This is a genomic window from Mojavia sp. (assembly GCF_059505145.1).
Window position 1 is genome coordinate 289,137 of sequence record NZ_JCACKA010000115.1, and the last position, 57,395, is coordinate 346,531.

General features: G+C 41.7%; 58 protein-coding genes (2 of these 58 cut by a window edge). 16 read left to right on the forward strand and 42 right to left on the reverse strand.

The features are described from left to right. On the reverse strand, positions 1-1,202 hold the 5' portion of the coding sequence (locus AC5JL8_RS31890) for a malectin domain-containing carbohydrate-binding protein (RefSeq protein WP_495883678.1). 1,189 nt of this gene lie to the left of the window's left edge; 1,202 of the gene's 2,391 nt are visible here — the first part of the coding sequence; its start codon is at positions 1,200-1,202; the stop codon falls past the left edge of the window. Positions 1,203-1,413: 211 nt separating this feature from the next. Here AC5JL8_RS31890 and AC5JL8_RS31895 point away from each other — a divergent pair, with 211 nt between their 5' ends. After that, on the forward strand, positions 1,414-1,605 hold the full coding sequence (locus AC5JL8_RS31895) for a hypothetical protein (RefSeq protein WP_495883679.1): 192 nt from the start codon (positions 1,414-1,416) through the stop codon (positions 1,603-1,605). Between the two features lie 1,154 nt (positions 1,606-2,759). Here the strand turns inward: AC5JL8_RS31895 and AC5JL8_RS31900 are convergent. The 20 genes from AC5JL8_RS31900 to AC5JL8_RS31995 all read right to left on the reverse strand — a co-directional run bounded on the left by AC5JL8_RS31900 (position 2,760) and on the right by AC5JL8_RS31995 (position 18,225). Continuing rightward, the gene (locus tag AC5JL8_RS31900; protein WP_495883680.1) at positions 2,760-3,506 is read right to left on the reverse strand and encodes a sterol desaturase family protein; all 747 of its coding nucleotides are present in this window, start codon (positions 3,504-3,506) and stop codon (positions 2,760-2,762) included. An 11-nt stretch (positions 3,507-3,517) separates the two neighbouring features. Next, entirely contained in the window at positions 3,518-4,561 is a 1,044-nt protein-coding gene (locus tag AC5JL8_RS31905; protein ID WP_495883681.1) for an aromatic ring-hydroxylating dioxygenase subunit alpha, read from the reverse strand. Positions 4,562-4,618: 57 nt separating this feature from the next. Next, entirely contained in the window at positions 4,619-5,461 is an 843-nt protein-coding gene (locus AC5JL8_RS31910; protein WP_495883682.1) for a hypothetical protein, read from the reverse strand. 54 nt (positions 5,462-5,515) lie between these two features. After that, the gene (locus AC5JL8_RS31915; protein WP_495883683.1) at positions 5,516-6,259 is read right to left on the reverse strand and encodes a ParB N-terminal domain-containing protein; all 744 of its coding nucleotides are present in this window, start codon (positions 6,257-6,259) and stop codon (positions 5,516-5,518) included. A 3-nt stretch (positions 6,260-6,262) separates the two neighbouring features. Further along, a complete protein-coding gene (locus tag AC5JL8_RS31920) occupies positions 6,263-6,817 on the reverse strand; it encodes a GIY-YIG nuclease family protein (RefSeq protein ID WP_495883684.1) in 555 nt (184 codons plus the stop codon). Between the two features lie 310 nt (positions 6,818-7,127). Beyond that, positions 7,128-7,418, reverse strand: a complete 291-nt coding sequence (locus tag AC5JL8_RS31925) for a 2Fe-2S iron-sulfur cluster-binding protein (protein ID WP_495883685.1) — start codon at positions 7,416-7,418, stop codon at positions 7,128-7,130. A 104-nt stretch (positions 7,419-7,522) separates the two neighbouring features. Then, complete coding sequence (locus AC5JL8_RS31930) at positions 7,523-7,714, reverse strand: hypothetical protein (RefSeq protein WP_495883686.1); 192 nt, start codon at positions 7,712-7,714, stop codon at positions 7,523-7,525. Between the two features lie 287 nt (positions 7,715-8,001). Then, on the reverse strand, positions 8,002-8,208 hold the full coding sequence (locus AC5JL8_RS31935) for a hypothetical protein (RefSeq protein ID WP_495883751.1): 207 nt from the start codon (positions 8,206-8,208) through the stop codon (positions 8,002-8,004). Between the two features lie 124 nt (positions 8,209-8,332). Further along, entirely contained in the window at positions 8,333-8,617 is a 285-nt protein-coding gene (locus AC5JL8_RS31940) for a 2Fe-2S iron-sulfur cluster binding domain-containing protein (protein WP_495883687.1), read from the reverse strand. Positions 8,618-8,730: 113 nt separating this feature from the next. Next, entirely contained in the window at positions 8,731-9,915 is a 1,185-nt protein-coding gene (locus AC5JL8_RS31945) for a P-aminobenzoate N-oxygenase AurF (protein ID WP_495883688.1), read from the reverse strand. 88 nt (positions 9,916-10,003) lie between these two features. Further along, positions 10,004-10,912, reverse strand: coding sequence for a ferritin-like domain-containing protein (locus AC5JL8_RS31950; RefSeq protein WP_495883689.1), 909 nt, complete (start codon positions 10,910-10,912; stop codon positions 10,004-10,006). A gap of 1 nt (position 10,913) precedes the next feature. Then, a complete protein-coding gene (locus AC5JL8_RS31955; protein ID WP_495883690.1) occupies positions 10,914-11,969 on the reverse strand; it encodes an aromatic ring-hydroxylating dioxygenase subunit alpha in 1,056 nt (351 codons plus the stop codon). A gap of 5 nt (positions 11,970-11,974) precedes the next feature. Further along, positions 11,975-12,715, reverse strand: coding sequence for a hypothetical protein (locus AC5JL8_RS31960; RefSeq protein WP_495883691.1), 741 nt, complete (start codon positions 12,713-12,715; stop codon positions 11,975-11,977). A 225-nt stretch (positions 12,716-12,940) separates the two neighbouring features. Then, positions 12,941-13,963, reverse strand: coding sequence for a Rieske 2Fe-2S domain-containing protein (locus tag AC5JL8_RS31965; RefSeq protein ID WP_495883692.1), 1,023 nt, complete (start codon positions 13,961-13,963; stop codon positions 12,941-12,943). Next, positions 13,950-14,336 (reverse strand): Mpo1-like protein, encoded by a 387-nt coding sequence (locus AC5JL8_RS31970; RefSeq protein WP_495883693.1) that lies wholly within the window; start codon positions 14,334-14,336, stop codon positions 13,950-13,952. The genes AC5JL8_RS31965 and AC5JL8_RS31970 overlap by 14 nt, the downstream gene beginning before the upstream one ends. After that, entirely contained in the window at positions 14,326-15,180 is an 855-nt protein-coding gene (locus AC5JL8_RS31975; protein WP_495883694.1) for an HNH endonuclease, read from the reverse strand. The genes AC5JL8_RS31970 and AC5JL8_RS31975 overlap by 11 nt, the downstream gene beginning before the upstream one ends. 342 nt (positions 15,181-15,522) lie before the next feature. Further along, positions 15,523-15,651 (reverse strand): hypothetical protein, encoded by a 129-nt coding sequence (locus tag AC5JL8_RS31980; protein WP_495883695.1) that lies wholly within the window; start codon positions 15,649-15,651, stop codon positions 15,523-15,525. Positions 15,652-15,858: 207 nt separating this feature from the next. Next, positions 15,859-16,122 carry a type II toxin-antitoxin system RelE family toxin gene (locus AC5JL8_RS31985; RefSeq protein WP_495883696.1) on the reverse strand — a complete coding sequence of 88 codons (264 nt, stop codon included), beginning with the start codon at positions 16,120-16,122 and terminating at the stop codon, positions 15,859-15,861. Then, complete coding sequence (locus tag AC5JL8_RS31990; protein WP_495883697.1) at positions 16,115-16,390, reverse strand: hypothetical protein; 276 nt, start codon at positions 16,388-16,390, stop codon at positions 16,115-16,117. The genes AC5JL8_RS31985 and AC5JL8_RS31990 overlap by 8 nt, the downstream gene beginning before the upstream one ends. A gap of 128 nt (positions 16,391-16,518) precedes the next feature. Then, on the reverse strand, positions 16,519-18,225 hold the full coding sequence (locus tag AC5JL8_RS31995; RefSeq protein ID WP_495883698.1) for an N-acyl-D-amino-acid deacylase family protein: 1,707 nt from the start codon (positions 18,223-18,225) through the stop codon (positions 16,519-16,521). A 367-nt stretch (positions 18,226-18,592) separates the two neighbouring features. Here AC5JL8_RS31995 and thrC point away from each other — a divergent pair, with 367 nt between their 5' ends. Continuing rightward, positions 18,593-19,897: a threonine synthase gene (gene thrC / locus AC5JL8_RS32000; protein WP_495883699.1), complete on the forward strand. Its 1,305-nt coding sequence runs from the start codon at positions 18,593-18,595 to the stop codon at positions 19,895-19,897. Positions 19,898-20,016: 119 nt separating this feature from the next. After that, positions 20,017-20,292, forward strand: a complete 276-nt coding sequence (locus AC5JL8_RS32005; RefSeq protein WP_495883700.1) for a MoaD/ThiS family protein — start codon at positions 20,017-20,019, stop codon at positions 20,290-20,292. A gap of 261 nt (positions 20,293-20,553) precedes the next feature. On the opposite strand, the gene AC5JL8_RS32010 is transcribed toward AC5JL8_RS32005, so the two are convergent. Genes AC5JL8_RS32010 through AC5JL8_RS32020 form a run of 3 tightly spaced genes read right to left on the reverse strand, consistent with a single transcriptional unit; the run spans position 20,554 to position 21,580 of the window. Beyond that, entirely contained in the window at positions 20,554-20,844 is a 291-nt protein-coding gene (locus tag AC5JL8_RS32010) for an adenylyl-sulfate kinase (RefSeq protein WP_495883701.1), read from the reverse strand. 53 nt (positions 20,845-20,897) lie between these two features. Next, positions 20,898-21,344 carry a type II toxin-antitoxin system VapC family toxin gene (locus AC5JL8_RS32015; RefSeq protein WP_495883702.1) on the reverse strand — a complete coding sequence of 149 codons (447 nt, stop codon included), beginning with the start codon at positions 21,342-21,344 and terminating at the stop codon, positions 20,898-20,900. Then, the gene (locus AC5JL8_RS32020) at positions 21,341-21,580 is read right to left on the reverse strand and encodes a hypothetical protein (protein WP_495883703.1); all 240 of its coding nucleotides are present in this window, start codon (positions 21,578-21,580) and stop codon (positions 21,341-21,343) included. The genes AC5JL8_RS32015 and AC5JL8_RS32020 overlap by 4 nt, the downstream gene beginning before the upstream one ends. Before the next feature lie 745 nt (positions 21,581-22,325). Here AC5JL8_RS32020 and AC5JL8_RS32025 point away from each other — a divergent pair. Then, on the forward strand, positions 22,326-24,629 hold the full coding sequence (locus AC5JL8_RS32025) for a monovalent cation:proton antiporter family protein (RefSeq protein ID WP_495883704.1): 2,304 nt from the start codon (positions 22,326-22,328) through the stop codon (positions 24,627-24,629). Positions 24,630-24,688: 59 nt separating this feature from the next. Here AC5JL8_RS32025 and AC5JL8_RS32030 read toward each other — a convergent pair whose 3' ends face one another. Beyond that, entirely contained in the window at positions 24,689-24,913 is a 225-nt protein-coding gene (locus tag AC5JL8_RS32030; protein WP_495883705.1) for an Hfq-related RNA-binding protein, read from the reverse strand. A gap of 174 nt (positions 24,914-25,087) precedes the next feature. On the opposite strand from AC5JL8_RS32030, the gene dapF reads away from it, so the two are divergent. Further along, positions 25,088-25,927: a diaminopimelate epimerase gene (dapF, locus tag AC5JL8_RS32035; RefSeq protein WP_495883706.1), complete on the forward strand. Its 840-nt coding sequence runs from the start codon at positions 25,088-25,090 to the stop codon at positions 25,925-25,927. A gap of 301 nt (positions 25,928-26,228) precedes the next feature. Next, positions 26,229-27,014 (forward strand): DUF4058 family protein, encoded by a 786-nt coding sequence (locus AC5JL8_RS32040; RefSeq protein ID WP_495883707.1) that lies wholly within the window; start codon positions 26,229-26,231, stop codon positions 27,012-27,014. Between the two features lie 71 nt (positions 27,015-27,085). Here AC5JL8_RS32040 and AC5JL8_RS32045 read toward each other — a convergent pair whose 3' ends face one another. Continuing rightward, positions 27,086-27,739, reverse strand: coding sequence for a DNA-3-methyladenine glycosylase family protein (locus AC5JL8_RS32045; protein ID WP_495883708.1), 654 nt, complete (start codon positions 27,737-27,739; stop codon positions 27,086-27,088). Between the two features lie 184 nt (positions 27,740-27,923). Between AC5JL8_RS32045 and AC5JL8_RS32050 the strand changes: the two genes are divergently transcribed. From AC5JL8_RS32050 to AC5JL8_RS32060, 3 genes are all read left to right on the forward strand, one after another. Beyond that, positions 27,924-28,094 carry a hypothetical protein gene (locus AC5JL8_RS32050; RefSeq protein ID WP_495883709.1) on the forward strand — a complete coding sequence of 57 codons (171 nt, stop codon included), beginning with the start codon at positions 27,924-27,926 and terminating at the stop codon, positions 28,092-28,094. Between the two features lie 54 nt (positions 28,095-28,148). Further along, a complete protein-coding gene (locus AC5JL8_RS32055; protein ID WP_495883710.1) occupies positions 28,149-30,587 on the forward strand; it encodes a sensor histidine kinase in 2,439 nt (812 codons plus the stop codon). A gap of 80 nt (positions 30,588-30,667) precedes the next feature. After that, positions 30,668-32,437, forward strand: coding sequence for a PAS domain-containing sensor histidine kinase (locus tag AC5JL8_RS32060; RefSeq protein ID WP_495883711.1), 1,770 nt, complete (start codon positions 30,668-30,670; stop codon positions 32,435-32,437). Between the two features lie 555 nt (positions 32,438-32,992). Here AC5JL8_RS32060 and AC5JL8_RS32065 read toward each other — a convergent pair. Both AC5JL8_RS32065 and mnmG read right to left on the reverse strand, forming a co-directional pair. Beyond that, positions 32,993-34,285 (reverse strand): hypothetical protein, encoded by a 1,293-nt coding sequence (locus tag AC5JL8_RS32065; RefSeq protein WP_495883712.1) that lies wholly within the window; start codon positions 34,283-34,285, stop codon positions 32,993-32,995. Between the two features lie 210 nt (positions 34,286-34,495). Next, positions 34,496-36,439: a tRNA uridine-5-carboxymethylaminomethyl(34) synthesis enzyme MnmG gene (gene mnmG / locus AC5JL8_RS32070; RefSeq protein WP_495883713.1), complete on the reverse strand. Its 1,944-nt coding sequence runs from the start codon at positions 36,437-36,439 to the stop codon at positions 34,496-34,498. Positions 36,440-36,761: 322 nt separating this feature from the next. On the opposite strand from mnmG, the gene AC5JL8_RS32075 reads away from it, so the two are divergent. Continuing rightward, entirely contained in the window at positions 36,762-37,607 is an 846-nt protein-coding gene (locus AC5JL8_RS32075) for a D-alanyl-D-alanine carboxypeptidase family protein (RefSeq protein ID WP_495883714.1), read from the forward strand. A gap of 96 nt (positions 37,608-37,703) precedes the next feature. Here AC5JL8_RS32075 and AC5JL8_RS32080 read toward each other — a convergent pair whose 3' ends face one another. Continuing rightward, positions 37,704-37,898 carry a type II toxin-antitoxin system HicB family antitoxin gene (locus tag AC5JL8_RS32080; protein WP_495883715.1) on the reverse strand — a complete coding sequence of 65 codons (195 nt, stop codon included), beginning with the start codon at positions 37,896-37,898 and terminating at the stop codon, positions 37,704-37,706. A gap of 695 nt (positions 37,899-38,593) precedes the next feature. On the opposite strand from AC5JL8_RS32080, the gene AC5JL8_RS32085 reads away from it, so the two are divergent. Together AC5JL8_RS32085 and AC5JL8_RS32090 are read left to right on the forward strand one after the other, a co-directional pair. Beyond that, positions 38,594-39,169 (forward strand): TIGR04376 family protein, encoded by a 576-nt coding sequence (locus AC5JL8_RS32085; protein ID WP_495883716.1) that lies wholly within the window; start codon positions 38,594-38,596, stop codon positions 39,167-39,169. A gap of 296 nt (positions 39,170-39,465) precedes the next feature. Further along, a complete protein-coding gene (locus tag AC5JL8_RS32090) occupies positions 39,466-40,038 on the forward strand; it encodes an ABC transporter permease (RefSeq protein ID WP_495883717.1) in 573 nt (190 codons plus the stop codon). Between the two features lie 68 nt (positions 40,039-40,106). Here the strand turns inward: AC5JL8_RS32090 and AC5JL8_RS32095 are convergent, their stop codons facing one another. Beyond that, the gene (locus tag AC5JL8_RS32095) at positions 40,107-41,507 is read right to left on the reverse strand and encodes a collagen-like protein (RefSeq protein WP_495883718.1); all 1,401 of its coding nucleotides are present in this window, start codon (positions 41,505-41,507) and stop codon (positions 40,107-40,109) included. 324 nt (positions 41,508-41,831) lie between these two features. Continuing rightward, positions 41,832-42,908 (reverse strand): magnesium-protoporphyrin IX monomethyl ester (oxidative) cyclase, encoded by a 1,077-nt coding sequence (gene acsF / locus AC5JL8_RS32100; protein ID WP_495883719.1) that lies wholly within the window; start codon positions 42,906-42,908, stop codon positions 41,832-41,834. A gap of 427 nt (positions 42,909-43,335) precedes the next feature. On the opposite strand from acsF, the gene AC5JL8_RS32105 reads away from it, so the two are divergent. After that, positions 43,336-43,830 (forward strand): TM2 domain-containing protein, encoded by a 495-nt coding sequence (locus tag AC5JL8_RS32105; protein ID WP_495883720.1) that lies wholly within the window; start codon positions 43,336-43,338, stop codon positions 43,828-43,830. A gap of 76 nt (positions 43,831-43,906) precedes the next feature. On the opposite strand, the gene AC5JL8_RS32110 is transcribed toward AC5JL8_RS32105, so the two are convergent. The 3 genes from AC5JL8_RS32110 to hemW all read right to left on the reverse strand — a co-directional run bounded on the left by AC5JL8_RS32110 (position 43,907) and on the right by hemW (position 47,048). Then, a complete protein-coding gene (locus tag AC5JL8_RS32110) occupies positions 43,907-44,566 on the reverse strand; it encodes a DUF2996 domain-containing protein (protein WP_495883721.1) in 660 nt (219 codons plus the stop codon). Positions 44,567-44,688: 122 nt separating this feature from the next. Then, a complete protein-coding gene (locus AC5JL8_RS32115) occupies positions 44,689-45,726 on the reverse strand; it encodes a threonine aldolase family protein (protein WP_495883722.1) in 1,038 nt (345 codons plus the stop codon). A gap of 137 nt (positions 45,727-45,863) precedes the next feature. Beyond that, the gene (gene hemW / locus AC5JL8_RS32120; protein ID WP_495883723.1) at positions 45,864-47,048 is read right to left on the reverse strand and encodes a radical SAM family heme chaperone HemW; all 1,185 of its coding nucleotides are present in this window, start codon (positions 47,046-47,048) and stop codon (positions 45,864-45,866) included. Between the two features lie 242 nt (positions 47,049-47,290). Between hemW and AC5JL8_RS32125 the strand changes: the two genes are divergently transcribed. The 3 genes from AC5JL8_RS32125 to AC5JL8_RS32135 all read left to right on the forward strand — a co-directional run bounded on the left by AC5JL8_RS32125 (position 47,291) and on the right by AC5JL8_RS32135 (position 51,214). Further along, positions 47,291-48,367 (forward strand): PIN/TRAM domain-containing protein, encoded by a 1,077-nt coding sequence (locus AC5JL8_RS32125; RefSeq protein ID WP_495883724.1) that lies wholly within the window; start codon positions 47,291-47,293, stop codon positions 48,365-48,367. Positions 48,368-48,948: 581 nt separating this feature from the next. Further along, the gene (locus tag AC5JL8_RS32130; RefSeq protein WP_495883725.1) at positions 48,949-50,226 is read left to right on the forward strand and encodes a M28 family peptidase; all 1,278 of its coding nucleotides are present in this window, start codon (positions 48,949-48,951) and stop codon (positions 50,224-50,226) included. A gap of 196 nt (positions 50,227-50,422) precedes the next feature. Then, positions 50,423-51,214 carry a trypsin-like peptidase domain-containing protein gene (locus tag AC5JL8_RS32135; RefSeq protein WP_495883726.1) on the forward strand — a complete coding sequence of 264 codons (792 nt, stop codon included), beginning with the start codon at positions 50,423-50,425 and terminating at the stop codon, positions 51,212-51,214. A 72-nt stretch (positions 51,215-51,286) separates the two neighbouring features. Here AC5JL8_RS32135 and AC5JL8_RS32140 read toward each other — a convergent pair whose 3' ends face one another. The 8 genes from AC5JL8_RS32140 to AC5JL8_RS32175 form a co-directional block, all read right to left on the reverse strand. After that, positions 51,287-51,727: a DUF6918 family protein gene (locus AC5JL8_RS32140; RefSeq protein WP_495883727.1), complete on the reverse strand. Its 441-nt coding sequence runs from the start codon at positions 51,725-51,727 to the stop codon at positions 51,287-51,289. A gap of 169 nt (positions 51,728-51,896) precedes the next feature. Continuing rightward, complete coding sequence (locus tag AC5JL8_RS32145) at positions 51,897-52,913, reverse strand: alpha/beta fold hydrolase (protein ID WP_495883728.1); 1,017 nt, start codon at positions 52,911-52,913, stop codon at positions 51,897-51,899. Beyond that, on the reverse strand, positions 52,910-53,872 hold the full coding sequence (locus AC5JL8_RS32150) for a fatty acid desaturase (protein WP_495883729.1): 963 nt from the start codon (positions 53,870-53,872) through the stop codon (positions 52,910-52,912). The genes AC5JL8_RS32145 and AC5JL8_RS32150 overlap by 4 nt, the downstream gene beginning before the upstream one ends. A 96-nt stretch (positions 53,873-53,968) precedes the next feature. Then, positions 53,969-54,151 carry a hypothetical protein gene (locus AC5JL8_RS32155; RefSeq protein ID WP_495883730.1) on the reverse strand — a complete coding sequence of 61 codons (183 nt, stop codon included), beginning with the start codon at positions 54,149-54,151 and terminating at the stop codon, positions 53,969-53,971. A 367-nt stretch (positions 54,152-54,518) separates the two neighbouring features. Beyond that, positions 54,519-54,953, reverse strand: coding sequence for a response regulator (locus AC5JL8_RS32160; RefSeq protein ID WP_495883731.1), 435 nt, complete (start codon positions 54,951-54,953; stop codon positions 54,519-54,521). Positions 54,954-55,098: 145 nt separating this feature from the next. Next, the gene (locus tag AC5JL8_RS32165; RefSeq protein WP_495883732.1) at positions 55,099-55,821 is read right to left on the reverse strand and encodes a Crp/Fnr family transcriptional regulator; all 723 of its coding nucleotides are present in this window, start codon (positions 55,819-55,821) and stop codon (positions 55,099-55,101) included. Positions 55,822-56,607: 786 nt separating this feature from the next. Continuing rightward, on the reverse strand, positions 56,608-57,390 hold the full coding sequence (locus tag AC5JL8_RS32170) for a LemA family protein (RefSeq protein ID WP_495883733.1): 783 nt from the start codon (positions 57,388-57,390) through the stop codon (positions 56,608-56,610). A gap of 3 nt (positions 57,391-57,393) precedes the next feature. Continuing rightward, on the reverse strand, positions 57,394-57,395 hold a 2-nt sliver of the coding sequence (locus AC5JL8_RS32175; protein WP_495883734.1) for a TPM domain-containing protein. 1,225 nt of this gene lie beyond the right edge of the window; only 2 of the gene's 1,227 nt are visible here; its start codon lies beyond the right edge, outside the window; the stop codon is cut by the window's right edge — 2 of its three bases fall inside, at positions 57,394-57,395.

A 57,395-nucleotide genomic window follows, 5' to 3' on the forward strand; every position in this document is an offset into this window, starting at 1 on the left:
GATTTCCGTTGTGAGAAATTAGCTCCTTCGAGTATTGAAATTTCACCACTATAAACAGACTTTTCAGTTTTGGGAAAACCTTTACCACCATTATTGGCATATAGCTTACTATGAGCAACATAGATACTTGGGGCACCAGAAGTATCGTAAGGGTTAAAAGCGATCCCTAGTATCTGGTTGTTGTTTAGGTTCTTGATAGTGGTGATTGTTTGGGTAGCAGTAACGTTGTAGTTCTGATCAAAGGTGTATGCTTTGATTTCACCATTGTAAGTACCCACATAAAACCTACCATCTGGGCCCCAAGCTCCGACGGTAGGTTGGCTAACTGAAGCTACAGTTTTCTTACTAAAGCTGATAGCAACGATATCATTGTCGATGATGTCAACAGCAAGATTTGGGGCACTGAGACTTTTATAGTTGCTATCTGTAGTAGTGATCGTGTGAGTAATATTTACTGTTTGGGCACCTTCTGCTACCTTATCGTCAACTGCTTTAACAGTTACTGTTTGAGCTACATTCCAGTTAGTAGGGGTGAAGGTCAAACTAGTCTTGTTGGTGCTGAGCTGATTGCCAGGTACGATATTAATCGTCACATTCGCTGTGGGTTTGCTATTGAGAACCACCGAGTAATTATCACCAGTGGTTGCCCCTTCTGTGACCTGAGTTTGGCCTGCCGTTTGTTGCAAAACTACTTGTGGCCCAATCAATGCGATGACTTCAATAGCAGAGATAGTAGCGTTGTTAACGCTGGCTGCGAAATCAATGTTGAGGATGCCATCAGTCACAGTCTGGGTTGGTGCAGATAGAACCAAGGCAGAGTTATTACCTGTGAAAAAGGCATTTTTGGATTTGGCAAAAATGTCGACGTCATCGAACACTTTCTGACCTTCTAAAGAGACGTCAAATATCCTCTTATTAAAGTCAGTCCAATAATTCTCTGCAAAGTGTAGTTTAACGCTGTAGTTGCCGTTCGTTACCGGAATCTGATAAGCCAAGTTTTTGCCATAACGCTCAGTTTGATACAGAGCGTCGTCTTCTGTCTTACCGATTGGAGCAGTAGTGGAATAGGTCGTGCTTGTTCCTACAAAATACTTATCTGCTTCCCAAACTAGACCTTTGGTATCAGTATAAGATTTAGTTGCGCCTGTATCGATCCGAATGACTTTGCCTGTAACTGCATTAGCATTGTTGTCGGTAATCATAATATTAACGTTAGCATTCCTAACGATTGTGTAATTGTTATCTGTAGTTGTAGTAGTGTGGCTAATCTTTACTATTTGAATGCCCTCTATTAAGGTATCCTCAACAGCTTTAACAGAAGAGTTTGGGCTATATTCTAGTTATCAGGTGTGAAGGGTCAGGCTGGCTTACCCTAGCGTAATTTGATCACCACCTGCTAGGTTAATCGTTACATTGTTTGTAGATTTGGTATTAAAAACTAACGAGCAAGTATTACTAGCTCCTCCTTCTGCGATCGCAGTATTACCCGCAGTCACTTACACAATTACCTTTGAACCAACTGCACTCAAAGGGACAATTTCAATAGTCGAGAATTTAATATTGTCCTTACTGGCCAAGAAATTCAAATTTAGAGTGCCATCTTGAACGTTGAAGGACTTGTCTAAAACGATATTTTTACCCCCAGCCTGGGCAAAATATCCCAGTCATCAATGACTAACTCATTTTGTGTATCGCAAGTATAAATAGTTATTTAGCAGTCTTATTTAATTTATAAAAACATAGCTTACTCAAATAAAATTGAGCAATAACTTAGATTCTATAAATTATCTAAGCCTACTAGATTGATAACTAATATACCCAATTTTTGAATTCTATTTTTACATTCGCTAAATACAGAGGAAGTAAGCGCATTCAGATTCTTCATCCTCAATAATCATAAGTTTCTGCGGTTGGCAGCAGTTTATATTAATGGTAATTTTTTTAGTTGCTGCCTGCTCGATCTCTTCTATATATCCCGGTTGAGCTTATAAAGCATCCTTTGCATTTAAAAATGGGCCGAAAAACCAATTAAATTTAGGTAATTCGATAATGCTTTCTACCCACCAAACTCTACCTATTTTTACTAATACTTTGTCCTAAATTTATGGCATCTTTTTTTCATATTCATGATACTGTACTCTAAATTAACTCGCTAAAACTACTGGAAATTTTAGAGACATTTATCTCAGTACCTTTTTTGGAAAAATAAAATATTCCCCGTTGGAATAATAATATTATACATGATAGTTTTTAAACAAAAGTTGCTCGGTTTTTTTTGCTAATAAATTTAGTTGGTTATCATAATATTCAACTTATCTAAATAATAAAAATTAAGCAAAAAAATAATTAGTTTTAAACAATAAATATATCTAAAGATAGTAGAAAATCAAAATTTGTATATCTAAAGTTGAATATATTTTTAGAATAAATATATCTAAAGTAAGGTATTTTCTAATTCAAACGAGTGTATTAAGTTTTTTGCACTAAGTTCAAATAGTTCATTCAGGCTTTGGGACATAGTGCTTTCTCTAACTCTAAAAGCCCGTAAACCATCACAAATACTGGACTTTCTTTTATAAACTCCTTAAACACCTGCCAAGCGCAACATTTCTTTTCTCAAACCTGAGATTTTAACCTCTAGTTAACTAAACTACAATTTAGCTCATTACACAACACCTTGTAAAGCTAGGTTAAGGGCTAAGGAATTGAGGGAAAAGATATTTTTATGCATGGTTGTAAAAATTATTCATCGGAGGCTGTCATGAAAAGGGAAATAAAAGTTTTTGACTGAAGGTTAATGAGGTGGTAATTCCTATCACAGATGGTAATTCATTGCTTTCATAATAGGTTCCATGTAACTTGTCCCAAATTTTCAGATTAGCGCCATAGTTGCAATGATCAACTTCACTGCAATGATGCCATGCATGATCCTGCGGTAAGATTAACCAGGGAAATAGAAATCGATACAGCCAGCTATTTTTAGAAATTATCAAGCGGCTATGTCGCCATAAATCCAAGGCAGAAGTTAAGCTGACTCCTAGTAAATAACCTGTTGGATCGGTTAATAGATACAAAAGCAAAGTGTGTATCCATAAATAAACAATTAACAAACTTGTCCAAAGAGTGTTACGAGAAGTGCCTAATACATCCATCTGGGTGACGGTATGATGTACTTGATGAACTTGCCAAAACAATCGATTATGCAATAAACGATGATTCCAATAATATAAGTAATCTACTAAAACAAAACTGAGAATAAAAGTAAAAACTGGTGCTAATTTTAAATAACCCTGATAATTAGGTAATAAATGATGGTAAAGACAATAAACTAAAGTAGCTTGTAGCAAGGGAATCAAAATCCCCTGAATTGTTAAGCCTACACCATCTAATAGCCAATCTTCACGACTTTTAACTTGAAGTTGAATTCGACCAAATTGATTAGTAATAGTCCACCCGAATAATCCGATGAATGTAGTAAAAATTATTAATTGTGCAAAAATTTGCATATTCAAAACTCTCAAACCCAAAAAGTTATATTGACTGACTGGTTTGGCAATAATCGCGGGTCTTCTCCACGAGATATCGCTGCTCTAATTGACTCCACAAATACATGAATTGTGTCAGCAGGGGTATTAGAAAATTGTGTCCCGTATTTAGCGATCGCCTCTCCCTGAACGCCTAAAATTTCAATGTCCTGTCTGATAATATGTTGAGCAGTCCACCGCACAAACGGACGTGCTAGCTTATTCCAGATGCCGTAGTTGTAGGTGACATCAGTGTAAACCAGAGTTGAATTATCGGTTTCTGGGATAGATTGACTGGTAATAAACAAATGGCGTTGGTGAAACCCGCCGAAGGCATCGCGTCCCATTTGATATTCCACAGAAGTAATATTGGGCATATAAAAGCGATCGCTATGTTTAATTTCCGCACCCTCCCGATTCAGAAATCGACTATACCATCCCAAATTGCTGTTTTCGTTGCGGTACTCTACCAAAACCGAACCATTCCAGCGTTCTACAGTCATCTCTAACTTTTGTTGGCGGGAAGTACGGAAAACACCTGGATGCACAAAAGCTGTGTGGGGAATATCAATAAAATTCTCCGCACAATTAGTAACGTTGTTAGCAAAACGGTTAATCACCCGCACCGTCTCCCAACCTGATTCTCCATAATGAGGCATAGAAAACGGTTCAAACTCTTCGCTTGGGGTATTGGCTAACCGCACATATATATAACCATCCTGTTCTTTAGTTGCGTAACGCTTCGCTTGACGTTGTTGGGAAGGTTTAAAATCTTCTCCTTCAGCAGGAACAGCAATAACATTACCACCCTGATCGTATACCCAACCATGATAAGGACATTGCAAAGCACCCTCACATACTTTACCAGCTGACAAACGACTACTGCGGTGCAAACAGCGATCGCGCAACGCCACAGCTTGTCCATCCTCGCCACGAAATATCGCCAGCCACTCTCCTAAAACGGTTCGTGCGAGTACAGTATTAGGTCGTAGCTGTTCACTGAGGGCAACAATATACCAAAAATCTGCAAATTGCATGGTGAGAATTAGGGGAGAGAGCGATTGTGCAATTTTAATTGCCCTCAATATCACAGCTTAATCTTTTACTTCCTCAGTTTCTTGAAAAATATCGTCATCATCTTCAATTTCATCAGATTCTTCTTCGTCGTCCTCAGAAGAGTCAAGCAAATCTCGAACTTCAGTAAAGGAGTCATCTGATTCAGAAGATTCTTTTATCTGCTCATCAGGCAATTCAACTTCAGGCAATATTACATGAAAATCTTTTCTCCAAGAAGAAATCAAGTTTTCATTCCACTTAACGTCATTACTTACATCATCTTTAGTACTTTCTATCAATTTTCTAACACCCTCAGAGGAATCAGACAATATCATTCTGACAAGTTCTATACATTTCTCATATCCAGAGCCTGTAGTTATCATAGTTAGGTTTTCATTTGGACGCACTAGAACATTAGACCAATGAGATTGATCTCGGCTGAAAAAGCCGTCTTTATCCATTTTAGTAATACTACGCGATATGGCATTAAGCGTCTCTGGTATACGATGCTCTGCGTTTATCCTGAGCAAGAATCGTGAAACAGCAAAAAAAAGAATTTTTTGTCCCAGGACAGTATAGAGAATATTTGAATCTCGTAATTTCTTTATACTTGCTTTTTGATTTGAAGTTAATCGAGGTTGCTCTGGTTGAATAGGAATATTTATATTTACGTAGCTCATCTGTGATACCCAGTCTTTGAATGGCTGAAGTTCTGTAAAAAACCACTTGAGCAATGCTTTTGTGCCTATTTTAGAAAGTTTAGGATGAGACTCATAATAAGTTTCCAGCGCACTATTACGCTCAGTTGGTGAATTGAATGATTTTTTTAAAGCTTGCTTGTTATAATCTTTTAATAGTTCAACAGTACATTGGCTAACCAAATCTAGAGTTGTTAAATAAGGTTCTGATTGAGTTAGGTTTCTGGATTTGGAAGATCACTTAACAAATTTATCTTCAAGCACTCCTTCCTCTAAAAGTTTTCTAGGAATTAGTGCTGATATTTTACTGTCATCAAGCAAGAGTTGAGTTTGTTTATCAATTGATTTTGCAGTTTTATTTATAACTGTAAAGATATTACGAGTAGCCTTGATTATTTCATCTCTTACAGTTTCGGTTAAATCTGAATAACCAACCCTACCAAGATTACCAAATACTAGATAGACAACAGGTATATCAAAGGTTTCTAAGCAATGGAAGTTTTCATTGATTTGTTGAGGTGTTAAAGCCTCCTTTCCAGTATGAACATTCCAATATTTCTTTAAGGAAAGAAGTCTATGTTGCCCATCAATTACAATTCTAGCTACGTTCTTATATAACTTTAAATTCACCCATTTTTCAACAATTTTACCCTGACTACTAACTGTAGAGAAATCCCAAAACTCTCTTTGGTCATTCGAGTTGGGTAACAGTACTACGACAATTGAATTAAAAAACCGAATTCCATCTTGTGCTAGGTAAGAAAATATTTCTGTATTTGCTCTGGTTTCATCTAGTTTTCTTTGAACTCGTTCAGAAAAGCTCCAACTACCTTGAATTTCATCAGCAAATCTAATATTTTCTACTGCATCACTTTGCTCAAGAGTTGTTATGAAGTACCTAACTTCAAACTTACCACTACCAAACTTACCACTAATTGCCTTATATTCAATTGTCTCTGGAGACTGATTATCTAATTCCATTGTCTAACTCCTCTGTGCATTAAACTTAGGCTGGCATAGTTGAATTAACAGGCTTTCCAACTCTCTAGAAATCTTTTTTGGACAAGGGAAACAAACGAATAAAAATTCATCATTTGATCTTAAATTTCCATATTTTGAGAAAAACCCATCATCTCTTTCCAAATGCTGAATAAATCTATTTCGTAAGTTGATTGCCGTGCCAATGTAATCTGGGCGTTGGAGAATGCTGCATGAAATTAGAAGATTTTTTAAGATTCTTCGTTCTTTAGGCTGAGAAATAGCTTTGAGAAATTGCTCCATTTTTGGAGATAAACGAACTGACTCTCCACAAGTATCGACGATAAACTTACTTCTATTATCTTCCTCAGAGAACTTTGTTTTGAAGACCGTATTTTTTATGCGATTATCTATATACTCAGACAAGTTATTTTCTAAAAAATCAAATGCATGATACAAAGCATAAATACCTGATGTTTCAGGGAGATAATCTGCGGCAGATATAGTTGCTGTCACTACTGTAAAATTCTTGAAAAAGTTGTCGTGAACTGTTTCTTCCATTGATAGAAATCACAAAAATTAATGAATTTAACATAGCATATGTTAAATTAATACCCTGAATTATTAAAAAGTTTGTAGCTATGGATTTAAGTTTATACATTTGTAATCTTGGCATTAAAAATTGTAAAATTTTTTGCTATATAAAGTTTGTGTAACAAATAAGGTAAAATATAACATAAGAAATACTGAATAATCGTAACTAATAATTCTTAACAGTCAACCAATTGTTGTCAGTGTAAAAATTTCTGTTTCCGTTAGCTGACCCGCACAGCAACTTAACAAGGTGCTGAAGTATACCCGCTCAGGTGATTCATTGTCTCAGAACTCTAATCTCTAAATTCCCTGTAATATCTATTTGACAGGCTAATCGTGCATTACAATTGTTGGGCGCTAATGTGTCTAGCATTTCCTGTTCATCGGGTTGGGGAGGAGGAATTTTACCAATCACCTCAACTAAGCAGGTTCCACAAATACCAGTCCGGCAACCAAATAATACAGGTGAATTTTGTATTGTCAGATGCTCAGATAAATTTTGATGGAGTTGCAGATTGATGGGAGGATAATCAGTTCCCGGAAAGGATATCTTACAAAGGTCAGACATAATCAATTTATCAATTAACCCACAGCGACACGAACTTAAAATCTTTAGCACTAAATAGCCCGCGATCGCTCAATCCCTTTTATTTACCTAGCTTTATTGTTTCATCAAACATCAACATTTATCTGTTCTATCTGTCTAGCAGCTTTCTCCCAAAGCTTTGCTGAAGTTTCATCTTGCCAATGAGTTCTCAAATTTTCGGCTTTTTTGTGGCATATTCGCTCTAACATTTCTAAGATTGCTGATAATGTCAATTTATTAAGTAATGCTTCTAAAATCTCCATATATTCTTTTTGCATGATAGTCACCTTCTTATCTTCCACTGATATCTTCTGACAAAAATCATGTAAATGACTTTTATTTTCTCAAATATATAGATTAAGATTTGTTTCGATTGCTATGAATATTCTACTAGCTTATACACACAGTTGAGCTTGTTTTGAATACTCTGTTGATTTGCAGCAAATCCCTGTAAATCCTCATTTTTATGCTGTTTAAAACGTCGAAAAGCCCTTTGTTGGGTCACCAGATATCGAGAAATTGAATTAGCGCCCATCAATGACATTTCTCGATTTCGTTGCCAAAGTTAATCGAGTTTTTCCACATATACTTTATAAGATGCCATCGCTTCTTGATGAGTTAAGAAACTGCGGTGCAAACCTTCCAACTCTTCGGTAAAACAGCGATGCATCATTTCTTTAGCATCCTCATCGCTCATCTCAAAAATGGGCGATCGCAGCACCCGATAAATCTTAGAATACAGCGCCAGAGCGTACCAGAAAATCCCGTTAATCGCAGCCGAAAAGTGAAAGCGATCGCGCTGACATCCCCATAATCCTAAATTAGTACAGCAGGATTATGGGCTTTCTGCCCTCAAAATCCTTCTTAAGGTGATGAGCGCGGTTATCCCTTCTGTCCTATTGTGGTTCAAAGAAACCACCAAAAGCGATCGCCCTCATAAAACCAGTGCATCTTGCAGATTTAGTACATGAGCAAAGAAGCAGGGGAGCACTTGTGCAGAGGGGCAGAGGAGAAATTTCACCAATAACCTCAACTAAGCAAGTTCCACAAATACCAGTCCGACAACCAAACAATACAGGTGAATTCTGAATTGTGAGATGCTCAGATAAATTTTGATGAATTTCCAAAGTGATAGGAACATAATCACTTCTGGGAAAGGAGATAATACACAGGTTAGACATAGTATTTAAACTAGACTCTTGCATTCTTTTTGCAACGGCAGTCGCTCATGGGGGGAACCCCCTACGTACCCGTCGCTGCCTCGCCTTTGCGCCTTTGCGTGAGATAAAAAATGCTATAAATCCTCACTTTGATGTTGCTCAAAACGCCTAAAAGTACTTTGTTGAGTCGCTAAATATAGAGAAATCGAATTAGCTCCCATCAGCGACATTTCTCGATTACGCTTCCAAAGGTAATCAAGTTTTTCCACATACACCTTATAAGATTGCATCGCCTCCTGATGGGTTAAAAAACTGCGATGCAATCCTTCAGATTCCTCCGTAAAACAGCGACGCATCATTTCTTTAGCATCCTTATTGCTCATATCAAAAATCGGCGATCGCAACATATAATAAATCTTCGTATACAACGCCGGATCATACCAGAAAATTCCGTTAATCGCAGCCGAAAAGTGAAAGTGATCACGCTGACATCCCAGCAATCCTAAATTAGCAACCAGTCGCTCAAATGCAGTTTCTGTAGGAAGGCAGGTAACAATATCGTGAGATATAATTGTCGAACTATTAAAGTGAAAGCTTTCATCCAAAAAGTGATAGTAAGAGATTTTGGCAGGAATAGGAGCAGTATCTGGATGGGGATGTTTTTGATAATAATTGCTGAGTTTATGCTGTACTAACTTACCATTTAGTGTCCTTATTCCTCGGACTGTGAAATACTGACAAGCCAAAAATGTATTATTCGCAGAAATCAGCCCGAAGTATTGCAGCTGAATCTTTTTCCACCAAGTTTTTAAAGCATTGGTGTCAGCATAAACCATCGTTTCGGTAAAGGGGCCGCGCATTGGATAGGTAAAGATGAGTTCCCCAAACAATGCTTGCTCAACTTGTTTGGCAATTGTGCGAAATGCGTTAATGTGCGCCCGTTCTTGAGAGGATTCCAAATCTAAGGTATCGCAGATTAAGCGGAAATCTTCTTGAGCATAAAGCCCTGCTGCACTAGTTTGATTGAAATAGATAGTTGCTATTTCGGCGGAAACAATTTGTGAGTAGTATGCTACCCAGTAAAGTTGATTTAAAATTACACGCTGATGCTGGCTGGATTGTTCCCATAAAGGTGTGCCGTAGAGTAGGGAAAATTCTTCTGGATTCCAATACTCGTTTTGGCAATCTTCATAGCGAAAATTGGCGGCTGCTTCATCGATTAAAGCAGTGTGATCCTGCTGTTTGTTGCGGGTGTGGTTAATTTGTAATTTGCGATAGGTAGTTGGGCTATCTGATAATTTGTAAATAGTATTTTCCATAAAATATATTTTTTATTTTTAAACGCAGAGTGGCGCAAAGGTTCACGCAGAGTCACACAGAAGTTTTATTAGAGCTATCCCTGCCTGATTAATACACGCATTTCTGAGGGGAGAGTGGTTCAAAGGCTCCTCGCTCGTCTAAGGCTTGGACGATCGCTTGTGCTGATGCTCCTCGCATGAGCGATCGCAGTATTTGTAATCGGGTTCCACTGTGGGTTTGTGTATCTAATTCTTCTAGGATTTGGATTTTTTGCGATCGCGAAAGATGTCCTTTCACCTGTTCAACGGCTGCTAGGACGTTTTGCGGCCCTACTTGCACCATAGATAAAAACTGTGCCAACACATCAAGGATTGCTGTTTGACTGGATGCTGCAACTGAAATCTGGTTAAATAAGGTAGTTCCTGTGCCGTGATGACGGGCTTCTGCGTGTAGAAAACTGGTGAAAAGTTCAGCCAGGATTGGATGGCGACATTCCTTAGCTAATCTGCGGTAATGGCTTAAGCCCCATCCTTCTAATACTACCTGAAGCACAAACAACAGCACTGTTTTATCTGCACTTTCAACTACTTCTGCTAGTAAACTGAGAAATGGATCGTTGCTGTTAGTTGGTTCGAGTTCTGGTAAAAAATTGGTTATCTGGCTGAGGTGAGTAGCTTCATCAGCCGTAAACAGTGCATAGAGCATTCGCTCCTCAACTGTTTCTGCTAACAGTACCATTTTTGCCATGTAGCCAACGCCTGCTTTCTCAATGAAATATGATTCCTCTAAGAGGCTACGATTGGTGAGCTTTAGTATGGCAGATTGTTCGGCTACACTTGCTTGTTGAAATATTTTGACTTGATGCAAGTTGAAAAATTTTGCATTCCAATAATCTGATTGCTGCTGTGAAGAACTATCGCTGTAATTTGGCAATGCTGATCTTAGTATGCGTTGCAATCGGTCATTGGGATCTATATGCGGTAGGTCGAGTCCGGCAATTTTATATATATTAGTCATACTAAAGCATTAAAGAGGTAGATGAAGAAGGGCGATCGCTGTTTTCTGGACTATCAACAGTTTCCCAAGTTCCCCAACTTAAAGCTTTTTGGCGATTAACGTGTTGAATAAATTGCAGAATTGACTGATCTGCTTTGGTAGGAGTCTTCAAATCAAACTGAATTGTCTGAAATACTTGAGTATCGCCTTTGGCGAAGTAATTACCAACCTGTTGCGTTAACCACAACAACCCACGATTTACACCCCAACCCAAACATCCAGGTCGCTTGGGAGTCACTAAGATTGTTTGCCCTTCGGTTTTGCCACCTTCAATCATTCGCAGCGCAAATATGATGTAGAAGTGCAGAAAATCCGGCCCCAGTGTGACAGTCCCAGTACTACCATACCAATAGCACATACTATAAGTAACTTCGTTGCGATATAAAGGACGAATCAGGCGGATTAACCAGGAATCATCGCCGCCGCGTGTAGTATTGCTGAAGGTAATAGCGTTGGAGTTGAGGTCTTGGGAATCAAATACAATCTCTAAAGGTAGATTGTGTACTGTATTGAAATGGTGAGCATCGATCGCATTAATCAGCAGCACATTGGGATGGCAGTTTTTGACAAAGCGAGTCCCCAAAATATAATCGCAGTCGACCTGTTCTAATTCCGGGACGAAGGGTAGCGAACTTGGCTTTTCCTCTCCGACCCAAACCCAAATCATGCCGTACTTTTCTGTCGTTGCCCAGGTTTTGATACATACAGGTAAAGGTTTTCCGAGGAAAGGAACGTCTACACAAATTCCGCGTTCATCGTATTTCCAATTATGGAAGAAGCAGCGAATGCCATCACCTTCTACCTTACCCTCTGCTAAATGTGCGCCCATGTGAGAACAATAAGCATCCACCGCCACCACCTGGCCACTGACTCCTCGATAAATTGCCAGATTTCTACCCAGTAGCGTTACAGCTTTCACCTTGCCAAGTTTTAATTTTTTAGATGGTAATGCCCAGTACCATCCCTGTACAAATTGTGTCGGGTTATTAAAGTTCGAGTTTGGGCTGGTAGGATGCATAGAAGTTAAATAAGAACAGAATCTTGGACAAATTCTAACAACGATTCTGACTGCCACATCCGTTGTCCAGCACGGGTCAGATTCTCATACCGGATTTCAGTTAAACAAACCAATTCATCCCCTAGTCGATAGCCTGGGTTTTTTTCCTCGAAAAACTGGATATGGGGGTTAGTCTGTCTTCCTGTGGGGATTTCTATTAAACCTTCCCGCAGAATTTGGGGATGCTGGAAGCGGACGATACCAGTTGTTTCTTCGTAAAACTCACCATAGTATTCCTGTGCCAGATGTGTTGTTAGATTCGCAACATCGGCAGGTGTTGCTGCATCATAGCGGGGATAAAACTCTTGCCAAAAGGTAGGGAGAAAGCGGTAGGTGCGAAAACCAGAGCAAATTAGCAGCCAGTATAGTTTGTTTGGGGCATGGTATTGGCGAAGATAATTAACTGCGGCAATCCAGGTACGTGGTAGTGTTGTACTTGACCAAGCGCTGGGATCGACAATCGTATCGCCAGAATACACAACACTAATTCGCTCTCCAGAGAAAGTTGTTTGGCACAACATTAGGGTTGAAAAGCCTTTTAGAACATTGGTTATTTCTTCGCGCAACAACAACACCCAGTTTTTGCGCTCTAGATCAGCCTGGAACGCATCCCAAGTTACACCTTTGAAATGATTATTCAGCAATGCATACATGGCTATGCGATCGCTTGGTTGCAGCTTTTGAACAGGAACCAGCCAACTCTTCATTATTCGGAATTTACCTAAGCTCGGTTTGGAGAAAGCCTTAGATTAACACTTTAACGAGCAAATTGGTGAAATTACGGTGTAATGTGACAGATTCCAGAATGGTTATTTACAATACTTATAGCAATTTTGGATTTGAGATTTTGGATTACCTATCCCACCTTAGCACCTTGAATTGCTGTTGGTGCGTTACACTAAAGCAATAACACACCCTAAAATTTAATTTACTTAATTCTGAATTATAATTTTTGAATTTACCGCAGGAGTTGACCATCGAGAAGGTTCTAGCTCGTTTACATACTCCATATACTCAGCCAACGGCTTATCAATACTGAGGAGCAACTTCGGATTAAAGCGAATATTATCGTAAATCTTGCCGTCTTCATCTCGGAGCATATAGTAAGCCAATCGAGTGCAGAATAGCAAAAACTTACTGAGCAGATATCCTACAAATCCTTTGCGTTTTTCAGTTACATAAATCGGTTGAATCCGCGTTCTTCCAGGAGCAATTGGAGTATATGCATATATCATATGCAATGGGGGAAACAGCCGCACTTTTTTCATCATTGTTAACAAACCAATGCAACCATGAGCATACCGCATGGAATACTCATAGTTAGAACCAAGAAATCTTTGACCTAATCGTTCTCGAAAAGTTGTTTGAGGAAATTGTCCCCGCATTGTAAAGTCAATTTGTGTACCTAATTCGCTGCGATGTAGCGACAAATCCATTTTGATATCTAAATGATGAATTGTTTTTAAATGTTGGGCATCAATACCATTCATCATACAAATATGGTGGTGACAACTTCTTTCAAATGCTGTATCAGGTTGTGCAACAATTTCTTTACCCTTTAATTCATCAAAATCAGCCACACCTTCTGGTGCTACAGCGTCAGGATAAATCCAGATAAATCCATACTTTTCTGCTGTCGCATAAGCTTGTACTTTTGCTTTAGACGGAATCTCTGGTTGACAGGGGATATTTTGGCATATTCCTGCTTCATCAAATGCCCAATGATGAAATGCACAACGAATCCAATTACCATCAACCTGTCCAATTCCTAAATCTGTTCCCAAATGAGGGCAGTAAGCATCCAAAGCACGCACTAGCCCATCCTCACCGCGAAAGATAGCAATTCTTTGACCGCATACTTCTACAGATTTTGCTTTTCTTTTAGGTAATTCATGGCTAGGACAGGCAATATACCAACCCTTAGCAATGACATTCCAGTTGTTAAATATTTGCATAATTGCTTGAGTGATAATTATTTAATATTTCTTGTCGTTGGCGAATATCATCTTGATATTTACCCATGATTACCCTGAGTAGCATTCTACCTAAACAGTAAGAAGCCCGCCAAGAAAACACCGCATCTTGTAGATCGATATGGCTACGCTCAAATAAAAAATGTCCGGTTAATCCAATTAACTGAGTTAATGGTAATCCCAAGAGTAACCAAAAGTTTTGCAGCTTCCAGGCAGAAAAGAGCAAACCGTAAAAAAAGAATATCCCTACAATATGGAGAGCAATATTAATTGGATGCTGGTGTTTAAGAACAAAAATATCCCAATAATCTGTAAAAGGATGCTCCAAAATTTGGTTATTGATTTTATTTCTCAAATTCAGACGGCTCCTCTTCATTAAATTCATTGAGATCGTCAGAGTCAGGATCAGCTTCTTTCGCAGATTCAATGAATGTTTCTATATCTTGTCGCCACTGCGTCCAATTACGAACGTTACAAGCATGTTCCTTGAGATTTCCAATATCACTACCACAATGATAAGCTTGCTCTAAAAGTTTAAGGCATTGCCATTCGTTCAAGTAGTTTAATCGTTTCCGAAGAATACCTCTAATGTAGAATAGTTCCCGCATATAAGGCTTACTCTTCTCCACTTTCTTTATTTTGCAGATCCCCCCAATCTTAGACCATGCATGGCTAACACTCTTCTGGGTTGGTTGATCGTTTTCATATTGCAAGTATTGCTGAGTTGCAACTCGCATCGCTTCCATAACTTCATCGGCGCTATGCTGTCTTAGCAGCTTCTTTAAACTCTTCAGCCCTTGCTCAGTAAGTCTATATGGCTCAACTAACTCCGCCCAAAATTCAGCTATCTGCTCAACTAAATACTGATCAAGCTCAACTAAGCCTCTTTGCCACTCCATCATCATCTCAATTTGCTCACGCCGCTCTTGAAGTTCCTCCATCTGCAAGCGCTTACGGTCAATGATGGTAGTATCTGCTAAAGTCCGATCACTTTTGCCTAGATTGCAATCTATGCAAGATGTAATGAGGTTTAATAAGTCGTTAGTACCACCGTTTGATACCGGATTGATGTGATCCGCATGAAGAATAACATCCGGTGCCTTTTTACCGCAGTACTGACAAGTGAATTTATCTCGTTTGAAAATTTCAAAACGGGTGGACTTGGAAATAGGCTGTCGCTCAGATTCTTGCTTGCTCATGTCACACTTCTTACATCTCATTCTAATATAATTCTCCAGAGAAGAAATGGCATTAAATTGCAGCGTGTCTAGATGTTTACTCACTTACTCGAAAATTTTTTGGATATTCTTTTTATGTAATAATCTTCAATGAGTAATATGAAGTGATACTCACGCAGGGAATGGCTACCGCGATCGCCAAGAATTATTACCAATTGGCGATAATCATTTATCTTCACTGACAAACCAAGCTAAAGCATGGGTATCTACCACATAAATATCCATTTGTAACTTAATCTTCCCACTGAATTGCATCTCGAAAAACTGCTTTTTCAGCTACTTCTAAATCTTCATCAGTGACAATCACATCTTTCCATAAACCTTTAATTTGAGTTTTATTTCGAGAACCTTCAAGTTGATGAATAACAGTTTTTTCAATGCTTCTAATTCTTCTTGAATAGCTTGAATCCGAAGTAAAACATACTGGCTCATGATCAATATTCTCCTAAAGTGCAGTTAGCATTAACATTACCTTGAGTAAAGCGCAAAAACAAAAATTAGGCTGAATCCTCTCTGCGCCTCCTTTGTCTCTGCGTGAGCTACCTCCCTAATACGGAGACAAAACGCTTCCCAATCTTTCACGCCCCAAGCGATCGCTCACTTCTTACAGTTGTTAGCATAGCCCTCATAAACTCATCCTCACGGCTCATACGCCTCACTGCGATGGGCGATCGCCACAACAAATACCTGCATCAGTTCATCGTCTATCGTATAGATCACCCTGTAGTCGCCGATTCGGTAACGATAGTACCCTGCATAATCTCCCTTGAGGGCTTTGACGTTGGGGTGGAACTGGGGAGTTTGCTCTAGTTGCTGCAAACATCGGGCAATTTTCTTCGCTAGGGCTTTGTCAGCACTGATATAAATTTTTTGAGCATCAGGGTGCAGAAGAACTTCATACATCAGAGCGAAGACTTCTCCAGTTTGTGTAATCAGTTTTAGGGGTTGCTTGATTTTGCTTAATTCGCTCTAGCAAGCCAGGAATTGCCAATAGTTCTTGGGTTGCAGCTTCGCTTTCAGCATTTGCTAAGTAAGCTGCAAAATCAGTAAGCACCTGTAATCGCTCTGGCGATAGTTGCTTGAGTAATTCATTAAGCTGGCGCTGCAACTCTGCCACAGATACCAAATCTGCTGACGGCTTATCTTCTATTGGGGAATTATCCGTATTCATCGCCTGCTTTGCAACTTCAAGGTTTAGTGTCTATTGTAAAGCAACCAATTTGAGGAAAACATTTTTTGCTAGCTCGAAGGCTTACGCGATTCTTTGCGCCTCTGCGTCTGGAGCGTGACATAACCTGATTAACACGGAGACAACACAGTTCCCAATTTTTCACGCCCCAAGCGATCGCTCACCTTCCCCTCACATAAAACCCGAACTCCATTAATATAAACCGCTTGCATAATCTCATCTGAACCGCGCTTCACCATCCGAGGTTCACCATCCAGCACTGGATCTGATATTTGAACTTGTGGGCTAATTGGCTGATTTAAAGCATTGGGATCGAGTATAACTATATCTGCTTTCGCACCAACTTTCAGCACTCCCGTATCAAGACGAAACCAACTAGCAGGTTCTCCCGTGACACGATAAATCGCAGCTTCCGGTGAAAGGAAACTCGTGGCGATCGCTTGTTTGAGCAAAGATAAAGCACCATCATAGTAGCCAAGGTTACGCACATGAGCGCCAGCATCAGTAAAACCAGGGAAAATATAAGGATGTTGCATCATAGCCAAACGAGGTTTTAAGCGATCGTTGGCTCCTGTAGCCACCCAGCGCAAATCTGTATCGTAAGTCTGCAACGCCTGAATGAAAAAATCCACTGGTTCCTGCTGCTTTTGGTGGGCAATTTCAGCAAAGCTTAACCCTTGCCAATTTGTTTTGGGACAGTCAACAACTTCCATCAAATCTAACTGACGATGGAATGATTTACGCCAATTACTGTTCCATTCTTGGCGAAATTGGCGGCGAAAACCTTCAGATTGCCATAGTTGTTGCCGTTCCTGTCGTGACTTACAACCATTAAGTTGTGCGCCTGTCGAGAATTCTTCAAACAAAGGGGTGACAGGGCCATCTGAGTAAATTGTGAAGGGTTCGGTTAATGTTTGAAAGCGAACATTACCGTTTAGAATCCGGTTCCAGATAAACAGAATGGGGGAAAATATTCGCCATAGTTTGCGATCGTGTACAGCATCCAAGGCTGAGAGAACAGTTAGCCGCAGTGGTTTTTGTCCAATCCCCGATCCCATCCGCAGAATGTCTATAAAGGAAGCCAGCTTTTGTAAATTGGGAGTGACTTGAAAAACGCGATCGCTTTGTTGACAGAGTTTGGCTAGCATCGCATATTCTTTTAAGTTGGCGTGTTGAGAAGGAATTGTGCAACCTTGCCATTCTCCACTCATCCGATGCCAAGGAAACATATCAATAGAAACGCCAACAAATCCAGCATCTAAAGCATCTGCCGTAATTTGCTGCATAATTTTTAGATCGAATTTGCTTGGCTGAACAGTTAAACTACGTTCCAATCCCATAACATAAGCGCGTAATGCACTATGACCAAATAAAGGCGCAACATTGGGGCCAAGTGGTAACTGTTGCAAATGGTGTAAATATTCTGCTGGTGTCTGCCAGGAAACCGACTTTTTCAGCCATTTATCAATCAGGCGATGAGAAAGCGTTTCCACTCTTTGAAAAATATCTGCCAGCATTTGGGGTTCACCGATCGCAATCGACAAACTACAATTGCCAATGACAACGCTGGTAACACCATGACGCACTGATTCGCTCAGTCCCGGTGCAATTTCCAACTCTAAATCGTAGTGGGTGTGAATATCGATAAATCCTGGTGTAACCCAAAGTTTGGAAGCATCAACCACTTCACGGGTTTCAACAGGTAAACAAGGAGCGATCGCCACAATTCGGCCATTTTGAATCCCAATATCACCGCGAACAGGTGCAGATCCTAAACCATCGAAAATTAACCCGTTTTGAATCAGCAAATCCAACATGATTCTTTGTTGCCCTTTGGTTGTTCTTGGATCTGTTTAGGGTAATTATAGGCAGGGAGTTTATTAAAAATGGCGATCGCTTGTTCTTGAATCATATTGTCAACCTGCCGATAGCCTCTCGATCCCGCGATCGCTCAGTAGTATAAAAGCTCTAGATTTGCTCGCTGTTTCCCTGGTTTGTACCCAGTAAAGGCAAGGCTAACATCTTTAAAACCCTTTGTGTTTATTGCATACGACTTTTATCAAAGGGGGAAATTTCACTTAAAGCTGAACATACCCGATATAAATAGTCGGGTATGTTTGACTGGTATTTTTACTCGTGTTAGTATCAGGCGACAGCCGACAGACAAACAGGGAAAGCTAGTTTATGACTCAGACAAAATCCGCACATACTCAAGCAGCCACTACATCCTTTCAAGCCTTGAAGTGTAAGGAATGCGGCGAGGAATATGAACTTAAAGCCAACCATGTTTGTGAGTTATGCTTTGGGCCTTTAGAAGTCAAGTATGACTATGATGCCCTACGCCTTTCTGTCAGCCGTGAAAAAATTCAAGCTGGCCCAAATTCTATTTGGCGCTACCGTCCCTTTTTGCCTGTCGCAACTGACAATGTTATAGATGTGGGAACTGGTATGACTCCCCTGGTTCGTTCCCACCGTCTGGCACGTCGTCTGGGTTTAAACAAGCTTTATATTAAAAATGATGCTGTGAATATGCCCACCCTAAGTTTTAAAGACCGGGTGGTTTCAGTTGCCTTGACTAGAGCGCGTGAGTTGGGTTTCACCACTGTTTCTTGTGCCAGCACTGGTAACTTGGCAAATTCTACAGCTGCGATCGCGGCTCATGCAGGGTTAGACTGCTGTGTTTTCATCCCCGCAGATTTAGAAGCTGGTAAAGTTCTAGGCAGCCTGATTTATAGCCCTACCTTGATGGCAGTGAAAGGCAATTACGATCAGGTAAATCGTCTCTGCTCGGAGGTAGCAAATACACATGGCTGGGGTTTTGTCAATATTAATTTGCGCCCCTACTACTCTGAAGGCTCTAAGACGCTGGGCTTTGAAGTTGCTGAACAACTAGGCTGGGAATTACCTGACCATATCGTTGCCCCTCTAGCTTCTGGATCGCTATTTACCAAAATTTATAAGGGTTTCAAAGAATTCGTAGAAGTTGGTTTGGTAGAAGGCAAAGATGTCCGTTTCAGCGGGGCGCAAGCCGAAGGTTGTTCACCTATCGCTCAAGCCTTCAAAGAAGATCGGGACTTTATTAAACCAGTGAAACCGAATACGATTGCTAAATCAATTGCGATCGGTAACCCAGCAGATGGTGTTTATGCTGTGGAGATAGCTAAGAAAACTGGCGGTAACATCGAATCAGTTAATGATGCAGAAATCATTGAAGGAATTAAGTTGCTGGCAGAAACAGAAGGCATCTTCACTGAAACAGCTGGTGGTACAACCGTTGCAGTTCTGAAAAAATTAGTAGAAGCTGGCAAAATTGATCCAGATGAGACTACTGTGGTTTACATTACTGGCAATGGTTTAAAAACCCAAGAAGCATTACAAGGCTATATTGGCGAACCTTTGACAATTGATGCCAAACTCGATAGTTTTGAACGGGCGTTAGAGCGATCGCGCACACTTGATCGTTTGGAATGGCAGCAAGTCCTCGTTTAAACAATGTAAACGCCTAGAGAGCGTTTTCCCGAAAGGTAGGATAAAGGATAAAGACTGAAACAATTTAGTCTTGACTCCTAATACTTCACACCTGATATTTCACACTTCATACTTCAACTATGTCTGTAACAGTTTTAGTTCCCACGGCTCTTCAGAAATTTACCAATAACCAAGCTACGCTAGAATGCAGCGGCAATACTATTGCGGAACTGTTCGATTCCTTAGAGCATAGCTGTCCTGGTATTAAGTCACGCTTGTGCGATGAAGAGGGAAAACCACGGCGATTTTTGAATTTGTATGTCAATAGCGAAGATATTCGCTTTTTGGATGGGACAAGTACACCCCTTAAAGATGGCGATGAAGTAAGTATTGTCCCTGCTGTTGCAGGTGGTTGATAGAGAGAAGTTCTAAATTTGCTAAGTATATATCTTTAAGCGTGCTTTAATAGCACGCTTATGCTTTTTTATGGGTTGTGGTTAAGAGTCATGATATCATGTCCGTTTAAATAACCGTCATTGCGACCGAAGGGAAGCAATCCCAAAAACTTTGCGATTGCGTCGTTTGACTTCGTTCCACTCGCAATGACATATTCAGGGTGATTTGCCGGACATCATATGATTTGTCATTTGCCATTAGGTATTTGTAGGATTTAGGCACTATACATGCAAATAATCCTGGGTTAAAAATAGCTTGATTGCAGCCACGATCGCTACCACCCCATTTCGACTGAGCAAGTTGGCAACAAAATCAATCCGCCGGACATTGATATCCCGATCTTGTTTACTAAATCCAAGTCCTTGAGATAAATGGGTGCGAACGACATCACCATCAAGTAATTCTACTCGGCAACCCCGCGATCGCAATTCTTGGGCAACAGATGAAGCGATCGTTGTTTTAACCGCCCCACTTAACTCTGTCAGCCAGAGGATTATACCTTGATGGTTCATAACTCGCTTTTTCTTCATCTATGGAAGAGTGCGATCGCACTAAATCCCCGCTTCTAGCTGTTTATGCTATTGGGGTGAACAATAGTAATTCCTTCAACTTCTACAAAGTCTTTTGGGTTTAAAGTCAGAATATGGCTGATGTTATGGGTAAGCACTACTGCTTGTATGCGTAAATCGTGGGTGCGTTCCCCGGAAATCTTGTGAGTTGTAGCGAGGCTAAACCAAAAGCGAAATACATCTGGTGTTTCTTCTAGCCACTCAAACTGATTTATGAGCATTTGCACCGTTCGTTTGGTTTCTTCTGGTGTCCATCCAAATCCATTTACAGGTACAGGACGGATGGCTACAACCCAAAATTCAATTAAAACTTGAGATGTAATAAAACATTGATGGTTATTAGATATTAGATACCTGATTGTGTGATCGACAAGATTATAATCGGGTGAAGCTATATCCCTGGAGCGTAAAAGGATATTGGTATCTAATAAATAATCGGTCATACTTCATCATCGTAAATATTTTCTCGACGCAGAGCTTCATCAGAAAGGTTGGCATAGCTTTTTGGTGCTGTATCTATCCACTCCTGCCAAAGTAATAATCTCTCCGATGATGTTTGAGGTTTACTGTTTAGTAACGTTAAATGCTTGTTACTCAGTTTTTCTTGAAAAAGTTTTTGCTCTTCGGGGGAGAGATTTAGTACCACTTCTACAAGGGAATTAACAAGTTGTACATTCATAGTTGTGTATACCAATTCACCGAGTCAGTCTATGCGATGAGCTTTTGCCCTGCCCTTGTGCCGCTTTACTATAATACTGGTTATTGCCTCTACCAATCGCCTCAATGACCACATCGGACAAAGATCCAAGTCGAAACGAGGATCTTTGTTCTATATAATTAATAGTTATGCAGAGTCGTGAGAGTGGCGATCGCTACTACCGATGAAGGCTGAGCAAGGTCGATTTTTGCAATGCTCATGCATCAAAGTTGCTCTTCGATACATCATATGATGTCCGGCAAATCACCCTGAATATGTCATTGCGAGTGGAACGAAGTCAAACGACGCAATCGCAAAGTTTTTGGGATTGCTTCCCTTCGGTCGCAATCACGGTTATTTAAACGGACATGATATCAAAGGTGCAGGACGATGCAGCAAAGTTAGATTAAAGTACGATTCCTATACGGGGGCAATGACTTATACTGCACTAAATAATTGTTACTAGTCAAAAATAAGACAAATATATACGATGCGTTCACCAAGGCGAGCATTGTAAAATTCATTACGCTAATAATTAGCAAAATTTTGGCGCTTGCCTGATTTTTGCTCATGCTTCCTCTGCTTCTTTTTCCTCTCTTCCCTAACTATATGAACATTTAGCAATAAATATGCAAATTTTGTCTTTCTTACACCAATAACCTGAGCGAAGATATATAAAAATTTGTATGCTGAGGTTTATAGGTCTTAATAGTTTATTTTCAAACTGGTGCAAGAAGATTTTAGGCTAATTGTTGATTTAGTTTCAGTTCTCGCCGTCGCAGCCTGTGGCGGACTGTTAGCGGCGCTGTTACGACAACCTGTTTTGCTAGGTTACCTCATCGGCGGGATGATTGTCGGGCCAGCTGGGCTGGGATTGATAAAAGAAGTTATTCAAGTAGAAACTCTGGCTCAGTTTGGGGTCGCCTTTTTGTTATTTGCCTTGGGAGTTGAGTTTTCTTTTGCGGAACTTAAGAAGGTAAAAGCGATCGCCCTTGGAGGAGGAGGGCTACAGATTGCCCTAACAATTCTGATCACAGTTGTGGTATGTGGAATAACTGGAGCGTGGGGAGCCTTACCTGCTAAGGGCGTATTTTTGGGGTCAATTCTGTCTTTATCTTCAACAGCAGTTGTCCTCAAATGCTTAATGGAGCGTAACGAAACGGAAACACCTCATGGACAGGTGATGTTGGGCATTTTGGTAGTGCAGGACTTAGCACTAGGACTAATGTTAGCAGTCCTACCAGCCCTCCATGAACCAGGTGAAGCTATTGGCATAGCAGTCGTGACAGCACTGGTAAGAATTGGTTTATTTGCTGCTGGTGCAGTAGTCGCAGGAATTTGGCTGATACCACCTCTGTTAAGGCTCCTCGCCCGTACTGAAAGCCGAGAGTTATTTTTGTTAGGCGTTGTGACATTATGCTTGGGCATTGCTCTACTGACAGAGTATTTAGGGCTGTCAATTGAGATGGGGGCGTTTGTCGCCGGTTTGATGATTTCAGAGGTGGAATATGCCGATCAAACTCTCACTTATGTAGAGCCACTAAGAGATATTTTTGCCAGTTTATTTTTTGCCGCCATTGGGATGTTAATAGACCCAGTGTTTTTGTGGAAAAACCTGGAGTTAATTCTGGGGCTAGTAGCATTGGTGTTCGTAGGCAAGTTTTTGATTATTACACCTTTGGTAAAGCTATTCCGCTATCCATTGAAAACAGCCTTAATTGCTGGGTTAGGATTGGCTCAAATTGGGGAATTTTCTTTTGTGCTGGCCAGTGAAGGGCAAGCGCTGGGGTTGGTTTCTCGAACAGTGTATTTACTGATTTTAGGAACCACCGCAGTTACGCTCATGCTCACCCCGTTTGTGCTGCGGTTAGTACCATTGTTATTTAATTTGGCAGAATCCATGCCTTGGCTGAAACCGTATCTCGAAGATGTTCAGCCGCGCGATGTATCAGATGATTTGCCATTGAAAGACCATGTGGTAGTCTGCGGCTACGGGCGAGTAGGTAAGAATTTAGTGAAATTGTTGCAACAACACCAGCTACCTGTAGTCGTAATCGACCAATCTGAAAGCAGAATTCAGAAGTTGCGTGAAGCTAAAGTGCCTTATGTATATGGTAATTGCATCAGTTTTCATGTTTTAGAAACTGCTGGAGTCAACCATGCTAAGGGAATGGCGATCGCACTTCCTGACCCCATGAGTACACGTCTTTGCCTAAAACGCGCTTTGGAATTGTGCCCAGAATTAGATTTGGTTGTTCGCGCTACCCAAGATAAAAATATAGAAGTGCTTTACCAACTGGGAGCCAGGGAAGTGGTGCAACCAGAATTTGAAGCCAGCTTAGAAATGGCGACTCATTTATTAACAGGGTTAGGCTTGTCACCAGCTATAGTGCAACGAGAAATGCAGCAGATCCGCAAAGACCATTATTTACAATTGCGGCCAGAACGTTCTGCATCCGAAGTATCCCGTGATTTGCAACAAGCAACTCGTGATTTGAATCGCCGTTGGTATCCCCTACCATCTGGTTCGCCTCTGATTGGTATGAGCTTAGAAGAAGCAGATATGCGCTACTTAACAGGGGTGAGTTTAATGGCAATTCGCCGCGCTAACGGTGAAGAAGTCGACTTTCCCAACAATCAAACTCGAATAGAAGAGGGCGATCGCCTCCTAGTGGTGGGAGCAGATGAAGAACTAGCGGCTTTGGCCGAATTGGCTCTAGGTAGAGTAGCAGTTCCAGGCGAAAATAGCGCTTGTCAGTGGATCACAATTAATGCAGATACTCCAGTCTTGGGTAAAACCCTTGCAGATATAAATATTGGCGACCAATACGGAGTACAAGTGCAAGCAATCCGGCGGGATGGTAAGTTTATTCGCTCTCCTGAAGGACAAATGGACTTGCGAGCAGGAGACCAAGTTTTACTATGCGGTAGCCTACTGAGTCTGAATAAATTACAATCTTTGTTTACTACAACCAGTGCATTGCCCTTTTCTATACCGATAGTAAAAGTTAGTGAGGCAGAAACTCTTTGAAAGCTTCTACCTATAAATAATTTGTGGAGTCACCAATAGTCAATGTCTCACGTTATGGACTATTGACTAAAACTCTTCGGCTTGATGTAAGCGATCGCCTGTTTCCAAACTGTAGTTTGCTGGCTGTTTTCATCCATAATACACACACAGTATGGGTCTTGCCAGATCACCCTACCCGTTATTAGATCGCCAGTCACCAGTTTAAAATCTACCGCTGCTGTTTGTTTAATCAGGTTTTGCACTTGCCGAATACTAGGCAGTGAAGTATCGAATTCTGTAAGCATTTTTGGTGATGATGTATGCATAAGGCAGAATGTTTTAATTAAGGAGCTGGGGGCTAGAGACTGAGGACTAGGGATTTGGGACTGGAAAAAATCTTTCCTAGTTTTTTATCCTTAATCACGAATTCTTAATCTCTAACAACAGTGACTAATCATTGATAATTCATCATTAAATAAATGGCAATCGAATTTACTAAGTATCACGGTTTGGGGAATGACTTTATTCTCATTGACAATCGTTCCTCATCATTGCCTGCACTGACTCCAGAGCAAGCAGTTAAGTTGTGCGATCGCCACTTTGGTATTGGTGCAGATGGTGTAATTTTTGCTCTACCTGGAGAAAACGGTACTGACTATAGTATGCGGATTTTTAATTCTGATGGTTCAGAACCGGAAATGTGCGGTAATGGTATTCGCTGTTTAGCTGGTTTTTTGGCTGATTTGGAGGGCGATTCTAGAAACAAAGACTCATATCGTATTCATACATTGGCTGGTGTGATTACTCCCCAACTCACATCCGATGGCCAAGTAAAGGTAGATATGGGTTTACCCAGACTACTTGCTGGAGAAATTCCTACCACCTTGGGTGCTGCTGATACAAAAGTGATTAATCAGCCTCTAGAAGTGGCGGAACAAATTTGGAATGTCACCTGTGTCAGCATGGGTAATCCCCACTGCATTACTTTTGTGGAAGATGTAGCCGCAATTCCCCTAGAAACCATCGGCCCCCAGTTTGAGCATCACCCAGCTTTTCCTCAAAGAACAAATACCGAATTTATTCAAGTAGTGCGACGAGACTACTTAAAAATGCGAGTATGGGAAAGAGGCGCTGGTATTACCTTAGCCTGCGGTACTGGCGCTTGTGCTTCCTTAGTAGCTGGGGTGTTGACTGGAAAATGCGATCGCACCGCAACCGTAGAACTACCTGGTGGCCCTTTGCAAATTGAATGGTCAGAAATCGACCAACGAATTTACATGACTGGGCCGGCGGAGCGAGTTTTTACAGGGAAGCTATAGTTTTCTTAATCGGCAGGTAAGCTATTGCGCCTACAAGTTGCACAATTTAAATTCTAGGGAAAAACTTCAAACTCTCTCCTCTGCTCCCCTGCTCCCCGAAGTTTGCTTGGAGGGAAACCAACGCCACTTGCTCCACTTGGGGAAACCCCTGCGTACCCGTCAGTGGCTCCTCCTGGCAACTTCTCTTCCTGCCCCCCTGCGGTCTAAACTGCAAATTAGGTGTTTAATAGCTTATCTGGCCTGCCATGCCAAAAAACTGAATTTGGTAGGATATGAACAATGAGAATCACATCCTACCCCTATGCCCTCACCATTTCCGGGGATGAATCCTTACCTTGAAAATCCTGAACTTTGGCCAGAAGTTCACAGTAGGTTGATTGTGGCTATCGCTGATGCACTAGCGCCCCATTTACGTCCAAAGTATCGAGTGGCGATTGAGAAGCGGGTATATCAGGTAACTGATGAAAATTCTGTTCTAGTTGGTATCCCTGATGTGAGCGTGGGGCGATCGCTGACAAAGACAGAAACAGAATTATCTAACATTGCAGTTGCACGACCGCCAGTTAAGCCTGTTACAGTCAATGTTCCCATGCCAGAGGAGGTGCGGGAAGCATACTTAGAGGTAAGGGAAGTAGGAACAGGGGAAGTTGTCACAGTAATTGAGGTTCTCTCACCCAAAAATAAGCGCTCAGGAGAAGGACGAAACGCATACGAACGCAAGCGTCAACAGGTATTAGGTAGCGTGACTCATCTCGTGGAAATTGACTTACTACGAGGCGGAAAACCTATGCCTATTTTAGGTAATCAGATTCAGGCAAGTTATCGCATTTTGGTGAGCCGCAGCAACTCTCGCCCTAAGGCCGAATTATACCCATTTAGTTGGCAAGAACCAATTCCATCCTTTCTATTACCACTGCGTAAGGGAGATATAGAGCCTTTATTAGATTTGCAAGTATTAATACATGGGGTATATGACCGGGCAGGTTTAGATTTGGCTATAGATTATACCTGTGAGCCTGTGCCGCCGTTGTCGGAAGCTGATGGTATTTGGGTGGATGCTTTATTGAGAGAGCAAGGGTTAAAGTAGTTTTTTACAGTAAAATTAAAGATTAGCCTCACGCAGAGACGCGGAGGCGCGGAGCATGAGAGGATAAGAGTTTACAGCATTTTTAATTTTGAATTGCCTGTAAGGGCATTGAGGTAGTAGTGCCAGAGGATTCTGGTGGCGACTGCACGCCAGGGTTGCCAATGCTGGGCGATCGCTTCTATTTGTGTTGGTGTTGGACGTGTTGTTAATCCTTTGAGTTTTTGTAAAGCGATCGCTACCCCTAAATCGCCTTTGGGAAAGGCATCGGGGCGTTGTAGTGCCATGAGCATGTAAATATCAACTGTCCAGTCTCCAATGCCTTTGACACGCTTTAGTTCTGTTCTAATAGCAGCGTCGTCCATTTTCTCCAGCTTGGTTAGATCAAGTTGACCACTTATGATTGCATCAGCCAAACTACGACAATAAAGAATCTTTTGCCGACTAAATCCCAAAACTCTTAATTGAACATCGTCAAGTGTCAAGAAATTTTCTGGTGTCAGCGGTTCCACAACCCCACATAAACGGTTAAAAATAGCCTTTGCAGCCGCCAAAGAAACTTGCTGTTCCAAAATTATTTGCAGCAGTGTCGGAAAACCTGTTTCTCTTCGCCAGATGGGTGGAGGCCCCAATGTCTCTAAAATCCGAGCCAAATCACTATCAAGATTGGCAAGCACCATTAAAGCATGAGTAAAACTTTCTTGAGTCAATGATTGTGTTAATGTCATCTTTTTAAATAATTGAAATTGTTAACTAGTTAAGTGTTCACCGTTTAAGGAGACAGGGAATCTTAAATTATGTCAAACGGCAATAATGTTAGTTATGATTTCCAAGTAAAAATTTTTCTCCACTCGCATACTGCCTGTTTGTAGCAGCCTGAAAGTAAATAAGATTAGGAATTTTTGCAATCGTTTGGTAAATGGTTCACCCGATTGGGTGAATGCGATCGCAGCATCCAGAACTACTCTGAAAGAAGAGGTAGTTTTATATGTTGTCGGCGATAATTCCCTTAGCATAAAAACTGTCAAGATGGCAAAGATCGCCTTAACTCATACATCAGTCGCTTGCGTAACAAAGGCATAAAGAGTGGATGAAACTGTAAAATCACTGCATAAACTAGATTTTCCACAAGGGACTATGACTTTGTTGGAAAAAGTTGCTGCCATTCTACCGGGAATGATTTTTCAAGTCCTGCAACAGCAAGATGGTTCCCAGGAAGCTGTTTATATTAGTTCTGGCTGTCGAGAACTATATGAATTAGAACCAGAAGTTGTCAAGGCAGATTTTCAGGTACTACACAAACTGATTCATCCACAGGATGTGAAAACCTTAGCAGAATCTGTTGCTATCTCTGCTGCGACTCTTACACCTTGGCGTTGGGAAGGTCGCATCATCACACCTAGTGGCAAACTCAAATGGATTCAAGCTGCTTCCCAACTGAAACGACAAGCGAACGGCGATCTGTTGTGGGAAGGCTTGATAATGGATATCACAGACCGCAAACAAGCAGAAGAACAATTGCGTAATAGCCAGATGCGCTATAAAGCAATTTTGGATGCTATCCCTGATTTGATGTTTCGTGTTAGCCGTGATGGTAAGTATCTTGACTTGAAAGGCGACGGAGCAAATATTGTCCTTTCAAAAGAAGAGATCATCGGTAAAAATATGCACGATGTCTTGCCAAGTGATGTTGCGGCTATTTGCCAAGAAGCGATCGCCAAAACTTTGGATTCTCAGAATTTGCAAACTTGTGAATATCAGCTACCAACGCCTTTGGGAATGCGAAATTATGAAGCACGATTGGTAGTTAGCGGTGCAGATGAAGTCTTAACAATTGTCAGAGATATTACAGAGCGCAAACAAGCAGAAGCTAATCTGCAAAATCTGGCTCAAAAGTTTTCTAAAGCTTTTCGTTGTAGTCCTAATCCAATTACAATCAGCACTTTCCAAGAGGGACGTTATCTAGAAGTTAATGACAGTTTTGTTAAACTTTCCGGTTACGAGCCAGATGAGGCGATTGGACGGACTGCTTTTGAGCTAAATATGTGGGTAAATAAGTGCGATCGCATGAAATTGTTGGAGGAGTTGCGAACCACAGGATGCGTTAGTAACTTAGAAGTTGAATTTCGCACTAAGTCTGGGGAGATAATTACAGCACTAGTTTCAGCAGAAGTAATTGATTTAGATACTACTCCCTGCATACTGGCAGTAACTCACGACATTACAGCACGTAAGCAGGTAGAAGCACAATTACGCCTTTCAGCACAACGCGATCGCCTATTAACAGAAACCCTAGCGCGAATTCGCTCTTCACTTCATCTAGACCAAATTCTCCAAACCACTGTGAGCGAAGTTAGGCAATTTTTGCAAGTAGACCGGGTTTTTATTGGTCTAAATGAGCCAAAGTTAGGAGCCGAAATTGTTGCTGAATCTGTAGTTTCCAACTATCCACCACTATTAGGTTGGACAACCCAAGATGAAAGCTATCTCCAAGAATTGAGAACTTTACTGACAACCAATCGTGTGCGTGTAGTGGAAGATATTAACCAAATCACACTATCTCCCAAATTGAAAGCACACTATGAACAATTCCAGACAAGGGCTACCTTAGCTGTACCAATTATGCTAGGTGAGGAATTGTTTGGTGCATTAATTGCTAACCAATGTTCTGGGCCTCGTCATTGGCAGCCAATCGAAATTGATCTACTACAGCAAATGTCAGAACAACTGGCGATCGCAATTCAGCAAGCACAAATTTATCAAGAACTGGCGACACTCAACACAAGTTTAGAACACCAGGTAGAAGAACGCACCGCACAACTACAACAAAAAATGCAGGAACTAGAAGAACTGCAACGGGTCAAAGATGTTGTGTTACACACTGTTGCCCACGATTTGCGAACTGCTGCTATGGGTAATTTGATGGTGTTAAAGAATTTACTTAAAGGTCAAGGGTGCAGTAAAGAATCTGTACAATCTCTAATTTCAGTGCCTCGCTCTATAATTGAGCGCATGGTTCAAGGCAGCGATCGCCAATTAGGAATGATTAACTCATTACTAGAAATGCATTGCTGCGAAGGTAAAGGAATTGTCCTTCGTCGTGAACTGGTGCATTTTAGCACATTGCTGGAGTCGATCATCAAAGACTTGCAGCCAATGCTCAATCAAAATCAAGCAACTCTCAAGACCTTGGTTCCTGAAGATTTACCTTTGGTGATGGCAGATCCAACTCGGTTACACAAAGTTTTGGCAGATATATTTACTCATGGCTTATACAATAATCCACCAGGATTAAATTTTACTTTAAAAACCACAGTTGAAGCCGGAATGATTCGCACTGAAATCCAAGATAACGGTGTAGTAATCAGCAAACTAGAGTGCGATCGCCTCTTCGATTTATATGTCCGCGATCCCCAAGCTTCTTGTTCCACAAGTATTGCCTTAAAAATGTATCTGGTTCGGCAAATTATTCAAGCCCACGGTGGCGAAATTGGCGTTAGTAGCCACCACAAGCGCGGGTTAACTTTTTGGTTTACATTACCTTTAGCAACTTCATCTACAACCGCTTGTCCATAAATTACCATCAAAAGGCCAGGGTATTATGGCAGTCTGGAAATAGGAAACCCTTTGATGGTGGTAAAGTTGGTAATACGCTAATGGCTACCTTATTGAGAACAGTGCAAAGGTGGTGTAAACAATCCTTTTCGGCATCAACAACAGATGAAACTACAGCCATTGCCAAAAGTTGGTGTCAAGATACAGAGTGGCTTGCTGCTAGACATCGCTTTTTGTGGCAGAGATTGCAACTATGGTTATTGCTGGCGCTAATTTGCTTGTTGTCCTTTACCTTACGCAACATTTACGACGTATTTTTCCCCCTTAAAGAGTTTGAAAAACTACCAGAGGCACTCAAAACTCAAGGGCTGTTCATCAATGTAGCGATGCTGCTGACTCTACTTGTATGTTTTGCCCTGCATAAAACTAAGTTCGGTCATCGTTATCCAGAACTGTTATTTTTAGGATCATCTTTATCAATTAGTTTGGGATCACAGTTTTTCGCTACACTCAAGGGTTTTGCCTTACCTGATACTCTCGGTTGGTCGTTGCTGTTTTTGAGTCAAGCGATATTCATCCCAGTTTGTTGGCATCTGCACTTTCTGACTCAGTTGGGTTTGCTAATTTACTATTTTGGAGTCAATACTGTATTTGGATTAAAAACACCGTTACCCGAACACCCCGAAATATATAATGTAACGTTTATCTTGTATGTGTTTTGGTTATGTGCCATATGTGACATTGGTGTTTATCTTTACGATCGCCTGCAACGCTCTGAGTTTTACGCTCATAAAGAACTAGAGTCAGCCTACCAAAAACTCAAGGTTGCAGAAGCTAAATATCGCAGTATTTTTGAAAATGCCGTTGAAGGTATTTTCCAAAGCAGCCCTGATGGAAAGTACATTACGGCAAATCCTGCATTAGCAAATATCTATGGATATTCATCACCGGAAGAGGTAACAGCAAACTTCACAGATATTGCACATCAATTATATGTTGACCCCAGCCGTCGAGCAGAGTTTGTGCGCTTGATTGAAGAGTATGGCAGGATCTCAGAATTTGAATCCCAAATTTATCGCCGCGATGGGAGTATTGTTTGGATTTCAGAAAAAGCATACGCAGTCCGTGATGAACAGGGAAAACTGCTTTATTACGAGGGAATTATTGAAGATATCACCAAGCGTAAGCAAGCTGAAGAAGCACTACGAGTGTTTTTTCATGCAGTTTCTCATGACTTACGTAACCCGGTACTTGGCACTTTAATGGTACTGAAGAATTTGCTTGCAAGTCCAGAAAGCAAAATCAGTATTTCACGTTCGATTTTAGAGCGGATGGTTCAAAGTAGCGATCGCCAGCTGAGTTTGATTAACTCATTAATGGAAGCTCATGCCAACGAGGTGCAAGGGGTTGTGTTGCAACGCCAACCAATAAAATTGCATACGATAGTGGAAGCCGCGATCGCAGATTTAGAGCCAATGCTAGCAGAAAATCAAGTAACCTTAACAAATTGGGTGACCGCAGATTTACTATTAGTAAATGCCGATCCAACGCAACTATGGCGAGTATTCTCTAACCTAATTGTCAACGCTGTTAAACATAACGCCCCTGGTTTGCTGTTGACAATCAACGCTCATCTTGAGGAAGACAAGATTTATTGCACTGTCAGTGATAACGGTGTGGGTATCAGTCAACAACAGAGTGAACGCCTTTTTGACCTTTACTTTCAAGCTAGTAACTCTCGCAATTCTGTGAGTTTGGGATTAGGACTGTATCTGTGTAAGCAAATCATTCATGCTCACGGTGGTGAAATTGGTGTAAACAGTGCATTAGGAACAGGGGCAACATTTTGGTTTACATTACCAATTAGTTAACTCAAGCAAGGCTTTTAATTAGGCGATCGCGCTTTTATAACTTCAGATACGTCTATAATTTTTATTGAGAGATTAATGAGGTGTCATACCCCGTATAGCAATTTAGAGCAATTACTGTATTATTGGGTAAAGGAAATTACCTAAATAAGTTTTTAATAGAAGCGCTAAGTATAGCCTTTCATTAATTCGTAGCGAATTGGTGTGTGAAAATACTCTGCGTTACTCTGTCTTGAAAAGTTTGCTCAACGGGGGGAACCCCCGCACGCAACTTTTCGCTGCGCTTACTTTGTGCCCCTCTGCGTTGAAAAAAGCTACGGACTTATGCAAAACGGTGCTTAGTGAAGAGAATTAGGTGCAAATAATATTTTGCTTCTCTAACATGAGCATGAGTTTTTGTTAATTATTCGTAGTTGAGTGGAATCGGCCATTATCTTAAGTAGGTAAGGATATACCCTACCTACAGTGCATCTGTAGTTTTACTCAATTGCCAATTCCTAGAAATTTGTTGAACCTCAACCTCATAATTTAAGAGATTTGAGGGCAAGTATAAATTGTTTACAGCTTTTGTCCTGTGTAAATTGACCGCACTTCGCCGTTACGACGGATGATAGCTTCGCCGTTACTAACATCCACTAACGTCCAGCCACTTGAGCCAATTCTTTCACCCACGACAAAGCGCTGAGTTACACCCTCAATTTTAAACAAAGCAGCAGATTTGCTTCCTAACTCTAGCAATCCCTCTAACGTATGGCTAGGAGCCGCAGTCGTTGGAGGAGTTACCTGTTGCTGAAATGCCACAGCCACGGGTGCTGTATCCGCAGACAGTTGCGGTGGTGCAGATCGGAATGGCACTACTGGGAATGCAGGTAGAAGTTTGGATGATTTTCCTACGGTGATTGGTGCAGTTCGCACAGCCACAGGTTTAAGTTCTGGTCGCACAGCCGCCGCCAACATATTTACACTCACCGGCTTGGGTGCTTTCTGCACTGAATTCAAGGCGTTTTTCACCGTATCAGGTTGAGATACTGTCGCAGTCGCTACTGATGATATGGGTTTAGGAACGCCAGGAATTACTGGAGGTGTATAGCGCATTGGGGAAGGCGCTTGATAAACAGGTATATATATCCGCTCAACAATGTTTGTAGAACTTTTGGGAGCAGGTGGTGTATTATTAGCCGCCAGAGGAGGTGGTAGGATAACACTCCTTTGATTGTTAGCAAATGCTAAGGCTGTTTGGTTGGGAGTTCCTGCAACGGCCAGTCCAGAGTTGGCAGAACTGTAATTGTTTCTGGATTGTTGCCGATCAATAACTGCCAGCGCTCCTAGCATATAGTCAACTAACTCAGCCTCAACATCTACCTTTGTAGGCAATTGCGGCTGTGACACCTGAAGCTTAGGCAGTGTAGGTGTGAAAGTTAGTAAAGTTAATACCCCAGAGTGTACCAAGTAGATAACACCAGCGATCGCCACACCCACAGTTGACCCCACAACTAGCAACTTGCCCAAAGCACGATTACTTGTTTGAGGACTTCTACTAACTGGTTTTACACCATGAGTGCCAACCACAACCTTACTCAATGGCTTCCTCTTTTGAGGAACTCGTTGTACAGTTCGGTTTAGTTGATTTGGCAAGACAATCTGTGGCATTTTAACTGTCTGTGCCGAACCATATCCTAAATTCCTAGTTTGGGAAGTTATATTCCCGCTAACATCTAAAATTTGGTCGATATCGGCAAAAATATCATTCATCAAACCATCAGCATAAATATCTATCGACCAAGGCTCATTGACGATCAAGTCTTCTGAGATTTCCGGAATAATGAGATGAGTGCTGGCTTCTTTTAACATAGGCTTTTGGGTGGTAGCTGCTAGGACGGAGAAATACCGCCCCTACTGCCGGAGAGTCAGGATTTTGATGAAACATCCAATCGCACGTCCAAATGAGACGAGTTGATTGTTGGGTAGTATTAAATTCAACTAAGAATTCAGAGACTGCTGATGATGCCAGTTCTTAATCCATGTCATCTATCATACCCATCTCCTCCTTAACTACTATACTCACGCTTCATGAAGTTTTTTTGAGGATAATGCTGTAAACTCCGGCTGATTCTTTGTTTTGCGTAATTCTAGATATATTAACAAGGCATTAATATCGGCTGGGTTCACCCCACCAATACGTGCAGCCTGACCAATTGTGAGTGGTTTTACTTTACTTAGCTTTTCCCGTGCTTCTTTAGAGAGAGTATCAATTGTTGTGTAATTTAGCTCCGCAGGTAACTGGCGGTGCGCCTGACGCGCAATCTGCTCAATCTGATTTTGTTGCCTAGCAAGATAGCCAGAATACTTGATGTCTATTTCTGCACCTTCTTTCTCAATGGTGTTAAGTTCTGGGTTTCCCAGTCCATAGCGATCAAGGTGAAGGTAATGAAATCCTGGCCGCCGCAGCAAGTCAGCTAGGGTGATTGAGCCTTTGATTGCTTGCTGGGTATCGGTGGCGATCGCTACCCCAATTTCATCATGCTCCTTAACCCGCGTAGCGTGTAGCCGTTCTTTTTCGGCGATAATCTGTGTTTGTTTTTGGGTAAACAAATCCCAACGGCGGTCATCAATCAAGCCGATTTCGCGTCCCAAAGGTGTCAGACGTTGATCAGCATTATCAGAACGCAGTATTAATCGGTATTCTGACCTACTGGTGAGCATCCGATAAGGTTCCCGTAAGTCTTTCGTACACAGGTCATCAACCAGGGTTCCGATGTAACTTTGCTCACGGGGAAAAATAATCATCTCCTGATCGCGCACAAAGCGAGCTGCATTAATTCCCGCCACCAGTCCTTGAGCAGCAGCTTCTTCATAACCTGTTGTGCCGTTTACTTGTCCAGCACAAAACAACCCAGCAATTTTTTTAGTCATCAATGTGGGGTAACACTGGGTGGCTGGTAAATAATCGTATTCCACAGCATAAGCCGGACGTAACATCACACAGTTTTCTAAACCAGGGAGACTACGCAACATTAATAGTTGCAGATTTTCCGGCAATCCTGTAGAAAACCCTTGAATATAAAGTTCGGGAATATCTCTGCCTTCTGGTTCAATAAAGATTTGGTGGCTTTCCTTATCTGCAAAGCGCACAATCTTATCTTCAATACTGGGACAGTAACGAGGGCCTTTAGCTTCTACCCAACCACCATATACAGGTGACAGGTGCAAATTTTCCTGAATCAAGCGATGGGTTTCAGGAGTTGTACGGGTAATGTAGCAAGGCATTTGTTCCCGTTCTACCCAAACTTCAGGGTCAAAGCTAAACCAACGGACTTCTTCATCCCCTGGCTGGATCGACATTTTAGTGTAGTCTACCGATCGCTTATCTACCCGTGCTGGTGTGCCAGTCTTGAGTCTTCCGGTTTCAAATCCTAAACGATTTAGGGTTTGCGTCAATCCTTCTGCGGCAAATTCTCCAGCACGTCCGGCCGCCATCGATTTATTACCAACCCAAATCCGTCCCCCCAAAAAGGTTCCTGTCGTTAGGATAACTGCTTTACACTGGAACGCCATACCAAAGTAAGTCTGAACGCCAATTACTTCATCATTAGCGCCTAATACCAAATCTGTGGCCATTCCTTCCCGAATGATCAAGTTATCTTGATTCTCAACAATCCCTTTCATCACAGCAGCATATTCCCGCTTGTCTGTTTGGGCACGTAATGCCCATACTGCTGGCCCCCGTGAAGAATTGAGAATGCGCTTTTGCAGGTAAGTACGGTCTGCTATCTTGCCAATTTCACCACCCAGCGCATCAACTTCATGGGTTAGCTGGGATTTGGCCGGCCCACCCACGGCTGGGTTGCAAGGTTGCCAAGCGATTTTATCTAAATTGAGTGTCAACAGCAGAGTACGACAGCCGAGGCGTGCAGTGGCAAGGGCCGCTTCGCAACCGGAGTGACCTGCACCGACGACAATCACATCAAAAGCGTCTTGAAATTCAACGGAATTGTGCATGGTCATACTTACAGTGTCAGCAAGCTTAAAGTCATTTCCAATTTTAGCTGATCCCGTGGTTTCATGGATGTAGTTTGATATGCAACAAGTTATGAAAATAACTATGTATTTAGCGCCTACATATTAGTCTGTTTAGATTTAAAACTTTAGTAAAATATATGGGGTTTTGTCATAATTTGTTTCAATCATTGAACAATCCTATGCCTAAGTCCCGCTTTGCATAAATTCGTAGCTTTTTTCAAGGCGGAGGGACGCGAAGTAAGCACAAAGTATTTTCAGGCATCAATTCGCTACGAAAAAAGGCTGTAATTTAAAGTAATACTTGTATATGCAACGAATTTTGCGGAAGACGGCTTTTTTTAGTATTATTTTCTTTATCGTTTTTGCTTTAGTTGCTAGTAACGGAATTGCTCACCACAAATTGGTTGGTAATACTGCACAATTCATTGACTGTAGCTCATTGCCATGTAAAGATTCCTCCCAACAGGCAATAACACCATCTCCAGTTACACCATTTACTCCCAATCCGCAATTAAATGAGCAGCAGCGTTTTTTGTCTGCAATTACTAATAAGTTATTAACTATTCCTGAAGCTGGCACTTTTGAATATATTTTGCTGCGTCAGTATGGTGCAGCATATGCGAATCAAGAACCAGAAATTAAACTGCCTAAAAAAGTTATCTTTGACAACGAACAAGAAACCAAAGAATTCCAATCTACTTTAACAATGCTGAAAGTTGATGGTACTAATGATTGTTATTTACAACAGCCAGCAACAATAGCTTTTAATAAAGCGCGATCGCTACAAAATATTTCCCTCAAATCTGGTTATGGTAGTGGTGATTGTACTCGTACTTTCACCACAAATTTAAGATTTTGGCACAAATATGCTAACGATAGAACTTTAGAAAAAGTTCGCCAAGGTAAAGAAACAGTAATACTTGGAATAGTTGCACCGCCTGGAACATCACAACATCTCTGGGGATTAGCAATTGATTTACGCGTATCAAGTCAAAAGCAGAGACAAGCTTTAAATCAAAATGGCTGGTTTCAAACTGTAGAAAATGATATTCCACATTGGACTTACCTAGGTTTAACTGAAGATAATTTACCTTTATTTGGTTTTAGAAAGCAAATTGTCAGAGGTATTGCTTATTGGGTAACGCCGCTGTAATCAATTCAAAATTAAAAAATACAGTAAAAATAAATTTGCAATATTAAATACAAAAAATAACCTAATCGATTATTATCAATACATGATTTTTTAAATTCATCGAACTTCCACATAACGTAGCTCTGCATTTTGAGTTACTTCATCAACAGTTTCTAGATAAGCTTTAATCGCACCTTTGATATTTTCTAAAGCCTCTTCTTCTGTTGCTCCCAAAGTCCAGCATCCTGGTAAAGCAGGACACCAAATAGCATATCCTACATTCGTTTTGTTAAGCTTGACTTTGTATCGCATATATAAACAACCGCTTTTGTCTGTTATTTTATATGGTTAAGTTAAATAAAAATCGATCATGCGATACTGCACAAAATTAAAATCTTAATTTATCAAGCAGAAGTTGAGAGTTTGTTGACATACAGCAGGTTGCAAACGAGTGAGGTACAGATTATTGGGCACAACATTGTTGTGTCCCTACCGATGTACTTTGATAGCCTTGGAAGATTATATCTAGCGTCCCACTAATGGTAATAGTCATAAATTCGTCTAAGTAGATAAACTTGAACAGTCTTAAGATTAACAATCGTTACCGTGCATATATCACTTATAAGGTAAAATCTGCCTGTATCTAGAGTAAGAATTTAAGAGGATGTTTTAAAAGTCCTCTTGTTGGTAGCAAAACGTTTTAGATCCCCCTAAATCCCCCTTAAAAAGGGGAGGCAGTGCGTTGCGGAGGTTCCCCCCGTTGTAGTAACTGCCGTGGACTTTAAGAAGTTTCCCCCCTTTTTAAGGGGGGTTAGGGGGGATCAATAAGTGTTTAAAATCACAGCCAACTACTTTTCAAACAACCTTTAACTTATTTAAAAGAATGATGTTGTATAAAAACTCATCAGAAATGAAAGCTATTTTACAGTGAACTATTACGATCCGCTTTCCGCCGATGATTATAATTACTACAATAAAATCACATACCTGACTCTGGAGTTCTGGCAGTGGGCTTATTTGATGATTTAAGTCGGTTTCTAGAAAACCGTTTAGAAGAATTCTTGCGTAATAATCCTCATTTGGAATTAGAAGCGCTGTTAGAACAGTTGCGGGAGCAAGAGGAAGATACTTTAAAGCTGGTTGCAGATTTACAATTACAGGAAAAGCGATCGCAAGAGGAAATTTTGTCCACCGCTCAAGAAATTCAGCGTTGGCACATCCGTGTTCAAAAGGCAAAAGCTGCTGGACGAGAAGATTTAGCAACTGCGGCACAACAGAGAGAAGCAACCCTACTACGCGAAGGAAATCAACGCTGGGGACATATGCAGGGGCTGAAAGAACGCATTAATCAATCTAAAGAACTACTACAAAAAATTCAGTCGCGGCGACAAGAAGTACAAGCCAAAGCTACTGAAGCACAAACAGCACGTGCTAAAGCTCAAGCTCAACAGCGTTTAGAAACTAATGGTTGGTCGAATCCAAGCAGCAGTTATTCTAGCAGTTTTGACGACTTAGAAGACAAGTTTCGCCGTTGGGAAACCCAAGACGAGTTGGAACAAATGAAACGTAATATGGGAAAATAATCAGTTTTCAATTATCAGTAATCAATTACTCAGTCTTGAGGCTGTGTACTGATTACTGATGATTAATTACTCACAAAATAACGGTATCAAATAATATTTAATGTGATTTTTTCAAGTTTTAGGTTAAAGCCATTCAGAAAGTAAATTATTCAAATTTTATTTAATTTTTTAATCAGGCTTGATTTTTTTGATAGAGTTAATTTAATCAGACTGTAACACCTCCTGCTTATTTGTATCTTTGCCATTTTATGCAACTGCCGCAGTATTCCCCAGACTTTCCAAATGAGAACTGAGGCATGGAACATAGTGTATTTTTGGATGTTTTATCGAGCCTACAAAAATTATTTGTCGGTTATATCCCAGCCGCTGTTTTAGGTAGTTTTATTGGATACTTAATAAGCATAAATGGTACGGTTTATCAGCTATTAAAGCGGATATTTCAGATACCTCATAGTATCCCCCCTATAGCCTTACTACCGATTGCGCTCATAATTTTTAAAGAGGGCGAAGCCGCAGCCGTGGTCGTAATTTTTTCTGGCACTCTCTGGTCAATGATTGTTAATACAGCAATAGGTATGCGGCATTTTTATAGACAAAATAATAACTTTCGAGCCGCTATCTTTCATATATTTCATGCTTTGAAAGTTGGCATTTGGGTAGCATGGTTTACAGTTATTGCTACAGAAATGTTGATCGGGCCAAAAGGACTTGGCTTGCTTGCCTGGGATGCTTATAAAGCTGGCAACACCAATTACATAATTCAGTCGATACTCTACATTGGTGTTATCGGCAGTTTACTCGATCAGTTTTTAGACTTTACAGGTTATCTTCTGGCGCAGATTGTCTCAGAAGGTAAGAAATCTGCTTAATTCGTAATTCGTAATTAAAAAAGTCAAACAATCTTATTTTGAAGAATCGGTATAAGGGTTTTGAATATTTACAGCCCTATACCCCTACGAATCGCACCTTGCCAGTTAATGCTTTGCTTTGCTGAACGTCCACTTAAGGAACGGGTTGCCACTACTTCTATATCAACATTTACACCGGGGTTAAGGGCAGTCACACGAATTGGTAGCTTGCCTAAAGCAAGGATAAAACGGTTATAGTCGCGCTTTACAAGTTCAGCCGGAATTTCTCCTTCATATACAGTTTGGTAGTCAGACAAGCCAGACAAGTTATCCTGTGCCCGGAATTTGACACGAAATTGAGTCTGAATGATGTTGGATTTTGCTGCCAAATCGACTATTTTCAAGTTGAGGTTTTGTTCTGCACCAGCAAATTCTGCCACTGCTAGGCGTGTGGCATCTTTTTTGGCGATCGCATTGTTCACAGTAAAGGTTGTTAAGTTAGCCTCTGTCTTACTGCTACCATCAATCCACAAATCTTCAGGAAAAGTAATTTCTACCTGCTTGCTATCGTTTAAATTTAAGGTTGCAGCTTGGTTAGCAAAGCTGGTAAGGGGTTGCTTGTCTCGCCAAATCAGTTGAAAAGTCCCTTCCAATCGTTGATCAAACTCCCGGTATTCATCAGCAATCACAGAACCAGGAGCAAGTAGAGAGGCGGCTCCTGTCCGTAGATTCCACTTATTCTTTGAGAGGTTGAACTGTTTACCTGTCAGTTCCGAAATTGGGGTTTGCAACGTGGGAATATCATCCACCAAGGATTCTTTGCCCTTAATAATACTTAAGGTTCCTAAGCGTCCTCGACTGCCATTGCTGCCACTGTTACCATATCGCCCATCTCTACCGTCGTGGCATCTGTAACGCTTTTTCGTGCATTTGTAACTAGGTGTACCGGGAGTTCCTTGGCAAGTTTCCACTTCCCAACTCCGTTGACGACAGTTACAACCTACCCCACCGTTGCCACCGCGTCCGCCACGCCCGCCTTCTCCTCCTGTAGCCCGAACAAAAACATTCCGCAAGTCTGCCAAATTAGTGTAGTAGGCTGTAATAGAGCCGCCATGGCCGCCATCTCCTCCTTTACCGCCGTCACCACCATTACCTCCATCCGGTGCATTGATGTCATGGCTTACGTTGTCAGGTTGGTAACCGCAGTCAGGTCGATAACCACGTATGCCATCCTCACCATCTTCACCATTCTCACCTGACAGATCAAGATTGGCAGAAGAACCATCAACAAAAATACTCTGGTTCTGACCGTTGCGACCATTTCTACCAGGACGCCCATCAGTGCCTTTGCTGCCATCTGTGCCATAATTTCTACCATATCCGTCATTGGCGATCGCTGGACAGAAAACTGATCCAGAGGCAGGTAAAAAGCTAGTAAATAAGCAGAATATTAATATAAGTGGCAGCTTATTGGAAGAACCCTTGAGCATCGCTGGATAGCTAAATATTTGCAACTATTTCTGTATTTGACTCTATATTTCGGTATTTTGCTCCCCTAAGCAGTGAACAATCTAAAAAATATTACTACTCCATAAACTACCATTGAGTAAGAATCTTATTACTACCATTTGGTAAGATTATGCAGGTTGAAAAGTTATCAATTTCCTTACCAGCATTCCTGGTGCATTTTGTGGAAAATTACAAAGTAGCCCATTCGTGTAATGGAACCCGTATTAATTTATGATGCTAATTTTGCAATAAAAAAAGTGGCTCTGCACTAAACAGAACCACTCTAGATTTAGTAATTTGATTAACTAGCGGGCCATACCTTGAGCAGAAACAGCATCAATTGGTTTCATCAGGTACAACCGTAAAAGTTGCCAGCCTATGGAGGCTAAAACTGGTAGTTTCTGGAAGAATTGGAAGAATTTGGGAGTTTTGGAGTTAGTGATCGCACTCAATTTTTCCATATTATTGACGCAAACATCTAACCGTTGATAAAACTCTGGATTGTCTACATCCAGCATCAACGGGAACACTCTTCCTGCGGTTTCATTGGTCTTTTTGATGACATATATGTCATATTCCCGCGCATCTAGTCCAAGTGAAGCATAAAAATCTTTGCGTTGGATGTCATTCAGGTACATCGTTGCAAATACTGACAACAGGAAGAACCGACTCCATAGCTTTGCCTTCCAATCATTGAGCATTTGCGGTTGGGATTTCATCACTGCATCGAAGAAATCGCCGTGACGATTTTCATCCTGACACCAGTTCTCAAAGAATCGGAATATTGGATAAATCCGGTCTTCAGGATGTGCTTCTAAGTGGCGATAAATCGTGATATATCGCCAATAACCAATCTTTTCTGAAAGATAAGTAGCGTAGAAGATAAATTTCGGTTTAAAGAAGGTATAATCGCGGCTCTTAGTTAAAAACCCTAAATCTAGGGAGAGATTAAAGTCTGACATCGCTTTGTTCAAAAAGCCAGCATGACGTGCTTCATCCCGTGACATCAGGTTAAAGCATTCTGCCAATAGAGGGCTTTTATCTTTCAAGCGGCGACCGAGTTCTTTGTATAGCAGAAAGCCGGAAAACTCAGCCGTACAGGAACGTTCTAGAAATTCAACAAACAAACGGCGAGTTTCCCCATCAATATGATCCCAGGATTGTTCAAACTCGGCATCCCGAACAAAATGATGACGGTTGTAGTCAGCACGAAACTCTTCCAGAATGGCTTGTAACTCGTCTTCGTTGACGGAGATATCCATCCGCGCCATTTCATCAAAGTCGGTTGTATAAAACCGGGGTGTTAACAGGGTTTCTTTTGCCGGGGCTTTAATCCCTGGACGTATTTCTTCAAAGCCTGGTTTTTTTAGGGAATCTACCATGTCTTGATTTCTCTTTTGTCTTTATTATCTTGAGTACACCTGAAAGCCAAAGGTCAGGCGATTGGGCTTCGCCCACTGCCGAAGGCGATCGCAAGGCGCAACTAAACGACAATAAACCATTTGTATAAAATTCAGTCTACCAAGGTGCAGGATGAAAAAATGTAGGAAAAACGTTAAGAGTTGCAACAATACTTCAATTTCGACGGAATCGAGAATTGAAAATTGGTAGTGACCTAGAAGTTGTCTTAACAATAGGGGTGACTAGATGGACGAGTTCCCCGAATTGTCCAAACTGGCGGCAACAAGCAAAAGAAAAATAATTTTTATGCTTCATTGTCGGCTAAAAAGACCAACTTAGTGATGAAACAAAACAGCATCAGAACATCGTCTTAGACAATAAGTGCGAATCCAAGGGGTCGAAAACAACATGAATGTTGACAACAACACTAATAAAGACCGTCTTCTTGTCTCCTACATCTTATGTGCAGTCGGGTTTGTTGGCTTAGGAGGACTGCACCGTTTATACAATGGCAAAATTGCGACGGGTGTGTTGTGGCTTTGTACTGGCGGTTTATTGTATATGGGGCAGTTGGTGGATCTATTCCTCATTCCCGGTATGGTTGAAGAACACGATCTTAGACTCATGGCCAAAGCTGGTTTATCGCCCTTGGGTGTACCGCTAAATCAACCTGTAATCGCTTCCCAAGTTTACCGCCCCAGTGGTAACCAACTAATGATTAAACTGATTGAAGCAGCAGAAAATAAGGGTGGGACTCTCACTGTTACTCAAGGTGTGAAAGCAACGGGAGCCAGCTTTGCGGAGGTGGAAACGACACTTAAGGAGATGCTTAAATCAGGTTATGTAAAAATAGATAACGACCCCATCACTGGAGCCGTCACCTACCATTTCCACGAGATTTGAAGCTGAGTGCTGAGTGGGGAGATAGCTTTCTCCAATGCCCCATGCCCAATGCCCAATCCCCAGTCCCCAGTAGTAACTAATTTCTACCTAGCCACTTTTGACCGTTCAATCGCTGCACTAAGCCAAACACCAGCAAGTCAAGAGTGATTTTGCGTTCATCGATTAAGAATGACTCAAGTGTGCTAGGCTTTTTACCCTCATTGCAGGAAAATCCTTTTTTCCCTTGAATATCCTCATCGGGGAAATACAGGTTAAACTGACGCAAACCGTTTTGCCAACTTCCTATAAGTTGCCAGCATTCCTCGGCTGATTCAAAGCCGGCGATGGGAAACTTCTGTTTAGCAAAAGACAATTGTAAATCTGACACACCTTGCTGGGCGATCGCAGTTTGCACAGCAGGTAAGTACTCTTGCTGTATAAACTCTACAAATGGCTTATCTTCAACAGCTGGGGCTTTTTCCTTTTTGGCTGCTTTAGCTGCGGCTGCGGGTTTTTCTTCTGCTCCTGCTTTAGCTGCTGGTTTCTCGCGCTTGGGAGCCGCCGCCGCTGGTTTGGCGGCATTAGGATTATCTTCTGCGTTTACTGCTTTGGGATCTGGCGCGTTGGCAGTAGGGAGGTCTGTCGCTACTGGTTCGTCAGTGCTAGGAGCGTGTTCTTCAGCGACACTGGGGGCCTGTTTGTCAACAGTGCTGGGAGCTACTTCTCCCGCTTGATTATGATTGGTTTCTTCTGCCATAGCTCAGGTCAATCCTTTATCTAGCTTTCAGAGCGATCGCTCACCTTATGGTATTAGTTATTTTCATTTTGGCATAGGAGAGCTTTGCTAGAGTATTTTGAATTTCGCATCACAGTATTACTTTAAGCGATCGCTTCCTTAATATCTCTAATCAATTCATCAATTCTGGCTTGCGTCGTGTTCCAAGAACACATAAAACGTACTCCCCCAACACCAATAAATGTATAAAACTGCCAATTTTTTTCTCTCAAAGTTTGAATAGCATAAGCTGGTAGCTTGGCAAACACAGCATTGGCTTCTCTAGGAAACATTATCTCAACGCCATCTATATTTAATAGTTGCATCTCTAAGTATTCAGCACATTGATTTGCGTGTCGCGCATTTTTGAGCCATGCGCCAGTTTCTAGTAAACCCAACCAAGGCGCGGAAATAAACCGCATTTTTGAAGCTAGCTGACCTGCTTGCTTGCACCGATAGTCAAAATCTTCTGCTAACGCTTTATTAAAGAAAAGTATCGCTTCACCTAAAGCCATGCCATTCTTTGTGCCACAAAAACATAACACATCTACACCACTTTTCCAAGTCATTTCAGCCGGACTTTTATTCATGGCGGCTACTGCATTAGCAAAGCGAGCGCCATCCATGTGAATTTTTAAGTTATACTTACGAGCAATTTCTTTAATTGCTAAAAGTTCTTCAGGAGAATACAAAGTTCCTACTTCAGTTGATTGCGTAATACTAATAGCTTTTGGTTTGGGATAATGAATGTCAGTGCGCCTAGTTACCATTAACTCTATTGCTTGTGGTGTTAACTTCCCATTTTCTCCGGGAGCGAGTAATAATTTAGAACCATTAGAAGCGAACTCCGGTGCGCCACATTCATCTGTTTCTATGTGCGATGTTTCATGACAGATAACGCTGTGATATGACTGACAAAGCGCAGCTAAAGATAAAGAATTTGCAGCTGTACCGTTAAAAGCGAAAAATACTTCACAATCAATTTCAAACAATTCTCGAAAATAATCTGTTGCTTTTTGAGTCCATTCATCATTACCATAAGCTGGCGCACTACCATAATTAGCTTTAATCATGTATTCCAGTGCTTCAGGACAAATGCCAGAATAATTATCACTAGCAAACTGTTCTAATTGCTTATTCATAATTTTTAGTTAGATTTTTTATAAATCGATATGGTTTAGTTCAAGCTGACGTTGTTTTATGTTATCAAGTTCTCTTCTATAGCAGTCCTATTTAATTTGTGAAAACTACTTTTAAGTGAATCAACCGCATTTGTAGTTTAATCACCAAACTCTGCAAACAATGCTGCCAAAACTACATTAGAAAATAAAAAGCCTTGGGGATCGGTCAAGCGCAACCTTTCTCCAACAACTTCTACCCAACCTTTATGAAAATACGGCTGCAAAAATTTGTAAATCTCCTCTACTTTCCCTTCCCCAAACTCAGCCGCCAACGCTGCCAAACTTACACCCTCTGCTAAACGCAACCCTACCATTAAGGTTTCTAATAATACTTCTTCTGGTGGTGTTTTTTCGCAATCAATTTCACAGCCTGCTTTCACCCACTGATAATACTCTTTAGTTTTACGTGGACGAGTGAACCGCTTACCTTCTACGTAACTGGCTGCACCCATACCAAAACCATAATAAGAGCGATTTTCCCAATAAACTCGATTATGTTGGCACTGATGTCCTGGTTGGGCATAGTTGGAAATTTCATAATGCTGATAACCTGCACCAGTCAAAACTTGCTGTGCCATCTGGTACATTTTGACTGTGGTTTCATCTGTCGGCAAAGGACTAGAACCAGGTGTATAGTAGCGACCAAAAGCTGTGCCTGGCTCTATGGTAAGGTCATATATAGAGATGTGAGTTGGGGCGAGCGCTACTGCTTTTTTTAGTGAATCTTGCCAATGAGCCAAAGACTGATGCGGTAGAGCAGAAATCAAATCTAAACTAAATTCGGGAATCTCGACTTTGCGGATTAACTCCACAGCTGCAAAAATATCTGCAATTGAGTGCGATCGCCCAGCTACTTTTAATAACTCTTCTTGAAACGCTTGTACACCCAAGCTTACGCGATTCACCCCCAAGCTGCGGTAGCCTGTTATATGTGGTAAATCAAACGTTCCTGGGTCTATTTCCATCGAAATTTCCGCACCAGGTGAAAGAGTAAAACGCTCCTCTAATGCTGCTAGGATCTGCTGTAACTGTGCTGTTGAAAGCAGCGAAGGAGTACCACCGCCAAAAAAAATTGTCTTCAACGGTTGACTAAATGTTGGTGTGCTGGCAATTTCTTGACATAGCACTTCAACATATTGGGAGATAGTACCAGATGTTTCACCACGCAAGCGATCGCCCACAACAGATATAGGAAAATCACAGTAAAAGCATCTGCGTCTGCAAAAAGGAATATGCACATAAGCAGAACTTGGAATACTAAAAAAATTAACTTTTTTAACCATTTTGAGAAAGAATAAAATTAACCATACTGAAAATTACAATCAATGAAATTTATTAGTTTATTTACAAGTTGTATAACAAAAGGATGAAAAATATTAAGCTAAAACTATTTGGTTATAATGTTTGCAGATATTGCCTGCTTAAACCCCTAGAGTTAAGGAAATATTTCTGAATACATTTTACCGATGAAATAAAAAATACTTAACTCTGTTGGTTAACACAGTTGCAGGAAAACAACACAACCATGCTTGATGCAATTATTATTCTCTCATTTATCTTTGCTGCATCGGGAATAGGGTTCTACAGCATTGAACTACTACCCAATGGGGCACTAGACAGGGTGACAAACTTAGAAGCTTTACGCCTAGTTGTTGCCGTTTTTGCCGCCATTATTGGCGGTGCAGTTGGGCTGAGTTTCCAGACGACATATCGTCGCTTAGAAGCACAAGTCCGAGAATTGCCACTCGAAGTGATCTTAACGCGTGCTATTGGCTTAGTGATTGGGTTATTGGTCGCCAACTTGATGCTGGCCCCATTATTTTTGTTACCCATTCCTACAGATTTTAGCTTTATTAAGCCCTTGGTAGCAGTCGTCGGCAGTATTTTGCTGTCAGTGACTGGCATGAATTTAGCAGATACCCACGGGCGAGGATTATTGCGATTCATTAATCCCAACACCGTCGAAACGATGGTGGCGGAAGGGACTCTAAAACCTGCTAATACTAAAGTTTTAGATACCAGTTGCATTATCGATGGTCGCATTGAAACGCTTCTGGAAACAGGTTTTCTGGAAGGACAAATTATTGTGCCGCAATTTGTCTTACAAGAACTGCAACAAGTAGCCGATGCTAGCAAAGACCAAAAGCGGGTACGGGGAAGGCGAGGATTGGAAATTCTCAACCGCGTTAAGGAAACTTACCCCGATCGCATTTTGATTAACCCATCTGACTACGAAGATATTCCCACAGTCGATGCCAAGTTAGTGCGCTTTGCCCAAGAAATCAACGGCACACTACTAACTAATGACTACAACTTGTCAAAAGTTGCTAGTGTACAGAAAGTACCAGTATTGAACGTCAATGATTTAGTTAACGCTGTTCGTCCCACCTATTTACCTGGTGACAACCTTGACCTCAAAATTCTCAAGGAAGGCAAAGAACCAAGCCAGGGAATTGGCTACTTAGACGATGGCACAATGGTTGTCGTTGAAGAAGGTAGTAGTTATGTAGGCGGTGAATTGCGAGTTGTAGTCACCAGTGCTTTGCAAACTTCCGCAGGACGGATGATTTTTGCTAAACCCCAAGCTTCAGCATTGGCGTGAGACAATAGAATGTTAAATTCGAGTCATATTTGGCGATCGGTGTAGGTTAACTGCACCGATTGTTTATTGGGCTGTTATTCTCCCCTGCCCTCAATGCGATCTGACTTTTCACGGTAAGTCCTCAAACCGCTAAACAACGTAGCTTTTTCCACAGGCTAATTCTCAATAGCTCTAAGTTAATGAAAATCGCTAACGTAAAAATTAGGGTTTGAGAAAAGCTCAAAATGTCGTTTTCCAGATGCCGTGAAAAGTCAGCAATGCGATGGGATATTTTTTTATACCAATTCAAATAATGTTTGCGACACATAGATTATTCGTAAGGGCACGGCATTGCCGTGCCCCTACCCATCTGTCGCATTCTTTTTTCAATTGGTATTACTTGGAAGTCCCTTAAATTCTGCCTTGCTGTACTAGTCACTCACTGGGGATTTAATACAGATTGACATTATTTTGTCATTCTTACCTAACACAATAAGAATAACAGAATCTGAGTAGGTGGAAATGATTAAACCTAAAACACAGACTCGCAAAAAGCACTCAGGAGAAGTATTCTTCCTTCTGCGTTCTGCCTTCTACTTAAAATGACTACAAATTCTTGGTTAAATGCGGCGCTAGTGGCTGTCCTAGTTTCACTACCGACAGCTTGCGTACAGTCAACTCGCTTAAATAATATTGTTGAAATACCAAAAGCCGAGGCGCAAGAAAGCGATTACGCAAAGCGTAGCGCCAAAGGCGATCGCACCAATGCAACTTATGCAGATGTGCAAGCTTTGGTGAATATGGGCCCGCGAGTAGCTGGTACACCAGTTATGGAAAAGGCTAGCAGCTATCTAATTGATCGGTACCGTCAGGCTGGTTATGTTGCCGAAGTTCAGACTTTTAATTATGAAAAGTTTGTAGACTTAGGTTCAAATCTCACCATTAATGGTACGAATATCGAAGGTAAAGCACTCAATGGCACGATTCCGGGAAAGCTGAATGCACCACTAGTAGCAGTTCCCAATTTTGGGCGACCTGATGACTTTGCCAAGGTGAATGTCAAAGGCGCGATCGCCATTGTCCGGCGTGGTGAAATCCGCTTTTCTCAAAAAGCCAGTAATGCTGCTGCGGCTGGGGCGGTTGGTTTGGTTGTTGTTAACAATCAACCAGGTAATTTAAACGGTGCGACGTTGGGTGAATCAGCAAAAATTCCTGTCTTAGGACTTTCGGGCGATCGCGGTAATCCTTTACTTCAGCAAGCGCAAAATGCACCAGTTAATGTCAGCCTCAATGTCAATGCTCAACGACAAGTTGTTAACGGACGTAATGTAATTGCTCATCTACCAGGTGTAACTCAGCCAAAACTGATACTTGGTGGACACTACGATTCTGTGCCAGGTTCCCCTGGAGCAAATGATAACGCTTCGGGAACAGCAGTTGTACTGGCGATTGCGCGTAACTTAGCTAACACAAATCTGGCTCGTCAAACTTGGTTCGTCGCCTTTGATGGCGAAGAAGACGGGTTACATGGCTCACGAGCTTTTGTAGATACTGCTAAACCAGAGTTCCTCTCAGGGTTGAAAGGAATGCTGAATTTCGACATGGTTGGCGTTAACAATCAGCTTTTGATTGGTGGCACATCGTCATTAACTGCGATCGCCAAAGCTGTTGATTCAGACATCAAAACCTTGGGTTCATATACCTATGGTGGTAGCGACCATGCACCATTTGCTAACAAAAACGTGCCAGTCCTGTTTTTCTACCGTGGTCAAGATCCGAATTATCACAGTCCAAACGATAAAACAATAGATCCAAAACTACTGAATGAAACCGCTCAAGTAGGGGTGGGTATCGTCAAGCAGTTACTGCAAGCCAAGTAATAGTGCTGAGTGAGGAGTGCTGAGTGCTGAGTGCTGAGTTACGAGTAACGATTTATCCTCTTGTCTCCCCTGCTCCCTGCCCCCTGCGGTCTTCATGATAAGTCTTTAACCGAACACGATATTACTCCTTGTGTTCTCAATGCCCAATGCCCCATGCCCAATACCCATTTTCAATTCTTTAACTTAGAAATCTGCAATGTCTACTAATTTTTCTTTGAAAAAATCTCTAATCAATTTGTCTTTAGTGTCTATGGGAGCTGTGTCAGCACTTGCTGGAGTGCATTTGATGCCCACCAAGCCAGTGCTGTCTCAACCAACAATTGCACAGTTGCCTTCTAGTTCTTCGGTGAATACAAATAACAACTTTATTGCTGAAGCGGTAGAAAAAACTGGTTCAGCAGTGGTTCGCATTGACTCCACGCGCACAACTGCTAGTCGATATACACTATCTGGTACGCGGGTGGCACGGGGAACTGGTTCAGGGTTTATTATGAGGTCAAATGGTTTAATTTTGACTAACGCTCACGTAGTTTCTGGTGCAGACAGAGTAACTGTGACATTGAAAGATGGTCGTCGCTTCACAGGTCAAGTATTGGGGGCAGATAGAGCGACAGATGTAGCAGTTATCCAAATTCAGGCTAATAATTTACCGACTGTCAGCATTGGTAATTCTGAACAATTAAAAATTGGAGAATGGGCGATCGCGATCGGTAACCCTCTCGGTTTAGATAACACCGTTACAGTCGGGATTATCAGTGGCACAGAGCGTTCTAGCCGTGCGATCGGCGCACGCAGCCGCGAGGTTCGTTTTATTCAGACAGATGCAGCTATTAACCCCGGTAATTCGGGTGGGCCACTACTGAATCAAAATGGGCAGGTCATTGGCATTAATACCGCGATCATTCAAGGGGCCCAAGGAATCGGATTCGCCATCCCCATTAACCAAGCGCAGCAGATTGCCACCCAATTAATTGCCCAAGCTGGTTAATGTTTGCCAAGAAAAAAAGCCTGCGGAAGCAGGCTTGGTTCATATCTTAAGAGTGACGGCTACCTACCTCAATCAGTTATTGGCGTACTTACCAATTACTTTTGCCAAGTCTGGTACTGCTTCCTCTACGTATTTTTTGGCCGAACCACGGAATTTTTCATAGGTTCCTCGCACGATTGGGCGCTTTGCTTTCTGCACTCTCGCGTCGGTAACGCCTAGCAGTGCGTCCGCCGTATCAGAGCGACTGGTAACGAGGTGATCAACTGGGTCACCTTTTTGCTCGCCCTCGCTCCAGATGGGATCAAGCGCTGTGAGGCACTGCGGCAGAATCTGCTCAACGACATAGGGAATGTACCCTGGCTTGACACCCTTCAAGGCGGCAAAAGCTGTTTTTAAAGTTATGCCACTAATGCCTGACTTGGAAGCAATCTGTGTTTCTATCAGATTGCAACAGTCATCGACAATCATGGTCTTTTTATCCGGCGGGTTCAAAAGTCTGTCGCTAAGTCCCATTTCGCTCCTTCTTGTCCTTTGTGTCAAACTGCCTAAATTTCATTCAACTCATTTTCCTAGCGATCGCCATCTTTAGCTCTTGTGTAGCTTAAAGATTTGACAAAGATTATGTTTCAAATAGAGAAAAACTGAATCCCTCTATTTACTGCCATCTGTCTCCTTCAATTCGTCATTCTTCCAGTAATTCCCGGATAGCAGCACGAATAAAAGCTGCATCTTCAGGATGTTGGTAGGGGTTACCTGCTCGGTGTCCCCAAATTGAGGGAATTGGAAGATACTTCGCCCCAGGAATTAGGGCAGCTTCAGCAGCACAATCTTCTGGAGTGAAGTATAAATCTGTTGTGGCAGGCATTACCAGTGTCTGAGATGGAATTGCAGCCAGAGCAGCTTTATAATCTTTTTGATAAGTTGAGTTATCGCTGACATCGCAGCGTAGCCAAGTGTCGAGCATCGCTAGTAAATTGTGGGGATCGCGTTTTCTGTAGGTAGATTCCCACGCACGCAACAAGTAGTCTTCTAGGGATGTATAACCCAGCTGATAGTAAATACCCTCCCGATAAAACGCTTGGGAAGCAGCCCAACTCGCATAAATCCGGGCAAAAGCTTTCAATCCCCGTTCTGGGAACACTTCAAAGCGATCGCCATTCCATGCAGGGTCTGCTGTTAAGGCGGCGCGTAGGCTTAGTAAAAAAATACGATTGTGGTCGGTGGTGCGAGCTGTACCACACAGAGCAGCAATCCGAGCAACGCGATCGCCAAATAATGCCCCCCAGTGATACGCTTGCTGTGCGCCCATTGACCAACCGTAAATCAGCGCCAGACGTTCAACTTTGAACACTTCTCGCAATAGCTGTTCTTGAGCGCAAACATTATCTACATGAGTAAACCAAAAACCTCGTTCGCTCAAACCACAGTCTTGAGAGTTGCTAGGCGAAGTTGACATTCCATTCCCGAACATATTGGGAATAATAATGAACCAACGGCTGGGATCAAGAATGCCATCAGGATGAATTAGCCACTCAGTATCGTAATGTTGCGCTCCGTAAGAAGTTGGATAGAGAATGACATTAGTGCGATCGCTTGCTAGTTCACCATAAGTTTGGTAAACCAACCGCGCCTCAGATAGAACAGCACCACACTGAAGCGTAAAGTTCTTCAATGTGAAACAACTTGGGGATTTTGTCATCCTTCCAACTGTCCCAATTGAGCGACAATATTCTGGTTGACCTTGATGTAGCCTGGATCAATATGAGTAAAGTGCGAATTTAATTGCTGATGTGCTTGCGGTAGCGCGTGAAAGGGGATTGACTGATACAAATGATGTTCTGCATGATACGACATATTCCACATCAACAATCGCATCGGCCAGAGTGTTAGGGTTGTGCGCGTATTCGTGAGCATATTTGCATCAAGAGAACAACCTGTATGTTCTGCCAGCAAAATCATACGTAAAATTGGTTGACCGACAAACAGAGGTAGCAGCCAATAAAGTACAAACCAAGGCTGACCTACGGCAATTGAGATGGCGATCGCAGCTGCATAAACAGCTAATTGTAATTGAGTAGAGCGAATAACTTCAGATCGTCCTGTTTCTGGCACAAAAGGACAATCATCAAGTTGACCGAGTGCAATCCGAAAATGCCCACGTATCTTTCCCACCCACCAAGGTAAACCGCTAATTACCAACAAGTATTCACCCAGGTTTCTCGGTGTAATATCGGTCAGTTCCGGATCTTTGCCAGGAACGCGAGTGTAACGGTGGTGCCACTTGTGATAACGACGGTAAAATGTGCTGTTGTATAATGACAGCACGCCTGCACACCAAGCAACAACATCATTCAAACGGTTGTTAGCAAAAGCAGTTCGGTGACCGCCTTCGTGCATTGGTGCAAACATAGAAGCAAAACTAAAACCGTAGATTGCCAATGCTGGTATTGCCACAGGCCAATTGCCAAAGTTCGTCCCCCACACATAGCCACTGCATCCCATCACCGTTAGATGTCCTGCTAGTTGCACCAGCCCTTTCCAGTTAGAGCGAGCATTTAAAATACTTAATTCTTCGACACCAATAATCTGCTCGGAGTTGTAATGCTGAACAGTCTCCTCATCTAATAATTGAGATTGAGCAATGGCATCACTAGACATAATTAGAACCCTATATGAATTTAGATAGGCGAAATTATACGTACAATACATCTTTATTTAAAAATTGTCTGGCAAAAGCAAAAATATTGTCAGAACTTACGCACTCAGATCCCCCAACCCCCTTAAAAAGCAGGGCCGTTTCATTCGTTGCTGTTTAAGATTTGTCAAGAGGATAATCTCACGCAAAGGCGAGCCAGTGCGTTGGGCGGCTTTGCCGACTTGAAGCAACTGGCGTCGCAAAGGCGAGGCAGCGACGGGTACGTAGGGGGTTCCCCCCATGAGCGACTGCCGTTGCAAATAAAAACAACGTATTTAGGGCTTAAGGCGCAAAAATTTTTTCCTAAAATTTAGGGCTTGCCCTAAATTTTAATCTCTTTGACCCTTGTAATTTTAACCATTTGAGGGGATGAAACAGCCCTGCTTTCCAAGGGGGGCTAGGGGGGATCAATAAGTGCTTAAAATCACAGCCAACCACTTTTCAAACAACCTCTTAGATTCTTTTTCCCCAGCTTTTTATATCAAGTTCGGATAATTAGTTATAATTCCCACATCTGTGCAAAAACCGCGAAATCTTTTCTCCCTACCCCCTGCCCCCTGCCCCCTGCTTCCCTGCGGTCTTAATGATAAGTCTTAACCGAACACGATATTATTTATTTGGAAGTCCCCTATTAAGCTGATGGGCGTTTAGGCAAGCAAACTCGGCAACCAAATAGAGCAATTCATCCAAGATGACTGGCTTACGTAAATACATCTGAAAACCAGCTTTTAATGCATATACGAAGTCTTCCTCTTTAACAAAAGCACTTAGGGCAATGGCTGGAATCCATCGGTCTCGCGCCGCCTCTAAATTTCGGACTTTTGCAAGCAGTGAGTGACCTGCTGCATCCGGTAAATAAATTTCGCTGATCACCATGTCCGGCAGAAAACGGGACATTACATCTAGTGCTTCACCAGATGTTGCAACAGCTTTAATCTCTGCTCCCTCTGTTTCAAAGAAAATCTTGAGCAATTCTCTAGTATCAACATGATCATCGATAATTAGCAATCGTAGACCATCAACACCGATGGATTGATGATGCATTAATCATTCCTTCTTGTACTTTTTTAACCTTGAGTAGTAATAGCATTAAAATGCTTAATTCTTAACTATACAAATGCTCAAGGTTAGGAGTCGGTACGGTTTAGCGCATCAGGTAGATAAGAGCAGAGATTATCTCTCCCTAGAGCTAGCTCTGTGTCCCTAGCAACCGAGCATACTCGTTTTTGATTATGGAATAACACTCACAAGATGTATCTACCAAGTCTTCCCGATTCAGAATGGTAATATTTCCACGCTTGTAGCTAATTATTCCAGATCGGCTGAGTGTGCCAGCTGCCACCGTAACACCAGAGCGGCGGCAGCCCAGCATGTGGGCGAGAAATTCTTGAGTCAGAGGGAATGCATCTGATTGCACATGGTCAGATGTTATCAGCAGCCAACGGGCGAGTCGCTCTTCTATGCTGTGCACGCGGTTGCAGGCTGCTGTTTGTGTCACTTGGGTGAACAGCGCTTGCGTGTAACGCAACAACAAACTTTGAAGCTCCCCACCCCGGTTAAATTCCGTCTTAAGTTGCTCTGCTTTCATCCTCATCCCACTGTCTGCAATCTGCACAAACGCGGTTGTGGTTGTAGAATTGCCGCCCCAAATTACAGGAAGACCAACCATACCATCATTGCTAACCACACCAGCTTCAACGGTCGAGCCGTCCTCTTGGTTACAGACTAAAGAAGCTATTGCCTGATGGGGAAAATAGACGTGTGTGATTGGTTCGCCTGCTTCGTAGAGAACTTGCTTAAGTTCAAGATGTACTCGCTCTAGGTGGGGAACTAGGCGTTGATACTCAGAAGCCGACAGTGCAGCAAGTATCTGATTTTTTATTGGTAGATGAGACTGGTTAGATACAGACATTAAAATCCTCCAAGTCAACTATTTTGCGAAGAGCAACAGCTGTTGGCAACTTGAGAGGAGCTAAAAACTAGTCCCAATATGTCAAAAGGTGAATTTCTTTCAAAAGTTGCAAGCTTAACAACTACAACATCACGTCAGACTCTACACTAGTGATACACTTAGGTTTGACGCACTGCTTAATATTGGCACATTTTTCGTTGGGAATCCGTCCGATTTCGTACCAATGAGTGTATAAGCGATAATCTGGGGAGCATCCCCTTTTGAAGAGACACCGGGCGATTGGAAGTTGTGGCTATACAAACTAAACCTGTGCAGGCGGGTTTTCGGTTTTCAGATAGTCCGCGTTCGCGTAGCGTTCCGAAAGAAAGGCGGACTTCGTTTGTGTAGCCTTAGACTGAAGTATGAGAGGTTGTTTGAAAAGTGTTTCGCTGTGATTTTGGGCACTTTTAAATCCCCCCTAACCTCCCTTAAAAAGGCTACCGTGTACACACAAGTCTTTGAGAGTTGTCCCACAGGCTTTTGATCCCCCCAACCCCCCTTTTTAAGGGGGGCTAAAATCCCTCAAAGTCCTCCAATTTATCGGAGGATAATGACGGATCTACAATGATTTCGGTTTAGTACAGAGATGTGTGTACACCGTAGCCTTAAAAAGGGGGGAACCGGAATTAAAGTCCCCCTTTACAAGGGGGATTTAGGGGGATCTAGAACGTTTTGCTACCGACAAAAGGACTTTTCAAACATCCTCTGAGGGGCTATTTGCTGTATTACGCTGTAGTTTCAGAAAATTTATTCTCTTGGAATTTTAGGAAAACTGGTGTTTGTAGCTTGGAAGAATTCCTTGCTCTCAAACCCAAAAGTATTAGCTACAAGCGAGTTGGGAAAACTCTGAATTTTTTGATTATGAGCTTGTACCGCTTGGTTGTAACGCATTCGCTCTACAGCTAGGCGATTTTCAGTACCTGTTAGCTCATACTGAAGATTGATAAACAATTGGCTAGATTGCAATTGGGGATTGGTGGCGGCATAATTGCGGAAGCGGTCGATCGCTTGATTAATTTGTACCGTAGTAGCAGCTTTTTCATTGGGAGTAGCTGCTTGCAAATAAGCCTGACGCGATCGCACCAATAAAGAGACTAACTCTTTTTGCTGTTTGGCATAAGCTTGTGTCACATTCACAAGGTTGGGGATTAAATCGGCACGTCGCTGGAGTTGATTTTCTACTTGCGCCCAAGCTGCTTCAACTCTGGTGCTACTACTTTGTATAGAGTTATAAGTCCAGGCAATCCAGACAGCCAATGCAGTTACTATCCCTGTACCAAAAATCAGTAGTGTTTGGCGCAGATGAGCTAAGTGCTTTTGTTTCTCTTGTTGTTGTTTGTGCTTTGCCTGTACATCTCGGATAGCTTGCTGAATATACTCAGCAGGAATATCAACTTCTTGTCCTGCTGCCACTAATTCAGAAGCCGAGTAACTTTGAGTGTGATTGGCATAGTAGCGCGAGGCTAACTCTAGCACCTCTGGGGCAATCTCTTCAGGAATTCTCTTTTGTTGATTGTTCATAACATTCATAATTT

What these genes read in the sequence shown, in the direction of transcription:
- AC5JL8_RS31900 (WP_495883680.1), bottom strand. Translation starts at nt 3,506, where the DNA reads ATGCAAATTTTTGCACAATTAATAATTTTTACTACATTCATCGGATTA.
- AC5JL8_RS31905 (WP_495883681.1), bottom strand. Translation starts at nt 4,561, where the DNA reads ATGCAATTTGCAGATTTTTGGTATATTGTTGCCCTCAGTGAACAGCTA.
- AC5JL8_RS31915 (WP_495883683.1), bottom strand. Translation starts at nt 6,259, where the DNA reads ATGGAATTAGATAATCAGTCTCCAGAGACAATTGAATATAAGGCAATT.
- AC5JL8_RS31920 (WP_495883684.1), bottom strand. Translation starts at nt 6,817, where the DNA reads ATGGAAGAAACAGTTCACGACAACTTTTTCAAGAATTTTACAGTAGTG.
- AC5JL8_RS31925 (WP_495883685.1), bottom strand. Translation starts at nt 7,418, where the DNA reads ATGTCTGACCTTTGTAAGATATCCTTTCCGGGAACTGATTATCCTCCC.
- AC5JL8_RS31930 (WP_495883686.1), bottom strand. Translation starts at nt 7,714, where the DNA reads ATGCAAAAAGAATATATGGAGATTTTAGAAGCATTACTTAATAAATTG.
- AC5JL8_RS31940 (WP_495883687.1), bottom strand. Translation starts at nt 8,617, where the DNA reads ATGTCTAACCTGTGTATTATCTCCTTTCCCAGAAGTGATTATGTTCCT.
- AC5JL8_RS31945 (WP_495883688.1), bottom strand. Translation starts at nt 9,915, where the DNA reads ATGGAAAATACTATTTACAAATTATCAGATAGCCCAACTACCTATCGC.
- AC5JL8_RS31950 (WP_495883689.1), bottom strand. Translation starts at nt 10,912, where the DNA reads ATGACTAATATATATAAAATTGCCGGACTCGACCTACCGCATATAGAT.
- AC5JL8_RS31955 (WP_495883690.1), bottom strand. Translation starts at nt 11,969, where the DNA reads ATGCATCCTACCAGCCCAAACTCGAACTTTAATAACCCGACACAATTT.
- AC5JL8_RS31960 (WP_495883691.1), bottom strand. Translation starts at nt 12,715, where the DNA reads ATGAAGAGTTGGCTGGTTCCTGTTCAAAAGCTGCAACCAAGCGATCGC.
- AC5JL8_RS31965 (WP_495883692.1), bottom strand. Translation starts at nt 13,963, where the DNA reads ATGCAAATATTTAACAACTGGAATGTCATTGCTAAGGGTTGGTATATT.
- AC5JL8_RS31975 (WP_495883694.1), bottom strand. Translation starts at nt 15,180, where the DNA reads ATGAGCAAGCAAGAATCTGAGCGACAGCCTATTTCCAAGTCCACCCGT.
- AC5JL8_RS31980 (WP_495883695.1), bottom strand. Translation starts at nt 15,651, where the DNA reads ATGAGCCAGTATGTTTTACTTCGGATTCAAGCTATTCAAGAAGAATTA.
- AC5JL8_RS31985 (WP_495883696.1), bottom strand. Translation starts at nt 16,122, where the DNA reads ATGTATGAAGTTCTTCTGCACCCTGATGCTCAAAAAATTTATATCAGT.
- AC5JL8_RS31990 (WP_495883697.1), bottom strand. Translation starts at nt 16,390, where the DNA reads ATGAATACGGATAATTCCCCAATAGAAGATAAGCCGTCAGCAGATTTG.
- AC5JL8_RS31995 (WP_495883698.1), bottom strand. Translation starts at nt 18,225, where the DNA reads ATGTTGGATTTGCTGATTCAAAACGGGTTAATTTTCGATGGTTTAGGA.
- thrC (WP_495883699.1), top strand. Translation starts at nt 18,593, where the DNA reads ATGACTCAGACAAAATCCGCACATACTCAAGCAGCCACTACATCCTTT.
- AC5JL8_RS32005 (WP_495883700.1), top strand. Translation starts at nt 20,017, where the DNA reads ATGTCTGTAACAGTTTTAGTTCCCACGGCTCTTCAGAAATTTACCAAT.
- AC5JL8_RS32010 (WP_495883701.1), bottom strand. Translation starts at nt 20,844, where the DNA reads ATGAACCATCAAGGTATAATCCTCTGGCTGACAGAGTTAAGTGGGGCG.
- AC5JL8_RS32015 (WP_495883702.1), bottom strand. Translation starts at nt 21,344, where the DNA reads ATGACCGATTATTTATTAGATACCAATATCCTTTTACGCTCCAGGGAT.
- AC5JL8_RS32020 (WP_495883703.1), bottom strand. Translation starts at nt 21,580, where the DNA reads ATGAATGTACAACTTGTTAATTCCCTTGTAGAAGTGGTACTAAATCTC.
- AC5JL8_RS32030 (WP_495883705.1), bottom strand. Translation starts at nt 24,913, where the DNA reads ATGCTTACAGAATTCGATACTTCACTGCCTAGTATTCGGCAAGTGCAA.
- dapF (WP_495883706.1), top strand. Translation starts at nt 25,088, where the DNA reads ATGGCAATCGAATTTACTAAGTATCACGGTTTGGGGAATGACTTTATT.
- AC5JL8_RS32040 (WP_495883707.1), top strand. Translation starts at nt 26,229, where the DNA reads ATGCCCTCACCATTTCCGGGGATGAATCCTTACCTTGAAAATCCTGAA.
- AC5JL8_RS32045 (WP_495883708.1), bottom strand. Translation starts at nt 27,739, where the DNA reads ATGACATTAACACAATCATTGACTCAAGAAAGTTTTACTCATGCTTTA.
- AC5JL8_RS32055 (WP_495883710.1), top strand. Translation starts at nt 28,149, where the DNA reads ATGACTTTGTTGGAAAAAGTTGCTGCCATTCTACCGGGAATGATTTTT.
- AC5JL8_RS32060 (WP_495883711.1), top strand. Translation starts at nt 30,668, where the DNA reads ATGGCTACCTTATTGAGAACAGTGCAAAGGTGGTGTAAACAATCCTTT.
- AC5JL8_RS32065 (WP_495883712.1), bottom strand. Translation starts at nt 34,285, where the DNA reads ATGTTAAAAGAAGCCAGCACTCATCTCATTATTCCGGAAATCTCAGAA.
- mnmG (WP_495883713.1), bottom strand. Translation starts at nt 36,439, where the DNA reads ATGACCATGCACAATTCCGTTGAATTTCAAGACGCTTTTGATGTGATT.
- AC5JL8_RS32075 (WP_495883714.1), top strand. Translation starts at nt 36,762, where the DNA reads ATGCAACGAATTTTGCGGAAGACGGCTTTTTTTAGTATTATTTTCTTT.
- AC5JL8_RS32080 (WP_495883715.1), bottom strand. Translation starts at nt 37,898, where the DNA reads ATGCGATACAAAGTCAAGCTTAACAAAACGAATGTAGGATATGCTATT.
- AC5JL8_RS32090 (WP_495883717.1), top strand. Translation starts at nt 39,466, where the DNA reads ATGGAACATAGTGTATTTTTGGATGTTTTATCGAGCCTACAAAAATTA.
- AC5JL8_RS32095 (WP_495883718.1), bottom strand. Translation starts at nt 41,507, where the DNA reads ATGCTCAAGGGTTCTTCCAATAAGCTGCCACTTATATTAATATTCTGC.
- acsF (WP_495883719.1), bottom strand. Translation starts at nt 42,908, where the DNA reads ATGGTAGATTCCCTAAAAAAACCAGGCTTTGAAGAAATACGTCCAGGG.
- AC5JL8_RS32105 (WP_495883720.1), top strand. Translation starts at nt 43,336, where the DNA reads ATGAATGTTGACAACAACACTAATAAAGACCGTCTTCTTGTCTCCTAC.
- AC5JL8_RS32110 (WP_495883721.1), bottom strand. Translation starts at nt 44,566, where the DNA reads ATGGCAGAAGAAACCAATCATAATCAAGCGGGAGAAGTAGCTCCCAGC.
- AC5JL8_RS32115 (WP_495883722.1), bottom strand. Translation starts at nt 45,726, where the DNA reads ATGAATAAGCAATTAGAACAGTTTGCTAGTGATAATTATTCTGGCATT.
- hemW (WP_495883723.1), bottom strand. Translation starts at nt 47,048, where the DNA reads ATGGTTAAAAAAGTTAATTTTTTTAGTATTCCAAGTTCTGCTTATGTG.
- AC5JL8_RS32125 (WP_495883724.1), top strand. Translation starts at nt 47,291, where the DNA reads ATGCTTGATGCAATTATTATTCTCTCATTTATCTTTGCTGCATCGGGA.
- AC5JL8_RS32130 (WP_495883725.1), top strand. Translation starts at nt 48,949, where the DNA reads ATGACTACAAATTCTTGGTTAAATGCGGCGCTAGTGGCTGTCCTAGTT.
- AC5JL8_RS32135 (WP_495883726.1), top strand. Translation starts at nt 50,423, where the DNA reads ATGTCTACTAATTTTTCTTTGAAAAAATCTCTAATCAATTTGTCTTTA.
- AC5JL8_RS32140 (WP_495883727.1), bottom strand. Translation starts at nt 51,727, where the DNA reads ATGGGACTTAGCGACAGACTTTTGAACCCGCCGGATAAAAAGACCATG.
- AC5JL8_RS32145 (WP_495883728.1), bottom strand. Translation starts at nt 52,913, where the DNA reads ATGACAAAATCCCCAAGTTGTTTCACATTGAAGAACTTTACGCTTCAG.
- AC5JL8_RS32150 (WP_495883729.1), bottom strand. Translation starts at nt 53,872, where the DNA reads ATGTCTAGTGATGCCATTGCTCAATCTCAATTATTAGATGAGGAGACT.
- AC5JL8_RS32155 (WP_495883730.1), bottom strand. Translation starts at nt 54,151, where the DNA reads ATGGGGGGAACCCCCTACGTACCCGTCGCTGCCTCGCCTTTGCGACGC.
- AC5JL8_RS32160 (WP_495883731.1), bottom strand. Translation starts at nt 54,953, where the DNA reads ATGCATCATCAATCCATCGGTGTTGATGGTCTACGATTGCTAATTATC.
- AC5JL8_RS32165 (WP_495883732.1), bottom strand. Translation starts at nt 55,821, where the DNA reads ATGTCTGTATCTAACCAGTCTCATCTACCAATAAAAAATCAGATACTT.
- AC5JL8_RS32170 (WP_495883733.1), bottom strand. Translation starts at nt 57,390, where the DNA reads ATGAATGTTATGAACAATCAACAAAAGAGAATTCCTGAAGAGATTGCC.